Source organism: Lacinutrix mariniflava (assembly GCF_001418015.1).
In the GTDB taxonomy this organism is placed as follows: Bacteria; Bacteroidota; Bacteroidia; order Flavobacteriales; family Flavobacteriaceae; genus Lacinutrix; species Lacinutrix mariniflava.
Genome location: NZ_LIQG01000027.1, coordinates 282,844 through 339,751, shown reverse-complemented (window position 1 = coordinate 339,751; position 56,908 = coordinate 282,844). Strand labels below are relative to the sequence as shown.

Sequence of the window (56,908 nt, the reverse complement as noted above, 5' to 3'; positions counted from 1 at the left end):
ACGCGTAGACTTACTGTTCCATCTGCTGGATCAGTGGCATTTCCACTTGTTACCGTTCCTTCTACTGTAAACGTTTCTGTTGGCTCTCCTATTGTGTCATCTGTAATTGGAATAATTACATCTACACTAGTCTGTCCTGCTGGAATTGTTACTGTAGTCGTTGTTGTTGTGTAATCTGATGTTCCTGCTGTTCCGGTTGTTGTTACAATATCTATTACTGTATCTACTGAACTTGGTGTATCGATTGTTACTGGAACTGTTACTGTTCCGGCTCCTTCGTCTACTGTTACATCGGCGATGGTTGTCGCTACTGGATCGTTATCTGTGATTGTTACTGTTCCATCTGCTGGATCAGTGGCATTACCACTTGTTACCGTTCCTTCTACTGTAAACGTTTCTGTTGGCTCTCCTATTGTGTCATCTGTAATTGGAATAATTACATCTACACTAGTCTGTCCTGCTGGAATTGTTACTGTAGTCGTTGTTGTTGTGTAATCTGATGTCCCTGCTGTTCCCGTTGTTGTTACAATATCTATTACTGTATCTACTGAACTTGGTGTATCGATTGTTACTGGAACTGTTGCTGTTCCCGCTCCTTCGTCTACTGTTACATCGGCGATGGTTGTCGCTACTGGATCGTTATCTGTGATTGTTACTGTTCCATCTGCTGGATCAGTGGCATTTCCACTTGTTACCGTTCCTTCTAATGTAAACGTTTCTGTTGGCTCTCCTATTGTGTCATCTGTAATTGGAATAATTACATCTACACTAGTCTGTCCTGCTGGAATTGTTACTGTAGTCGTTGTTGTTGTGTAATCTGATGTTCCTGCTGTTCCAGTTGTTGTTACAATATCTATTACTGTATCTACTGAACTTGGTGTATCGATTGTTACTGGAACTGTTGCTGTTCCCGCTCCTTCGTCTACTGTTACATCGGCGATGGTTACAGTTACATCATTATCTTGAATTGTTACTGTTCCACTTGGATCTGTATTAGTCGTATTTCCACTTGTTACTGTTCCATCAACTGTGAAGATTTCATCTAATTCGTTTATAGTATCGTCTAAAATTGGAACTGTTACATCTACTGATGTTGCTCCTGCTGGAATAGTTACTGTTGTTGTCGTCGTTGTGTAATCTGATGTTCCTGCTGTTCCTGCTGTTGTAATAATATCAACCACTGTATTTAAAGCACTTGGTTCATTAATAGTAACTGGAACTGTCGCTGTTCCATCACCTTCATCAACCGTAACATCTCCTATTGTTATAGTAACCTTACATTCATCACTAATAACTGCGGCATTTGTAGAACTAACATCTGCTTGACCACTACCACTATTTGCTGCATTTGGAATTCCATTTGAATTAATAGTACCTAAGATAACTCCATTAGCATCTACTTGAGCTACAGTTATACCTCCATTTCCTTCTAAAGCATCAAAACATCCATCTCCATCAGAATCTAAATCTAAATGATTTGGTATTCCATCACCATCAGTATCTAACGATGTTGTACTAGAAGGATTAACATAGTTAGTTACACATCCAAATTCTACATTATGTTGTCTTCCATTAGCAGAAGCTCCATCAATTCTAGCTACAGCTCCTAAACGAATAGAATAAGAAGATTTTCCTCCATGTTCTGTAGAATAATTTGCTTGTGGATTAGTATTACCCACGCCAGGATACTCTGTAGTTCCAGCAGTACCAACTAACCATTGTCCTGCATTAGTAATAAGTAATTCTGTTGGATTATCTACTACGTAATCTGTTGGTAGTTGAGACCAATTTTGTTCTCCATATCTATTCCCTCCATCTACATCATTAAAGTTAGCGAAGAAAGTAGGAATTATTTGTGGTGTAGATGTACCAGCATCTACAAAATCAAAACGAAACTCTGTGTAAGCTTGATCTCCAACACTTGTTAACACAAAAGCAGATTGTGGTTGAAATGAATTAGGATTAGAGCCATTATCGTCTAATGTTGGTAAAGAACTTATATTAACAAAATCTACAATAGTTACCAATGCATCGATTCCTGGCGCTACATTAGGAAATCTAAAGCTCTCACCTTCTAACAAGGTCGCTATATTGCCATCTCCAGTTTCTTCTGTAAAAGCATTATTAAAATTTAATGTTGTTTCACCTCCACAATCAGGTTGACCTGGTGTTGTAACTAATCCTTCATCTATATCACTAATACCATCATTATCATCATCTTCATCACATCCATCTGGATAAGCATCACCATCGGCATTTGCCGTATCATCAAAACCTGGACATAAATCATCTAAATCTACTACTCCATCATTATCAGAGTCACATTGTCCATTAACATCAAAAGCATTTTCGTTAGCAGATGTGCCAACCGTTTGACCAGAATTAACATTTACATTACTAGGTACACCTGTTGAAGAATCAACAGTTCCATTCAAGGTACCATCTGGATTAACACTTGAAGCTAAAATATTATCACCACCTTCAATAGCATCAAAACAACCATCATTATCTGAATCTGTATCTAGATAATCCGGAGTACCATCACCATCTGTATCACGAATAGGATTACATTGTGCAACATCAATAGGACCTGTTAAATCGGCTATAACCACACCTACTGTAGCTGCGGTACCTATAATATCTCCATTATCCGGATCTATTCTTACAATATCTTGACCAACATTAGAATACAAGTTACCATTGGCACCTGCTCCTAACTGTCCTCCACTCCAACTATTCGTTGTTGAAATTAAATTAAATTGACTTGTAGCAACATTAAAAGACCAAAACGCATGAGGAATTGTTGTTGAAGTATGAGTTGTAGAACCATATATAACAGCGTCCGGACCAACAAAAGTAGTAACTATATCTCCAAAACCATTAGATCCTAATTGAGCTCCACCATCATAAAAATCATATCCAACAGCTAATGCTGCAGTTGCAACATTAAGAGCTGTAAGTGACACGATACTTTTACCATCTGCACTTAATACAACTGCAAAAACATCTTGAACATCACCTTCAGCGCCAAGCGTTTCAGAACCAGCGTAATAAACACCATTTAAATAAGAGCCACCTCCACTATCTAATCTTCCTCCAGCAAACTCTGGAAATGTAGATAAATCACCTAAAAGAGCATGTGTATTTGTTGATTTTTCATAATAATATGCATTTGTACCTACTCCATAATAATACAACTGATTATCTGGATTGGCAGCCAAAGAATTTATAAATCCTGTAGTAAAAGGAGAAGTAGTTATTAACGTCGCGCCTCCAGTAATTGTATTAGTTTCGTATAATCTCCCAAGTTCACTACCTACAACTATTGTTGTATTAACTGCTCCTGTAGGACAATTATTTAATTCATCGACATCTAAAATACCATCATTATCATTATCTAAATCACAACCATCTGGAACGCCATCATTATCAACATCAGCGCTATCATCAAAACCATTACAAACATCGCTATCGTTTGGAACACCATCTCCATCCGAATCGTTTGAAACAGTTATATCTGCAGTTAAATCATCCCCAACAGTCGAAGGATCATTTTCGTTACCCTCAGCAGCAGTTGTGCTATTAGTAATCGTAGTACCAGAAGTTCCGCTATCTACAGTTACAGTTATAGTCAATACAGCTGTTGCTCCATTAGCCAAATCGCCAATATCCCATACACCCGTACCACCTGTATTATAAGTATTTGTTGACCCTCCTACCGAAGTTGCGCTAACAAGCGTTACTCCTGCAGGTAGTGCATCAGTAGCTGTTACTCCAAATGAATCATTAGGACCATTATTAGTTACTGTAATTTGGTAATCTATTGTATCTCCTTCCGAAGGTGCACTAAACCCTACTGTTTTAACAGTTACTAAATCTGCATTAAACTGAACAACAACAGGATTTGAAAAATTAATAGGCTGAAATGCCAAACCAACAAATCTAGCGGTTGTTGATACACCCGCATCTCTCATAACTCCAGCTCTGTAAGTAAAAAACGAATTATTTATATAACTCGCCTTTGCTAACCATCGATCGGCAGCAGTAATACCTGGATTAACTAAATCTGTACTTGATTCGAATCTACGAGGAGCAATATAACTTAACTCCGTAGGATTATTAACCGTATAACTTCCAAAATTACTTATTTCAATATATTCTCTTAAATTTCCATTGTCACCATCAATATCATAAGTATAGGTATCGAATTCTACAAATATCGGAGTTGCATTATTAGAACTTAAAACAAATTCGAATAGAAAATCTATATAAGCACCTTCTGCAGAACCATTTACAATTGTAGTTCCATTTAATTGAATAGTAGGATTAAAATCGGAAACACCCGTTCCTAATATTGATGTGTTATCATCGAAACCAGCTAATGTACAAGCATTTGAGCCTGTAATAGTAACTAAGCAATCTACATTAATTCCACCGGGCGCAACTGTTACATTTGGAAATTTATATTGTGTTCCAACTGCTAAAGGTGCTCCTCCATTAACTATTGTTGCATTTTGAAAGTCCATTGTAAGCTGAGCTGAAGCCATAAAAGACGACAAAAACAGCAAAACAAGCACAATAACAGTTTTAAAATTTTTCAATGAATAAAGAGTAAAGTTTTTCATATTAGAATAAATGAAATTGAATTTTATTTTTAAAAACACTCAAACTGTCCTGTTCAAGTGAGTTGTTTATACAGTAAGAAATACTAAACACAAATTTGTCTTTAGCACAAATAAACTCAACTAATAATAGCTTAATTTTTTTTCTCAATATATATTTATTAATTGCTAATTAAGGTTATTTAACTAACACTAATCAACTTATAACTTTAGAAAAGTATTATCAACAATCTTTTCCGCTTAAATCGTGACAACAAAAATTAGATAAATCCAGTCCTATTTTTAATCATAGAACATTTATTAATTTAAATACACACAATATGCATGCAAAAATATTTCAATTTTCTTGTATTCGTCCACAATAATTAAAATTATTCACACATAGTCGTTAAAGCGCGGTATTAAGCGTTAAAGTACATTCTTTACAAGTTAAAAGAGATAAATCTTACATCAATCTTAATTTTATCTTAAAAAACAACACAAAATAATACGATTATATTATCCAAATTAAACTTCCATAAAATAAATAAAAATTCATTACTATTTGTAATACAACTATATTTGCAAAAATCGATTTTAATGAAATTTTTAGACGAAATTAAAAGAAGAAGAACCTTTGGTATTATCTCTCACCCAGATGCTGGAAAGACTACACTTACTGAAAAACTACTATTATTTGGAGGTGCCATACAAGAGGCTGGTGCAGTAAAAAGTAATAAAATAAAAAAAGGAGCAACTAGTGATTTTATGGAGATAGAACGCCAGCGTGGTATCTCTGTTGCTACATCTGTTTTGGCTTTTGAATATGATGGTATTAAAATAAACATTCTAGATACTCCTGGTCACAAGGATTTTGCTGAAGATACTTTTAGAACATTAACTGCTGTAGACAGTGTTATTGTTGTTATCGATGTCGCAAAAGGTGTTGAGGAACAAACTGAAAAACTTGTAGAAGTTTGCCGTATGCGTAATATTCCCATGATTGTTTTTATTAATAAAATGGATCGTGAAGGTAAAGACGCATTCGAGTTACTCGATGAAATAGAACAAAAATTAGGACTTCGAGTAACACCATTAAGCTTCCCTATAGGAATGGGATACGATTTTAAAGGGATTTATAATATTTGGGAAAGAAACCTAAATCTATTTAGTGGTGATAGCAGAAAAAATATTGAGGAAACTATAGAGATTTCAGATTTAAATTCTCCAGAACTGAACACATTAGTAGGCGACAAAGCTGCTGAAACACTTCGAGAAGAAATAGAATTAGTGGAAGGTATTTATCCTCCATTTAATAACCAAGATTATCTAGACGGTAACCTACAACCTGTATTTTTTGGTTCTGCCTTAAATAGCTTCGGTGTACGCGAGTTGTTAGATTGTTTTGTTGAAATTGCTCCTAAACCTAGAGCAAAACAAAGTGAAGAGCGCCTTGTGAAGCCAGATGAAGATAAATTTACCGGTTTTGTATTTAAAATTCATGCTAACATGGATCCTAATCATAGAAACCGATTAGCCTTTATTAAAATTGTTTCAGGAGAATTTAAAAGAAATACACCTTACTTACATGTAAGACATAATAAAAAAGTCAAGTTCTCTAGCCCAAATGCCTTTTTTGCAGAGAAAAAAGAGATTGTAGACATTTCTTATCCTGGTGACATTGTAGGGTTACAAGATACTGGAACATTTAAAATTGGTGATACCTTAACTGAAGGTGAAGTACTAAATTACAAAGGAGTACCAAGCTTTTCTCCTGAACATTTTAGATATATTAATAATGCAGATCCTTTAAAATCTAAGCAATTAAATAAAGGTATCGATCAATTAATGGACGAAGGAGTAGCCCAACTATTTACTTTAGAGTTAAACGGAAGAAAAATAATTGGAACTGTAGGTGCCTTACAATATGAAGTAATCCAATACAGATTAGAACATGAATATGGTGCGAAATGTACATATGAAAACCTAAATGTTTTTAAGGCGTGCTGGGTAGAACCTGAAGATGTAAAAAGTGAAGAATTCAAAGAATTTAAGAGAGTTAAACAACGCTATTTAGCAAAAGACAAGCGCGGACAGTTGGTTTTCTTAGCAGATTCTTCTTTTTCTTTACAAATGACACAACAAAAGTATCCAACAGTGAAATTTCACTATGTTTCGGAATACGAATAACTAAAATCGACTATAACGCTATTTAAGACACTATAACAACTAGACATGAATGCTTTGTAGTCAATTTTTATTTTATTCAAAATAGACCTATTTATAGAGCTCGTTATTTTAACGTAAATAAATTTTAATTATCACAACGAGAACCCTCATCGATTATACTTATACCTATGAAAGCACTAAAAAAAAACCTCTAAATTCTATTTAGAGGTTTTTTTATCATCTTATTTTTCCATCAATATAATATTTCTTCAAAAAACATATTTTGACCAATATTAAATAATTAAAATATTAAGTACGCCTTGTTATTTTTTTAAGCCTGACCTGTTGGCCCAAAATTTAATGGTATTGGAGGTTGCTCATAATCTTTAATTTCTCCATGAGCTTTTTCAAATCGTTGTACATTTTCACTTAAAGCTTTTAATAACCTCTTTGCGTGTTGAGGCGTTAAAATAATTCTAGATTTAACTTTACTTTTGGGTGTTCCAGGCATTATACTCACAAAATCTACTACAAACTCTGATACAGAGTGATTAATTATTGCAAGATTTGAATAAGTACCTTCTGCTACTTTTTCGTCTAATTCTATGTTAATTTGGTTTGGTTTCGGTGTATTGTCTTTATTATCTGCCATGTTTTATGTTTTATAGATTCCTATTAATTTAATTAACTCCAATTACTATAGGAGCGTAAAGGAAACTTAATTAATTAGATTAAAATAAAAAGTCCTGCTAATTAGCAGGACTTTTTTGATATTATATTAAAACTCTCGTTTCAATTTAAGAGATTTCTACCTGCGTAGAAATAAAAACTACTAATTGTAATTAACCTCTTGTTTTGCTTGCATCATTTGATCAAACTCTTCTTTAGATCCTACAATAATGTTTTCATAAGAACGCATTCCTGTTCCTGCTGGAATTCTATGTCCTACAATTACATTTTCTTTAAGACCTTCTAAAGAATCAATCTTACCTGCTACCGCTGCTTCATTAAGAACTTTCGTTGTTTCCTGGAACGACGCTGCAGAAATAAACGATTTAGTTTGTAACGATGCTCTCGTAATACCTTGTAGTATTGGAGTTGCTGTTGCTGGTCTTACATCTCTTGCTTCAACCAATGCTTTATCTTCACGACGTAATAAAGAATTCTCATCTCTTAATTCGAAAGCAGTTATTAACTGTCCTTCTTTTAAGTTAGTAGAATCTCCTGCATTTTCAACTACCTTTTTACCAAAAATAGCGTCATTTTCTTCAATAAAATCCGATTTATGTGCTAATTGATCCTCTAAGAAGATAGTATCTCCAGAATCAATAATTCTCACTTTACGCATCATTTGTCTTACAACAACTTCGAAATGCTTATCGTTAATTTTTACACCTTGTAAACGGTATACTTCTTGAACCTCATTCACTAAGTATTGTTGTACAGCTGCTGGTCCTTTTATGTTCAAAATATCGTTTGGCGTTATAGAACCATCAGATAAAGGCATACCTGCTTTTATAAAATCATTTTCTTGAACAAGAATCTGACTTGATAATTTAACTAAGTATTTCTTAATATCACCAAATTTAGACTCTACAATAATCTCACGGTTACCTCTTTTAATTTTTCCAAAAGAAACAACACCATCAATTGCACTTACTACTGCAGGATTAGAAGGGTTACGAGCTTCAAATAATTCTGTTACTCTAGGTAAACCACCTGTAATATCACCTGCTTTAGAAGATTTTCGAGGAATCTTAACTAAGACTTTACCAATCTTAACTTTCTCTCCATCGTCAATCATAATATGCGCTCCTACTGGTAGATTGTAAGAACGAATTGCTTCACCTTTACTATCTTCAACAATAAGTGTTGGTATGATCTTCTTATTTCTAGATTCTGAAATTACTTTTTCTTGGAAACCTGTTTGCTCATCAACTTCAACTTGATAAGTAACACCTTGCTCGATATTTTCATATCTCACTTTTCCTGCAAATTCAGAAACGATTACACCGTTATATGGATCCCATTCACAAACAACATCTCCTGTTTTAAGTTTATCTCCATCCTTAACGAATACAGTTGAACCATAAGGGATATTATTTGTACTTAATGTGATACCTGTTTTCTTATCTATTAATTTAAGTTCTGATGTACGAGAAATAACGATATCAACTTCGTTTCCTTCTTTATCAGTACCTTTTACAGTTTTTAATTCTTCAATTTCTGCTACTCCATCAAATTTAACTGCAAAGTTATTTTCTTCTGAAATGTTACCTGCAATACCACCTACGTGGAATGTACGAAGTGTTAACTGTGTACCCGGTTCTCCAATAGATTGTGCTGCTACAACACCTACTGCTTCACCACGTTGAACCATTTTGTTAGTTGCTAAGTTTCTTCCGTAACATTTAGCACAGATTCCTTTTTTAGCTTCACAACTTAATGGTGAACGTACTTCTATAGCATCAATAGGAGAAGCTTCAATTGCCGCAGCAATATCATCTTCAATTAATTGTCCTGCTTCAACTATTAATTCTTCAGTTAATGGATTGTATACATCGTTAAGTGCAATACGTCCTAAAACACGTGCCCCTAATTTCTCAACAACTTCATCATTTTTCTTAAGAGCAGAAACTTCTACTCCTCTTAATGTACCACAGTCTACACTGTTTACTATTACATCTTGAGAGACATCTACTAAACGACGTGTTAAGTAACCAGCATCGGCAGTTTTAAGTGCTGTATCGGCAAGACCTTTACGTGCACCGTGAGTAGAAATAAAGTATTCTAAAATTGAAAGTCCTTCCTTAAAGTTAGATAAAATTGGATTTTCAATAATAGATCCACCTCCAGCAGTAGATTTTTTAGGCTTAGCCATTAATCCACGCATACCTGTAAGCTGACGAATCTGTTCTTTAGATCCACGGGCTCCAGAATCAAGCATCATAAACACCGAGTTAAATCCTTGTTGATCTTCTCTAATACGTTTCATTGACAATTCTGTCAATTCTGCATTTGTAGAAGTCCAAATATCAATAACCTGATTATAACGTTCATTGTTTGTTATAAGTCCCATGTTATAGTTTGCCTTAATACCATCTACTTTCGTATTGGCAGCATCAATCATAGATTGCTTTTCTGGTGGGATAATAATATCACCTAAACTAAATGATAATCCACCTCTAAAAGCAAACAGATATCCTAATGTCTTAATTTCATCTAAGAAATCCGCAGTTTCAGGAACACTTGTTAATTTTAAAATATCACCAATAATATCTCTAAGAGATTTTTTAGTTAATACTTGATTAACATACCCTGCAGCAGCTGGTACTTTTTCGTTGAAAAGTACACGACCTGTTGTAGTTTCTATAATTTGTGGAACTAATTCTCCTTCCGCATTAAAATCTATTGCACGTACTTTAATCTGTGCGTTTAAGTCAACACGCTTTTCATTATAAGCAATGTTTACTTCTTCTGCAGAATAAAACGTTAAGCCTTCTCCTTTTACTTTAACCTCTGGTGTTGATGTACGTAACTTAGTCATATAATACAAACCAAGTACCATATCCTGAGATGGTACAGTTACTGGCGCACCATTTGCAGGGTTTAAGATATTATGAGATGCCAACATTAACATTTGACATTCTAAAATAGCTTCTGGTCCTAACGGTAAATGAACTGCCATTTGATCTCCATCAAAATCGGCATTAAATGCTGCACAGGCTAATGGGTGTAATTGTATTGCTTTACCTTCAATAAGTTTTGGCTGGAATGCCTGAATACCTAATCGGTGAAGTGTTGGCGCACGGTTTAGTAATACTGGATGTCCTTTAAGAACATTTTCCAGGATGTCCCAAACTACTGGCTCCTTTTTGTCTATAATTTTCTTAGCTGATTTTACAGTTTTTACAATTCCTCTTTCGATTAATTTACGAATGATGAATGGCTTGTAAAGTTCTGCAGCCATATTTTTTGGAAGACCACATTCAAATAATCTAAGCTCTGGTCCAACAACAATTACCGAACGTGCAGAATAATCAACACGCTTACCAAGTAAGTTTTGACGGAAACGCCCTTGCTTACCTTTAAGTGAATCTGATAAAGATTTTAACGGTCTGTTAGAATCTGTTTTTACCGCAGATGACTTACGAGTATTATCTAATAATGAATCTACAGATTCTTGTAACATACGCTTTTCGTTACGTAAGATAACTTCTGGAGCTTTAATCTCTACAAGTCTCTTAAGACGGTTATTACGTATAATTACACGACGGTATAAATCATTTAAATCTGAAGTAGCAAAACGTCCACCATCTAAAGGCACTAAAGGTCTTAATTCTGGTGGTATAATTGGCACTACTTTTAAGATCATCCATTCTGGACGGTTCTCTCTATTTAAGTTAGATTCACGTAAAGCCTCTACAACTTGTAGACGTTTTAACGCTTCAGTTTTACGTTGTTTAGACGTTTCTGTATTTGCTTTGTGACGTAATTCAAAAGATAAAGAATCTAAATCTATACGTGCTAATAAATCGATTAGACATTCAGCTCCCATTTTAGCTATAAACTTGTTAGGGTCAGAATCTTCTAAGTAATTATTATCTTGAGGAAGTACTTCTAAAATATTTAGGTACTCTTCTTCCGTAAGGAAATCCATTTTTTGAATTGGTTCTCCTTCAGCATTTTTAGCATTACCAGCTTGTATTACTACATAACGTTCGTAGTAAATAATCATATCTAATTTCTTAGACGGCAATCCTAATAAATATCCTATTTTGTTTGGTAAAGAACGGAAGTACCAAATGTGAGCTACTGGTACAACAAGATTGATGTGCCCTACTCTATCACGACGTACTTTCTTCTCAGTTACTTCTACACCACAACGGTCACAAACAATACCCTTATAGCGAATTCTTTTATATTTACCACAAGCACATTCGTAGTCTTTAACAGGACCAAAAATACGCTCACAGAATAAACCATCTCTTTCTGGTTTATGTGTACGATAATTAATAGTTTCTGGCTTTAAAACCTCACCTCTAGACTCTGCTAAAATAGACTCTGGTGACGCTAAACCAATTGAGATTTTATTAAACCTCTGTACTGTATTCTTATCTTGCTTTCTTGCCATAATTTTTTTTATAAAAATTATTTATTTTCATAGAGACGTGGCAATGCCACGCCTCTGTATGAAAATTATTATTCTTCTAATCTAATGTCTAACGCTAATCCTTTCAATTCGTGCATAAGTACGTTGAAAGATTCTGGTAATCCCGGATCTGGCATTGGTTCACCTTTTACGATTGCTTCGTAAGTTTTGGCTCTACCAACTACATCATCAGATTTTACTGTTAAGATTTCTCTTAGTGTCGCAGATGCTCCATAAGCCTCAAGTGCCCATACTTCCATCTCTCCAAAACGTTGTCCACCAAATTGTGCTTTACCACCTAATGGTTGTTGAGTAATTAGTGAGTACGGTCCTATAGAACGTGCGTGCATTTTATCATCTACCATATGCCCTAACTTAAGCATGTAGATTACACCTACTGTTGCCGGCTGATCGAAACGTTCTCCTGTTCCTCCATCGTATAAGTAAGTATGACCATATCTTGGAATTCCAGCTTCATCTGTTAATTCGTTAATTTGATCGATAGTTGCTCCATCAAAAATTGGTGTTGCATAAGTACGGCCTAAATCTTGTCCAGCCCAACCTAATACAGTTTCATATATCTGTCCAATGTTCATACGAGATGGTACACCTAATGGATTTAATACGATATCTACAGGAGTTCCATCTTCTAAGAAAGGCATATCTTCTTGACGTACAATACGTGCAACAATACCTTTATTTCCGTGACGTCCTGCCATTTTATCACCAACTTTAAGTTTACGTTTCTTAGCGATGTAAACTTTAGCTAATTTAATTATCCCTGCTGGTAATTCATCTCCTACAGAAATTGTAAACTTCTCACGACGTAAAGAACCTTGTAAATCATTCTCCTTAATCTTGTAGTTGTGAATTAAATCTGCAACTAATTTATTGGTATGATCATCAGTAGTCCAAGTACCACCTGTTAAGTGAGTATATTCATCAACAGAGTTTAACATCTTTAAAGTAAACTTTTTACCTTTTGGTAAAACTTCTTCTCCTAAATCGTTAAAAATACCTTGTGATGTTTTACCGTTTACAATAGTGAAAAGTTTTTCAACTAAAACAGCCTGTAAATCATCAAACTTAGCATTGTAAATACCTTCTAACTTAGCGATATCTTCTTTGTCTTGAGCTCTTTTACGTTTATCTTTAATAGCACGAGCAAATAACTTTTTGTTAATTACTACACCATGTAATGATGGAGATGCTTTTAAAGACGCATCTTTTACATCACCTGCTTTGTCACCAAAGATGGCACGTAATAACTTTTCTTCCGGTGTAGGATCGCTTTCACCTTTTGGAGTAATTTTTCCGATAAGGATATCTCCTGGTTTAACTTCTGCACCGATACGAATCATTCCATGTTCATCAAGGTCTTTTGTAGCCTCTTCTGAAACGTTTGGAATATCGTTAGTTAATTCTTCGTTACCTAATTTTGTATCTCTTACATCTAAAGAATATTCATCTATGTGAATAGAAGTAAATATATCTTCACGAACTACCTTTTCTGAAATTACAATTGCATCCTCAAAGTTATACCCTTTCCAAGGCATAAAGGCTACTTTCATATTTCTTCCTAAAGCTAATTCTCCTTTTTGAGTTGCATAACCCTCAGATAATACCTGACCTTTTTTCACTTTATCACCTTTCTTAACGATTGGTTTTAAGTTAATAGAAGTACCTTGGTTTGTTTTTCTGAATTTTACTAAAGGATAAGATTTGGTATCACTTTCAAAACTTACTTTAGCCTCATCATCAGTACGTTCGTACTTAATAATAATCTCATTAGCATCTACATATTCAACAACACCTTCTCCAGCTGCATTTATTAATACACGAGAATCTGATGCTACTTGTCTTTCTAATCCTGTTCCAACAATTGGTGCCTGCGGACGTAATAATGGTACTGCCTGACGCATCATGTTAGATCCCATTAATGCACGGTTGGCATCATCATGTTCTAAGAAAGGAATTAAAGATGCCGATATAGAAGTAATTTGATTTGGTGCTACATCAGTATAGTTTACTGCTGTAGGTTCAATTACCGGAAAATCACCTTCTTGTCTAGCAATAACCTTATCATCTAATATCTTACCATCCTCATCTACTTTTACAGTAGCCTGAGCAATCATCATATTTTCTTCTTCCTCTGCACTTAAATATGTTGGAGCATTCTTAATATCTACTACTCCATTTTCTACTTTTCTATAAGGCGTTTCTAAGAATCCCATAGAATTCACTTTCGCGTATACAGCTAAAGAAGAAATTAATCCAATGTTTGGACCTTCAGGAGTTTCAATAGGACATAAACGTCCGTAGTGTGTATAATGAACATCACGTACTTCGAATCCTGCTCTTTCTCTTGATAAACCACCTGGTCCTAATGCTGAAAGACGACGCTTGTGCGTAATCTCTGCAAGAGGATTCGTTTGATCCATAAATTGAGATAACTGGTTAGTACCAAAGAATGAATTAATAACCGACGATAATGTCTTCGCATTAATTAAATCTATAGGTGTAAAAACTTCGTTATCACGAACGTTCATACGTTCACGAATAGTACGAGCCATACGTGCTAAACCAACACCAAACTGAGAAGATAATTGCTCACCTACCGTACGTACACGACGATTAGACAAGTGATCGATATCATCAATCTCTGCTTTAGAGTTTATTAACTCAATTAAATATTTTATAATAGTTATAATATCCTCCTTGGTAAGCACTTGCTTATCCATACCGATATCTAACTGTAATTTCTTATTCATTCTATAACGACCTACTTCTCCTAAAGAGTAACGTTGATCACTAAAGAATAATTTATCTATAATACCACGTGCTGTCTCCTCATCTGGCGGCTCAGCATTACGTAGTTGTCTATAAATATGTTCTACTGCTTCTTTCTCCGAGTTTGTTGGATCTTTTTGAAGCGTATTATGTATAATTGCGTAATCTCCTTGTTGTGCACTTTCTTTATGTAAAAGAATAGTTTTTACACCAACTTCTAAGATTTCTTCAATATTGTCTTTGTCTAATTCTGTATCACGATCAAGAACAATTTCGTTACGCTCGATAGATACAACTTCTCCTGTATCTTCATCAACGAAATCTTCATGCCATGTATTCAATACACGCGCTGCAAGCTTACGACCTAATATTTTCTTTAGTCCAGATTTCGATACTTTAACCTCTTCGGCTAAATCAAAAATCTCTAAAATGTCTTTATCTCTTTCAAAACCGATGGCTCTGAATAAAGTAGTAACAGGTAACTTTTTCTTTCTATCTATATACGCATACATCACTTGATTGATATCTGTAGCGAATTCGATCCAAGATCCTTTAAAAGGAATTACTCTTGCTGAATATAATTTTGTTCCATTTGCATGGAAAGATTGTCCGAAGAATACACCTGGAGATCTATGTAATTGAGATACTACTACACGTTCTGCACCGTTGATACAAAAAGTACCTGAAGGCGTCATATAAGGTATTGTTCCTAAATATACATCTTGAACAATAGTTTCAAAATCTTCATGTTCAGGATCTGTACAATAAAGCTTTAACCTTGCTTTTAATGGAACGCTATACGTAAGCCCTCTTTCTATACACTCATCTATAGCGTATCTTGGTGGATCGACAAAGTAATCTAAGAATTCTAAAACGAATTGATTACGAGTATCTGTGATTGGAAAGTTCTCCATGAAGGTGTTGTACAATCCTTCATTACCTCTTTCTTCAGATTTTGTTTCAAGTTGGAAAAAATCCTGGAAGGATTTTATTTGAATATCCATAAAATCTGGATATTCAGTTCTATTTACAATAGACGAGAAATTTAATCTTTCAGCTTGTGTTACTAACATCAATGGACGAAATTTTGATTAAAAAAAAATACTTGTATATAGGTACTAGCTATATACGACAAATGGTCTAGGTCTTTGAGAACATTCTCAAGACCTAAACCTTTGTATAAATTATGGGTAATACTTACTTAAGTTCTACCTCTGCTCCTGCCTCTTCTAATTGAGTTTTAAGAGCTTCTGCTTCATCTTTAGAAACACCTTCTTTGATTGCACTTGGTGCATCATCAACTAAACCTTTAGCTTCTTTTAATCCCAATCCAGTTAATTCCTTAACTAATTTTACAACAGCTAACTTAGCGCCACCTGCAGCTTTTAAGATTACATCAAATTCAGTTTGAGCTTCTGCTTCACCACCACCATCAGCGGCTGGTCCAGCTACTACTGCTGCTGCAGCAGGCTCAATACCGTACTCATCTTTTAATATAGTTGCTAACTCATTTACTTCTTTAACTGTAAGGTTAACTAATTGCTCTGCGAAATCTTTTAATTCTGCCATTTGTGATAATTTTTTTTAATTTAAATATTTAAGTGTAAAGTGCGTACTTTTTAATATTATCCCTCTTTTTGAGATAATGTTTTAAGAATACCAGAAAGTGTTTGCCCACTTGATTTAAGTGCCGAAATAACATTCTTAGCAGGAGATTGTAATAATCCAATAATATCTCCTATTAATTCTTCTTTAGATTTGATATCAACTAACATATCTAGTTGATCATCTCCGATGTATACTGTTTCTTCAATAAAAGCTCCTTTTAATAAAGGTTTTTCTGATTTCTTACGGAAAGCTTTAATCACTTTCGCTGGAGCATTTCCAGTTTCAGAATACATTACTGATGTATTACCTTTAAGCGTTGATGGTAGGTCTCCAAACTCTCTGTCTGAAGCCTCCATTGCTTTTTCAAGTAATGTGTTTTTTACAACTGCTAATTTTACGTTTGCTTTAAAACAAGCACGACGTAAATCCGAAGTAGTAACCGCATTTAAACCTGATATATCAGCTAAATAAATATTAGCATTATCAGCTAATTGTGCAGTTAATTCTTCAATAACTTGTGATTTTTCTTCTCTTGTCATAATAAAAGTTATTTAACTACTAACCGATTTTTGTATCAACTGCAATACTAGGACTCATTGTAGAAGACATAAAAATGCTTTTTACATAAATTCCTTTTGAAGAAGTTGGCTTCAGTTTCATTAATGTTGTTAATAATTCGTTTGCATTATCTTGAATCTTATCTGCACTAAAAGATGCTTTTCCGATTGAAGCGTGAACAATACCAGTTTTATCAACTTTAAAGTCAATTTTACCTGCTTTCACTTCTGTAACAGCTTTTGCAACATCCATAGTTACTGTACCTGTCTTTGGATTAGGCATTAAACCACGAGGACCTAATACACGTCCTAAAGGACCTAACTTACCCATAACACTTGGCATAGTAATGATTACGTCTACGTCTGTCCAACCACCTTTAATTTTATCAAGGTATTCATCTAAACCAACGAAATCTGCACCTGCTTCTTTAGCTTCTGCTTCTTTGTCTGGAGTTACTAATGCTAATACTTTAACGTCTTTACCTGTACCATGAGGAAGAGATACTACACCTCTTACCATTTGGTTTGCTTTTCTAGGATCTACTCCTAAACGCACAGCTAAATCGACTGAAGCATCAAACTTAGTGTTACTAATTTCTTTTATAAGTGTTGAAGCTTCTTGTAAAGAATATACTTTATCCTTTTCTAGCTTTGCAACAGCCTCTTTACGTTTCTTTGTTAATCTTGCCATTTTAAAATCTTTTTAGGTTAATTAGGTGCTTCACCACCTTTAACAGTTATACCCATAGATCTTGCAGTACCTGCGATCATTTTCATTGCTGAACCGATTTCAAAGGCATTTAAATCTACCATTTTGTCTTCCGCAATTGCTTTTATCTGATCCCAAGTTACCTTAGCTACTTTACGTACATGAGGTTCACCTGATCCTTTTTTCACTTTGGCCGCTTCTAATAATTGTACTGCAGCTGGAGGAGTTTTGATTACAAAGTCAAATGATTTGTCTTTGTAAACTGAAATCACAACTGGTAAAACTTTACCAGCTTTATCTTGGGTTCTAGCATTAAACTGCTTACAGAATTCCATGATATTAACACCAGCAGCACCTAAAGCGGGTCCAACCGGTGGCGACGGATTCGCTGCACCTCCCCTTACTTGTAATTTGACTACTTTGCCTAATTCTTTTGCCATTTTAAATAATTTAGTTTCGTATTAATTCTATTTTGAAGCCGATTTAATACTTTCTTTATTGTAACAATTATTAAATTTTTTCTACTTGCATATAACTTAACTCTAATGGTGTTTTTCTTCCAAAAATCTTAACCATTACTTCAAGCTTACGCTTTTCTTCATTAATATTTTCGATAGTACCATCAAATCCATTAAAAGGTCCATCTATAACTTTTACAGTTTCTCCTTTTGTAAATGGGATAGCAACATTAGAATCCATATCTACAGATAATTCATCTACCTTACCTAACATTCTATTAACTTCAGATTGTCTTAACGGTAAAGGATCTCCACCTTTTGTAGCTCCTAAGAAACCTATTACATTAGTAATTGATCTAATGATGTGTGGCACTTCTCCAGAAAGATTAGCCTTTATCATAATATAACCACTGAAATAAACTTTTTCTTTAGTTACTTTTTTTCCGTTTCTAATTTGAATTACGTTTTCTGTAGGAACTAATACTTGCTCAACATAATCTTCTAAACCTAAACGAGCTATTTCATTCTCGATATAAGTTTTAATCTTATTTTCTTGACCACTTACCGCTCTTACAACGTACCACTTTTTTTCTCCTACTTCAGCCATAACTTTATATTAACTAATTAATTTAAAGTATTCGCTAATAACTTTGCTAAAAACAGTATCAACTCCCCAAATTGCTAAAGAGAATATAATTGAAAATACAGCAACCAAAATTGTTAACTTTTGTACTTCTGGCCAAGGCGTCCAAGTTACATTGTTTTTCAACTCACCGAATGATTCTTTTATATAATTTACTATTCCAGCCATTTAAATCTTTATTTAACGAAATATGTATTTCTACATTTCTCTAATTCATTTTAGTAATAAAGGTTTTAAAAATCTTTATTACTATAAGCACGGGCGGAGAGACTCGAACTCCCGACACCTGGTTTTGGAGACCAGTGCTCTACCAACTGAGCTACGCCCGTAAATATAAGTCAAGGTGTCACGAACAACGAGACACCTTAACTCTATATTGGTTAGATTAAATTAATCTAAAATTTCAGTTACCTGACCAGCTCCTACTGTTCTACCACCTTCACGGATAGCGAAACGTAGACCTATGTTCATTGCAATTGCTTGAATTAACTCAACGTGTATTGTTAAGTTATCTCCAGGCATAACCATTTCTACACCTTCTGGTAAAGCAATGTTTCCTGTTACATCCGTTGTACGAACGTAAAACTGAGGACGGTAATTATTATGGAATGGAGTATGACGTCCACCTTCTTCTTTCTTAAGGATATAAACCTCTGCTTTAAACTTAGCATGTGGAGTTACAGAACCTGGCTTACAGATTACCATACCTCTTGAGATTTGAGACTTTTCAATACCTCTTAATAAGATACCTGCGTTATCTCCAGCTTCACCTCTATCTAATATTTGACGGAACATTTCAATTCCAGTAACAGTAGAAGTTAATTTAGCAGCACCCATACCAATGATCTCTACAGGATCTCCTGTATTAGCAACACCAGTTTCGATACGACCTGTAGCTACAGTTCCACGACCAGTAATAGAGAATACATCTTCAATAGGCATTAAGAAAGGCTTATCTACTTCTCTTAAAGGCTCTTCGATCCAAGCATCAACTTGAGTCATTAATTCTAACACAGTATCAACCCACTTTTGCTCACCGTTAAGTGCACCTAAAGCAGAACCAGATACTACAGGTCCGTTATCACCATCATACTCATAGAATGATAATAATTCACGAACTTCCATGTCAACTAACTCTAAAAGCTCTTCATCATCAACCATATCCACTTTATTTAAGAATACTACCATTCTTGGGATACCTACTTGACGACCTAATAAGATATGCTCACGAGTTTGTGGCATTGGACCATCTGTTGCAGCAACTACTAATATAGCACCATCCATTTGAGCAGCACCTGTAACCATGTTCTTAACATAATCGGCGTGACCTGGACAATCTACGTGTGCGTAGTGACGCTTTTCTGTTGCATATTCTACGTGTGAAGTATTAATTGTAATACCTCTTTCTTTCTCCTCTGGAGCGTTGTCAATTTGATCAAATGATAATGCATTTGAGAAACCTGCATCAGCTAATACTTTAGTAATAGCAGCAGTTAAAGTTGTTTTACCGTGATCTACGTGTCCAATTGTACCAATGTTTAAATGTGGTTTTGAACGATCGAAAGTTGCCTTTGCCATGTTTTAAATAATTTTAATCTTAGTTATATAATAATAATATTTGTATTCTAGTTTTTTGTTTTTTAATAAATTGAGCCAATGACGGGAATTGAACCCGTGACCTCTTCCTTACCAAGGAAACGCTCTACCTCTGAGCTACACCGGCTTAAATATTAGAGCGAGAGACCAGGTTCGAACTGGCGACATTCAGCTTGGAAGGCTGACGCTCTACCAACTGAGCTACTCTCGCAATTATTTAATAATTCTTTGTTTAAAACTTACTTTTTCTTGGTAAAAAAAGTGGGGAGAATAGGATTCGAACCTATGAAGACGTAGTCAGCAGATTTACAGTCTGCCCTCGTTGGCCGCTTGAGTATCTCCCCAATCTTAAACTTATCAATACTTTTAAAGAACATTTAAAAAAGTTTTTCAACTTCTTTTATTTTAGAGCCGATGGAGGGACTCGAACCCACGACCTGCTGATTACAAATCAGCTGCTCTAGCCAGCTGAGCTACATCGGCTTTTAATATCTTTTTTCCGTAAAAAAAAGTCCGCTATTTCTAACGGATTGCAAATGTATATATTTATTTAGATATTCGAAAACATTTTTTGCAAATTTTTTTATAAATGTGCTCTTAATTTCTCTTTTCTCTTTTTTAACTGCCTTTCTAAGGACGCAATTGCGATATCAGCACCTTCTTCGAAAGATTTACATTGCTTTTTTACAACAAAACTATCTCCGGGAACACTAACTCGTGCCTCAAAAACTTTATTTTCTTTACCGCTAGTGTTTTCTACCTTCAAAAACACGTCAGATTTTATCACTTTGTCAAAAAAGGTATCTAACTTATTCATTCGCTCTTGAACGAAGTTTAATAATTCTGGATTTGCATTGAAATTTACTGCTTGCGTGTTTACTTTCATAAGTATTGCTATTAATTATGTTAAACAATAGCTGTTATTTTTTACTTCTTGGATGTGCATTAGAATACACTTTCTTAAGTTCGGCTATACTATTGTGCGTATAAATTTGTGTCGCAGCCAAACTTGAATGTCCTAAAAGTTCTTTAACAGCATTTAAATCTGCACCTTGATTTAATAAGTGGGTTGCAAATGAGTGCCTTAGTATATGTGGACTCTTTTTCACCTTATTAGATGCTAGACTAAAATACTCATTAATTATCCTGTAAACAAGAGTTTCGTAAATTTTAACTCCTTTTTTTGTTAAAAAAAGAGATTGAAGATCTTGTATTACACTTAACTCTTTTCGCTTTAACAAATAGATTTCTATTGTTTGTATAACAGATTCCAATAAAGGCACGTAACGTTCTTTGTTTCGTTTACCTAAAACTTTTAGCGTTCTGTTTGCAAAGTCTATGTCTGATAGTTTTAAATTAACTAACTCTATTCTTCTTATACCTGTGGAGTAGAATAGTTCTATTACTAACTTATCTCTTACGCCTTGGTAGTCGTCTTCGTACTTTAAATCGTCTAATGCCGTATTAATTTCGGCTTCTGAGAAAGGAACTTGTATTTTTTTACTTGTTTTTAACGCTTTATGCTTGGCTAATGGGTTTATTTCTATGTCTCCTATTTTTAATAAGAATTTATAATAGGAATTTAATGCGGATACTTTGCGATTGATACTTCGGTTTGAAATTTTAGATTCTACTAATGCTACAATCCAACTTCTAATTTGAGAGTAGTTTACTGTATGCAATTGTGGTTCGTCGAATTCTTTTACTAGAAAAGATTGAAACGTATTAATATCGGTTGTGTATGCTTTTACAGTAAGCTTAGAATAGTTTCGTTCTAATTGAAGATAATCTGTAAATGCTTCTATTGACATGATTGTTATTTGTTTGCTAAATATAAGAAATAAGTATGACTTAAGTTTACTACAAAAAACTAAACTGCAAGTAGGCCTGCGTTAAGGATTGAACGGCTTGTTTGAGCTCTCCAGACTTTTTTTTGTCTGGAAGCGAGTAGTGAAAGCCTGACCTAGATTTGCATTTTTCTTGCAAATCTAGGTAACGCCCAAAAAATTAATCTTTAAATAGTGATGCTCTTTTACTAAGGTCTTCAATCATTTTTTCTTCGTCTTCACTTTCTAACAACACGTTATAAGTTTCCCAAAATTCTTTATTATAAGGTTTTGGTGAGAAAATATCCATATCCCATTTGTTTTGAAGTTCGGTATCTATCTTATCATGATCTAAGACAATGTCTGAAAACAGAATTTCTTGTATTGTAAAATAGTAACGTTCTTCTTTGTTGAATTGTTCGGCAAACTGCTCGTCTTGTTTATTTTTAGGTTTATAACCTACGTTTACGAGCTTTGGTGTTTCGTAATAGATATAATTAGGATACATTTTGTCTTTATACTCTTTGTAAGTTATAACCAGTTTATGATTAGTTTGCGTATCGAACAAGCGCTTACTCCTACTTTTTTGCTCTTTTGAAGCTGCTACTAGTTCGTATTCTACCTTTTTTATGGCAAAATTATCGTAATAGATATACAGCCAACCTTTTGCTTGGTAACCTTCATTATAAATACCTTTGGTGTCTAAGCCTACATATTCTTCGCCCTTTGTAATTTCGATTTTATATAATTTGCGTTCGTTATCGACTAAAATGGTATCTAGTTTAAATTGATGATTCTTTAAAATATCTTCACCAAATAGTGCTTTTTTACCATCTACATTTCTAAACATATTTAGCTTGCCTTGAAAAATATTTTGGAGTCCATTTACTCTATTATCATTCCATTTTATAGATTTCTCTAATAAAGCCGTTTTAACCTGACTCCTTTTTAAGTTTTTAGGATTTGTTCTTACCTTGGTGTTCTGGTTTAAATAAGAAGCATAAGTAAACAAACTATCGATATCTCTTAAATCGTAACTTTTACGCATTTGATCTACGTTTATTTTTAGATGCTTTTTTGCTGGTACTGCGTAACCTGAGTCGTAAACAGAAATAGCGCTTTCTATTAACCACTTAAATTCTTTTTTATTACGCTCTTTGTGTCTTAAAAAACCTTTTTGAATGTATGAAGAGTCTGGCATTGTTAAAGGCAATTGCTCTATTGCTTTTAGAACAATATCGTTTCCTGTTTTTGGTCTTATTTCGGCTTCTAACACAACTTCATCAAGAGATGCTACTGCTTCTACTAAATATATAGGTTCTGACGGATCATACTGATCTAACGGAATTTTTTCTGTTGAATACCCAATAGATGACACCATTAAAGTATCTACAGCATTCTCTTCTGGAATACGAAGTACAAATTTTCCATCTGCATTTGTAATGGTTCCAATAGCCGTGCTCTTGAGATAAACACTTGCGCTCTCTATAGGCTCATCTTTAAAGAAGTCGACTACTTGATTGCTTATTTCTTTTTGTGCGAATGCAATTGTACTACACAAAAAGAATAGTATGCATAGAATTTGATTTGGGTATTTCATATTTTTTTAAAAAAGTTGATATTTATAATATGACCTCTTTCTAATAACGAAGATATTTCTACATTATTGAAATGAATTTGGTAAAAGTAATATTTCTTTTCTAAACTATAATCTCTTACTATAAACTATAAAATTCTTGCTGTACCGAATTTAACTCAGTATAAATAGCAAGAATCTTATATTTTACTTTAGGTATATTTACCTTTATATTAATTACCTCTTTAGCAAATTGAAAACAACTTTAACTAAAAGATAATTTATTTAATGCTTTACAGCTGGTTTATATTCCTTTTTGTCAATTACCATTTTAGCGATAATTTCTCTTAAGATTTCTGAAGTTCCTCCACCAATAGGTCCTAGTCTACTGTCACGCAATAAACGTGCCATTGGATACTCTTCCATATAACCATAACCTCCTAACATTTGAAGACATTGGTAAATAACATCGTCTGACATTTTTGTAGAACGTAGCTTAGAAATAGTTGCTTCTTTAACAACGTACTCGTTTTTGTCTAATCTTGCTGCTACTGTATAATTAAATTCTTTACACACTTCCATGTCTGCGTAGCAATCTGCCATTGTATGACGTAATGCTTGAAACTTATCTATCGTTTTACCAAAAGCCTGGCGTTCTCCCATATATTTAACTGCATATTCTAACGCGAATTCTGCTCTAGCATGTGCATTGATTCCCATAATTAAACGCTCGAAAGCAAAGTGTTGCATAATGTATGGAAAACCTTTTCCTTCCTCTCCCATTAAATGGCTTGCAGGAATGATTACGTTATCGAATGCAATTTCTCCTGTATCACTAGCTCTCCAACCTAACTTATCTAACTTAGTAGCGCTAACTCCTTTTGTATCTCTATCTACAATAAACATACTAATACCTTTATTACCAAGTTCTGGACTTGTTTTAGCGGCAACTACAATATAATCGCTATATACACCATTTGTAATAAATGTTTTAGATCCATTTAAAACATAAGTGTCTCCTTTTTTAACAGCAGTTGTGCGCATTCCAGCAACATCACTACCTCCAAAAGGTTCGGTTACTGCCATTGCACCAATCATCTCTCCTGAAATACTTTTGGTTAAATATTTTTGTTTTACCTCTTCGCTTCCTTCTGCATTAACATGCGTCATTGCTAAATAAGCATGTGCCCACATTGCAGCAGCAAAACCACCAGAGTTTACTTTTTGAAGTTCTTCTAAAAATATAACGGTATAAAAGAGGTCTAAATCCATTCCACCATAAGCTTCAGGATATGCGATTGCAAAGAATCCCATTTCTCCAAATTTCTCCCATATAAAACGCTCAATATGACCAGTCTTCTCCCACTTATCTATATGCGGAACAACTTCTTTTTGCAAGAAATCTGCTAAACTTTGTCTAAATAAATTATGCTCTTCAGTGAAATATCTACTATCCATTTTATTATATTCTAATTTAAGCGTAAATATAACTTAATTATCTCTATTTTTTTAATGGGAAAGTCTTTAACTTTTATTAAATCCTCAAAAGAATTAAAGCCTTCGTGAAGCGTTCTATACTCAATAATATTATGAGCGATTTCATAATCTATAAATCTAACCGTTACTAATTCTGATTTTGAAGCGGTGTTTAGATTAATTGCAATGATTGCTTTTTGCGTTTTTAAACTAAAAGACTTTTTAAGTTCGACTATCGTTTCAGGTTTTAAACCGTAAACTTGATTTAGCTCTATTATAGAAACAAAGCCATTTTGCTTTGTTCTGTATTTAATAATACGTTCTGAATACGCCTCACCTATTCCATACACCTTTTGCAGCTGAGTAGCAGTTGCTATGTTTAAATCTATTTTCTCTGCTTCAGTTTTAGGCTTACTAGTGTTAAAAGATTTTGAATATTGCTTTTTAGGCTTCGGGTTTGTTACCCAATCTGGGAATTTAAAATAAGGGGATATTTTATTGAAGAGAGAGTCTGAAACTTTAGTGACTTGTTGAAACTGTTTTGCTGAGTTTACCCATTGGTCTTTAGCTCGGAATTTTGTGAGCCTATCAATTTCCTCATTAGTCATACCTAAAGTATAACCTTTATAATCTGTAATAAAATTTGGATTGAAAGGATAGATTTTCGGTTTACGATTTTCTATCTCTACTAATTTTAAGGAATCTATTTCGCTTTGAAATAATTGCAACTCTTTTGAATTTACAATTATTTCTTCCGAAGAAAAACTAACATATGCATAAACACACTGAAAGGTAACGATAAGTAATAACAATAAAAAAATCCCATTTCGTTGTTCTTTAGTGAACTTGAAATGGGATTTTATATTTTTCATATTAATATTATATGTTATTCTTTAGTCGTTTTAATAGCAGTCATATACTTTAAAAGCTCTTCTTTTACTTTAGGTGCTAGAAGTACTAAACCTATCATGTTTGGAACCATCATTGCAAATACCATCGCATCTGAGAATCCAATTACAGAACCTAAACTTGCTGCTGCTCCAATAACTACAAATACACAAAAGATAACCTTATATGTGTACTCTGCTTTTTTAGTACGACCAAATAGGTAAGACCACCCTTGGTAACCATAGTAAGACCATGAAATCATAGAACTAAATGCGAATAAAACTACCGCTATAGTTAATACATATGGGAACCATGAGATTGAAGATTCGAAAGCACTAGATGTTAATAATATTGCTTGTGCATCACTTCCTGGAGGATTAGATGGATCTACAAAACCTGTAATAATTAATACTAAAGCCGTCATTGTACAAACAACTACAGTATCTATAAAAGGTTCTAATAAAGCTACTAAACCTTCACTTGCTGCATATTTTGTTTTTACTGCTGCGTGTGCTATAGAAGCCGATCCAATACCTGCTTCATTCGAGAACGCTGCACGTCTAAATCCTTGTACTAATACACCAACTACACCACCGGCAATTCCTTCTGGACTAAATGCTCCATCCCAAATTGCTCCAAAAGCAGGCCCAATCATACTTGTTTTAGAAAAGATAACAAATAATGATGCTGCTACATATATAGCTACCATAAATGGTACAATTTTATCTGTAACACTTGCAATTTTCTTAATACCTCCAATAATAACGATACCTACTAAAATAGCCATAACTAAACCAAATGCCCAACCATAACCATGTAAGAAAGATTGCTCTCCTCCGGTAATATTTTCTACTAATTGAAAGGCTTGATTAACTTGAAACATGTTACCACCTCCAAAAGAACCACCAATAACAAATATTGCAAATAAAACAGCTAACACCTTACCTAGGCCTCCCATTCCTTTAGACTTTAATCCTTTAGTTAGGTAATACATTGGTCCTCCATAAACAGTACCATCTGATTCTATATCTCTATATTTTACACCTAAAGTACATTCTACAAATTTTGAAGCCATACCAAGAAATCCTGCAATAATCATCCAAAATGTTGCTCCAGCTCCACCAATTGAAACCGCAATAGCTACACCAGCAATGTTTCCTAAACCTACAGTTGCTGATAAAGCTGCTGTTAATGCTTGGAAATGACTAACCTCTCCTTCATGATTTTCAACCTTAATAGTCTCAATAGAATCTCCACCAGGTGTTGCATCTCCTGAAACATGCAGATCCTGTACACTCTTATCATCGGCACCATCTAAGTGATCGTACTTTCCTCTTACAATGTTTACTGATGTAAAGAATCCTCTAAAGTTTATAAATTTAAAATAAAAAGTAAAGTATAAAGCTCCAAGAATTAAAGGAAATAACACCCAGAAAATTTTTACACCTCCACCAAAATCTATTCTATAGAAAATTAGATCTACAAACCACCCCGTAGCACTGCCAAAGGCTTTATCGATTTTTTGGTCGATACCAATCTCTGCAGAGTCTTGAGCGATTGATAATAGTGGTAAAATTAAAGATAAAATTGAAAGAAGATACTTCTTCATAATGTGTTTTAGTTAGTTAATTTTTAGTTTAAGAATAGCAAGATGCAAAAAAATGCTGAGTTTATAAAATGCTAATCGTTAAAAAATTAACACTAGTCTAAATCATAAATAGATTTAAGCTGCTGTATTTGCTCTGGTCTTCCCAAAACAATCACTTTAGAATGTGGCACTAATTTTATTTCGGCTTCTGGATTTACAATGTATTCTCCATCGCTTCCTTTAAAACCTATTACCGTACAACCTGTTTTATTTCTAAGATCTAAATCCTTAATAGTCTGAACCTTATTAGACGTATTATAGAGTTTATCTACATCTATTTCTTCTATATTTACGTTTTCATTTCCACCTACAGCAAGGTTATCTATAAACTCGATTAAGTCTGGAACAACTACTAAAGATGCCATATGGTCACCACCAATTCTATCTGGAGAAATAACATTATTGGCACCTGCTAATTTTAATTTTTGATAAGACGTTTCTCGAGACGCACGACTAATTATACAGGCATCTTTGTTTATTTGCCTTGCAGAAAGGACTACAAATAGATTATCTGCATCACTAGGTAAAGCCGAAATTAATGTACTAGCTCTTTTTAAACCTGCTTGTAAAAGTATTTCATCCTCATTAGCATTACCTAAAACCATTGGGATTGTTTCACTCTCGAACTTTTCTATAATGTCCTTATTTTTCTCTATTATTACAAACTCCTTTTTATAGGACATTAATTTTTTTGCAGCCTGTTTCCCATTACGACCATAACCACATATAATGGTATGATTCTGGAAACTATCAATTTTCTTTTGCATCTTTTTCTTTTTTAGCTCTTCAAAATTATTAGTACTAATAATATATTCTGTAATAATTGAAAGTGCATAACCTACTATTACAACACTAGACAAAATTAAAAATACAGTGAATATTTTAGAACTATCATCAAGCGGTTGTACTTCTCCAAAACCTACGGTTGTAATAGTAATAACCGTCATGTAAATAGCATCTACCCAAGAATATCCTGAAATTAACTTAAAACCCAAAACACCTATTAATAGCACAAATACTAATAATGTAATGGCTAAATATATTTTAGTTTCGAAAAATTTACGTAATGAATTCACCATTTTTTACAAGTCGAAAACTGAAGATCTTTTAGTATATATAATGTCTTTTATTCGCATCCAGAAAGCCATGAACAAGTACAAAGCAAAACCAAAACCAACAGTTACAAATGTGAGGTACATAAAAGTAGTACGAACAATTTTTGCACGAATCCCTAATCTGTCGGCTATTCGCTGACAAACATGATAACCATGTTTTTGAAAAAACAATAATGTATTTCGAGCTATTTGCATATTGCAAGGTAATAAAACCTTTTCTATTTTAATTCTAAATTAGTTTGATATTTTATTAAGTAACTGATTACCAATCGCACATTGTAAACATCTATTTTTATCACAATATTCCGTTTTAAGCTGAATTAAAGCCTGAGAATCTAATGCAGATTTTGATACTTTTTTTAAACTATTAAATTTATTAACGATGCTATTTTTTTCTGAAGTAATTTGCTCAAGTAATTGTATAATCTCATTATCTATAGGTTTACCCAGCTGTTTTGCATAGCTAAATTTTATTGGTATAATAGTATTAATGAGTAAAAGGTCTATAAACGGTTTCGTTAATCCCTTTTTTAATGGTTTAGATGCTTTACTAAAAGTATAATGCGTTTCCCAAAAGACAGAAGTCTCTACAGAAAACAACTTATAGAAATCTTCTAAGGTTTTTGTTTCTATAATTTTTGAAAACACATTTTGATGTAAATGATACATATTCGCCAATTGAGACAAACGAATGGTTGGAAAATTTGGTGGTCGTAATCTAAAAAACTGTAAGGGTGTTACGTTTTGTGAAGACAAGGTGAATTTCTGTTTTAAAAACTGATATTCTTTTTCTAATGCTATAAAGTATGGTTCTTGACAATCGTCTTGCAGCAATTCTGCTTGCCCAAACAAAAGCGCCTCTAAACTTAGTAACTTTGACTGTTGTTTTCTTATTATTAAAAAATCGAAAGAGTTTGCAATACTTGCGAATGCTTGTCCGTTTACTTTAAGTCCAAAGTTTTTAGCCAGCATTTTAAATAAAACAGCTTCCCAATTATTTGTACTTTGCTCTAGTACTATTACAATATCGTTTGCTTTACGCTCTAAACGCTCAAAATACAACCGCTCTAGCCAATTGGAAATGGTAAATTCTGGAATAGATGCAAAATCGTTTTCGCAGTTTATCCATTTTTGAGCATTATTAAATAATTTTTGGTAGTTATGTAATGCCTCTGGTGTAACGTAGTTTTTTAATTCTAGTGTTGGTATTTGAGTATTGTCTTTTCTAAAAATTTCGGTATCGTGTTCCCAAACTACGTGTATAATTACATTATCGTAATTACTATCTGTTTCGTGGTTGTGTAGATACCAATCGCTAGATTTTATATGAATTTCTAGATTTCCTGCCCACAGTTGTTCTCCAATTTTAAGTTGTGCATTAAAAAAATCTGGTCCTGCATTGTGGTTGTGTTCTCCAACATTAGCAATCGTTACTTTCTCTCCTTTAGTTGTTTTAAGATCTGTAGTGCTTATCTTTTTGTGTTTCCAGAGGTAATGTAAAAAGTCTTCTTGCATGTTTTAAATGTACGGAATTTCACGCATTACGAACTTGACTTTGTCATATTTTTCTGCTAACTTCGTTTAACGTATGATATAAAACATTGAAACGATTTTATATCAACGAAACATTGTGTGTAATTTCGAAATTTTACTTTCTTACCAATTTTTGGTATATTTGAAGTAAATAATATTAAAATGAATAAAAACACATCAATATCACTCGGAAATTATTTTGACCAATTCGTACAAAGTAGTATAAGCGAAGGAAGATTTAAAAATGTTAGTGAAGTTATTCGTGCAGGATTGAGACTATTAGAAGAAGAAGAAACAAAAGTTATTGCATTAAAAAGAGCTATTCAAGAAGGAATTGATAGTGGAATTGCACACGACTTTGACCCTAAAAAACATCTTGAATCTTTAAAAGCGAAAAAACGTTCGAATGGCTAAATATAAATTGACTAACGAAGCTGTTGCGGACATATCTAAAATTTGGGAATATACTTATGAAGTTTGGTCAGAAAAACAGGCAGACAAATATTATGATATACTAATTTTGAATTGTGAAGAAATAGCAGAAAATCCTGATTTAGGACAAATTTATGAAGGAATATCAAAACAACTCCTTGGAGTAAAAGTTAATAAGCATATAATATTCTTCAGAACTATAAACGAGAATTATATAGAAATAATCAGAATATTACACGAAAGAATGGATTTAAAGAAAAGAATAACTGAATAAAATAACTACACACAACAATATATATAATCAATGCGGTTTTGTGCTTTACCAAAGTTTAGTGTATATTTAAAAAGGCCGTCAAATCATTTTGATTTGATTTTAGAATAAAATAAGATAAAGGCAAACAAAATGCTTTGCCTCGTTCTTAATAGAAAGTCTTCTGACTTTCTATTCTCGCACTAAATATACACGAAACGTTAAACGAACCTTTCAAAAATTTTAAAATAAAAAAAGCACAGTTTTAAAACTGTGCTTTTTGCTTTTTTATAATATTTAGATACCATTTAAGAGATTGCCACGTGGCAAAAAACTCCTAACAATGATACTACTCTATATAACCCATCTCACGCATCCAATCGTCGTTAAACATTTTACCGATATAACGTGAACCATGATCGTGAAATAACACAACCACAACATCGTCTTTAGTAAAGTGTTCTTTTAACTGTAGCACACCTTTAATTGCTGCTCCTGCAGAATTACCTAAAAACATCCCTTCCTCTTTACTTAATCGTTGCGTGTAAACTGCAGCGTCTTTATCTGTTACCTTTGTAAAACCATCGATAATATCGAAGTCTACATTTTTTGGTAAAATATCTTCACCAATACCTTCGGTTACATAAGGATATATTTCTTTTTCATCGAAAATTCCTGTTTCATGGTACTTTTTAAATACGGAACCATAAGTATCTATTCCCCAAATTTTAATATTTGGATTTTGTTCTTTTAAGTATTTTCCAACACCTGAGATTGTTCCTCCTGTTCCTACACCAACTACAAAGTGTGTTATTTTACCGTCTGTCTGTTCCCAAATTTCTGGACCTGTACTTTTATAGTGTGCTTTTGCGTTGCTTGGGTTATCGTATTGGTTTACGTACCAAGAGTTTGGTGTTTCTTCGCCTAAACGTTTTGATACCGAGTAATACGATCTTGGATCCTCTGGCTCTACTGCTGTTGGGCAAACTACTACTTCTGCTCCTACTGCTTTTAAGATGTCTACTTTTTCTTTAGATTGCTTATCTGCCATTACAAAAATACATTTGTAGCCTTTTATAATTGCTGCTAATGCTAATCCCATTCCTGTGTTTCCAGAAGTTCCTTCTATTATTGTTCCTCCTGGTTTTAAACGACCGTCTGCTTCTGCATCCTCAATCATTTGTAATGCCATACGATCTTTTACCGAGTTTCCTGGGTTAAAGGTTTCGTATTTAGAGAGTACCAAACATGGTAGCTCTGCTGTTAATTTGTTTATTTTTACTAATGGTGTGTTTCCTATAGTTCCAAGGATATTTTCTGCGTATTGCATGCGTTTTTTTTTATTTGCTTTTTCTTTTGCAAAAGTACTAAAATGGTAATATACTTTTGTTTCTTTTAACTTTCATTTTAACGAAAGGTAGGCGACATAGTAATTCTAAGATTTAAAAGCGTAAACAAATAGATGCTTACACACTAATTTAGATAACTAAACTTAATTAATACGCCCGCGTTAGCGATTAAAGCGGCATCCTTTTTTGCCATTAAAAGCAAAAAAGATATAGCGGAAAGCGCGACCTTTAGGTAACGCCCAAAATATGCTACTCGAAACGAATGGCTTTTACTGGAGATATTTTAGTAATAATGTAAGATGGGATTAGCAACATGGCCAAACATAGTACGAATGTTCCAAGGTTTAATAGTATAATATAATCGAGACTTATGTATACCGGAATGGTTGTCATGTAATACTGTTCTGGGTTTGGAAAACTTAAAAACCCAAAATACTTTTGAGCGAATAGCAAACTTAAGCCTATTAGATTTCCCCAAAACAAACCTTTAATTATAAGATAGGTTGCGTTGTAAACAAATATTTTTCTAATGCTATTACTGCTGCTTCCTAGGGCTTTTAGAATTCCAATCATTTGTGTGCGTTCTAATATTAGGACTAGCAGTGCGGTTATCATGTTAATACCTGCTACTAGAATCATGATACCAATGATGCCTATTATGTTTTTATCGAAAATACCAATCCACTCGAATACCATTCCGAATTTTTGTTTTACAGATTGTACGTTTAATGTAGAAGGTGTTTCTTGAAAAATGGCTTTAGTTTTTTCGTCTATAGCATCGAAATCGTCTATAAAAACTTCAAAGTTTCCTATTTGATCTGGTTCCCATTTGTTTAAACGTTGAATATGCTTGATGTCTCCAATGGCAAATTTTTCGTCGAATTCTTTAAAACCAGAATTATAGATTCCGACGACTTTATACGGTAAAATTCTTGGCGGCTTACTTAAGTCGTTCCTTAAAAAATTAGCATTTACTGTGTCTCCAATTTTTAATTTGAGCCTTCTTGCAAAATACTGCGATATTAAAAGGTCTTCGTTTCGTTTTTGCGTGAAGTCTGGCAAGACGCCATCAATTAAATAATCTTGTAAATATTGCCAATCGTAATCTGCACCAACACCTTTTATTATAACACTTTCGAAAGCATCTACTTGTCTAAAAACGGCATATCTTGTTGCGACGCCTTGTACATGCTTTATACCTTCTACACTATTAAAATCTGGGTAAAAATCTTGATTTATGGAAAGTGGCTTTTCGCTTTCTTGCGAGTTATTAGTGTCGTAATTAGTAATGGTGGCATGGCCATTAAAAGCTACTACTTTATCTCTTATTTTTTGCTGAAGTCCAATTCCTGTCGCGATCGCAATCATCATTACAATAATTCCCAAAGCAATTGCTACGATTCCAATTTTTATTATTGGTGCCGATATACTACTTTTATACGCTTTACTGTCAATAATGCGTTTTGCTATAAAATATTCGAAATTCAAAAAAGTTATGAGTGTACAATTAATGTGGTGTAAAAATACAGTTTTATTATTTCTTTTTTTAGGAATTTCTTGTGGAAAGGCGAATAAGGTTGATGTTACTTCGCGAACCAATGTTACGGCAGAAGTAATTGAACCAGCAAAAAACAACAAAAATATTGTTATTGGAGCAAACCAAACAGATGCATATTTAAAACTTTTAAAAGGCAAACGTATTGGTGTAGTAGCAAACCAAACAAGTGTGGTGTTTAAAAATGAGGTAAAGTTATCGCAAACAGAAAACAATAATGATTACACACATTTGGTTGATTCTCTAATCTCACACAAAATTGATGTTAAAAAAGTATTTGCTCCAGAACATGGTTTTAGAGGTAAGGCCGATGCTGGAGAAGTTGTTAAAGATGGTTTAGATACCAAAACTGGTTTACCTATAATATCGCTTTACGGAAAGAATAAAAAGCCTTCTGCTGCCCAATTAAAAGATTTAGATGTTGTCGTTTTTGATATTCAAGATGTTGGTGCCCGTTTTTACACTTACATTTCTTCTTTACATTATGTTATGGAAGCTTGTGCAGAAGCAAATATTCCTGTGATTATATTGGACAGACCAAACCCAAATGGACATTATGTAGACGGACCTATTTTAGAAAACGAACATAAGAGTTTTATTGGTATGCATCCTATTCCTGTTGTTCATGGCATGACAATTGGAGAATATGCACAAATGATAAATGGAGAAAACTGGTTAACTAATGCTATAAAATGTGAACTTACAGTTATTACAATGAAGAATTATTCTCATGACACTGCTTACAACTTACCAATAAAACCATCTCCTAACCTACCTAATGATATTGCTATAAATTTATACCCTAGTCTTTGCTTTTTTGAAGGTACAAATGTTAGTGCTGGACGTGGCACAGAATTACAGTTTCAAATTTATGGTTCTCCGTTTTTGCCTAAATCTGATTTTAGTTTTACACCTAAACCTAACTTTGGATCAAAATATCCTAAACACGAAAACAAGGCTTGTAATGGTTACAATCTAACCAAAGCACCAAAGTTAAATGGCTTAGATTTAAGCTACTTAATTAACGCTTACAACACCACTAGTGATAAAAGTAAGTTCTTTGTATCTAATGGCTTTTTTACTAAGCTAGCAGGTACAAAACAATTACAGAAACAAATTGAAGCAGGCGAAACTATAGAAACTATAAAAGCCACCTGGAAAGATGGCTTAGATAGTTTTAATGTAATGCGAGCTAAATATTTACTCTATAATTAGTTTTCGTATCGTGTTCCGTTAGGACGTAAATTATTTGCTCTATAATCTTCACGAGATTGCTTTTCAACATTTTGAGTATTCTCAATTGACAGGTTGTAAGTTACTTTTTTAACCTCTATTAGTGTTGTTTGTCTTTCTGGTCTCTTTTTAGAAACCTCAGCAACCGCTCTGTCTTTTTCGTTTTTAAGACGTAAAGCATTTTTTGCTTCTTCTCTTTCTGCTGCTATTTCGAATACATTCTTTTTATTCACGCTAGCAACCACTTTAGGCGCTCTCTGTTTGCGTGTTCTTACAGGTTTACTAGGTGTCTCTTTTTCTCTTGATTCTTTTGGCTTAACAACAGCAACACGAGTATCTACTTCTTTCTCTGCTCTTGGCTTAGTAACAACGCGATCAACTTCTTTATTTGGTCTTGGTTTAGATTCTGCTAGACGTGTATCTACTTCCTTTGTTACTCTTGGTTTTTTCTTAAGAGGTTTAATATTTCTAGCTATTTGCTCTTCTTCACTTAAACTAGATCTTAAAATACTTTCTTCTAAATCTTCGATTGCATCTTTAGGTCTTGCTATGTCTTCAACACGTTTTACACCCAAAGCTATAATTTTATCTTCTCTATATACAGCAATAGTATATCGTCCTTTTTTAAAGTGATATAATGGAATTTTAATTTCCGGTGCATCAACATCTATTATCACAGAGTCCTTTTCATCATGACTTAAGAAAGTAACACGTAAAATGTTCTTATCACTTTTAAGTGTTAATGTATCTAAGGTAAAGTTTAGAGATTGCTCCAAACCAGCTGCATCTTTGTTAATATTTCTTTGAATATTAGTAAGCGCTTGTTGCTGTCCAAAGGAAAGTAAGCTTAAGAATAAAGCGAATGTAAGTAGGATTAGATTTTTTAGGTTTTTCATGACTGAATTTTTTTACTAATTTTAATAAATTTTGCTAAAAATCAATTAGTTTCAGGGAGTACAAAAGTAAAGCAAATAGCACTTATACCTTTATTATATATATATAATTTAGAAGAATTTAGCCGAAAAGTATAATATACTCGCTTAAGTGCAACTTTATCTGATAATCAATCAACTAACTAATATTTAGCATCAATTACTAAGTATTACGCAATGATTATACCAAAAAGAGAGAATAATAAACACGAAAAAAGGTCTTACATTAAAAGATTACGAATATTCTATTAATCAATTTTATTAATTGGTTTTCTATACTTATGAAAAGGCTGCTTTAATAAATGTTTTAAACTCGCGTTTTCTTCAGCATTCGGAAAAGTATCTACACCATAAATAATTTTAGTTCTTTCTAAATATAAATAGGTTCCAAAAAGACGATCCCAAATTGAAAATATATTACCATAATTAGAATCTGTGTATGGCAATTTATAATGATGATGCACTTTATGCATGTCTGGAGACACAACAATATAACTTAAAAGTTTATCTAATTTTTTTGGCATTTTAATATTAGCATGAGTAAACTGTGTAAATATTAGTGACATAGATTGGTAAAGCATAACAATACCTATTGGAGCTCCAATAATAAAAACACCAATTAAAGTGAATATAAAACGAATAACACTTTCTAAAGGATGATGTCTATTTGCAGATGTAGTATCGACTTCATGATCGCTATGATGCACTAAATGCACCATCCACAATACACCAATTTTATGCTCTGTAAAGTGCGCTAAATAGGCACCTACAAAATCTAAAAGTAAAACACCTAAAACAACATACAACCAAAATGGCATTTCTGGAAACCAATTTAAAAGACCAAAGTTATTTGCTGTAACCCAATCTGCAGTCCCCAACAACGCAAAAGCTAATGCAAAATTTATTATGATTGTTGTTAGAGTAAAAAACAAGTTTGGTAAGGCATGCTTCCATTTTTTATACTTGAAATTAAATAATGGCAAAATACCTTCTAAAACCCAAAACAACGTAATACCACCAACTAAAAGTACACTCCTATGAAGTGTTGGTATATTCTCAAAATAGGCAATTAGATTCTCCATTATCTTTTTTGATTTAAATAATAAGCTAAATTTAGTTTAAAAGGTCATGAGATCATTGCATCCTTCATCTTCCTATTAATGAAGTTAAACTACAACTTAATACGCTCTTTCATCTTCTCCACAATATTAAAAGCTGCTGGACAAATTGCAACATTTTGTAGCGTTAAGTTAGAGATTTGCTGAAACTTCTTCCTATCTGTATGCGGAAACTCACTGCATGCCTTTGGTCTTACATCGTAAATAGAACAATAATTATCTGCGCCCAAAAACGTACATGGCACACTTTGCAATACGTAATCGTTATCTTCATCCACTCTTAAAAACTGATCTATAAATTTTTGAGTTTTCATTTTAAAATGCTTCGCTATCCTATCTACATCTTTATCTGTAAACAGAGGCCCTGTAGTTTTACAACAATTGGCACATTCTAAACAATCGGTTTTCTCAAACTCTTCCTCATGTAACTCCTGCATGATGTAATCCAATTGTTTTGGCGGCTTTTTTTTAAGCTTTGTAAAAAAGGTTTTATTTTCCTTATGCTTATCTTTGGCCAGCTTTGGAAGATTGTTAATAATGTCTTGCATATTGCGAAAATAAGCAAAGTTCTTGATACAATTAAAACAAACAAGAAACGCTAGAGCTTAGGACAACTATAAAAATAAATAAAAGAGGTTTCCGTCTACGCGGAAATAAAAAACAAGTATTAATGAAAGACTTATTCGGAAAAGCATTATTAGATTTTTATAACGGAAACGCTTCCGAAGACATTATTACGTCCACTAACATTTCTGGTGAAGACATATTACCTATAGATTATTTGTTTAGAAGTTACACTGAAATGCCTAAGCTCGAAAAAGATGCACTAGAACTAGCAAAGGGAGACATATTAGATGTTGGTTGTGGTTCAGGAAGTCATAGTTTACATCTTCAACAAGGCGGTTTTAACGTAAAAGCTATTGATGTTTCTAAAGGTGCTATCGAAGTCTGTAAAAAAAGAGGTGTCTTAAATGCTGAATTAATATCACTTTTAGACGAAAAAGAAACATTTGACACTATACTGTTACTAATGAATGGCACTGGGATTTTTCAATCTTTAATAGCACTTCCTAAATACTTAGCTCATTTAAAAAGTTTATTAAATGATGATGGTCAAATATTAATAGATTCTACAGATATAAAATACATGTACGAAGATGAAGATGGCGGCTTTTGGCAAGATCTAAACTCTGGCTATTATGGAGAGTTAGATTACTATTTAAAGTACAAAAACGAAGAAGAGCTACCTATGAAATGGTTATACCTTGACGCTAGCACACTAAATACTGCTTGTGCTTCGGTTGGATTGCGTTGCGAAATTGTAGCCAAAGACGAACATTTCGATTATTTAGCGAAGCTTTATATTTAATTACAACTTGAGTTATAGAACTTCACAATTTCTTGAAGATCTTCTTTTACAAATTCTTTATTCTCTATTTTATTTTTTAGAATTGGGCAATCTTCAAAATAATCCATTGCTCTTTTTCTAAAAGATTTGGTTAAGCTTACTTGATTAAAAATTTTAGGCTTTTGTCCTTCTTTTAAAAACATAACTTGATTATGGCTTCCCATATAACCAGGAATATAAACAGGTGCAGCTCCTGCGGCACCCATTGCACCATTCCAACCTCCACCAGACTGCACAGCAACGGTTCTGCCAACAAGTCTTAAATTACCCTCAACCATAAGTTCCACAAAGCCTAATTTGCTTTGCTTTTTATTTAAAAATACTGGAATGTATTTTTCTATTCTAGTTTTTTCTACTTTCTTTCTTCCTACTTTCTCCTTATAAGTGACAGTAAAAACAATTTGATCAATCTCTTTTGGTAAATATTTAGATTTCTTTGCTTTTCTACTCTTTCTAAATTTAAGCTTTTCCTTTCCTAAATTAATACCATTAGACATCATTGCTAAAGAAGCCTCCCCTTCTAAAACCGTTCCATTTTTTAAGGTAACTTCAGCTTTTGTCCAACCGTATTGGGCAAAAACAGGACTATTAAAACAACAAAAAATAATTAATAGGAAAGTGTATTTCATTTGAACTCGTTTATTTTTTTTTACAAATTATAACCTTTTTCCGAAAGTTGAGCAATAACACCACGATACGTTTGACTACTCCATAGTTCTGCAATTTTACTCATAGCACCATTCATTTCATCTTGAGAACCCACAATTTTCTGTCCTGTTTCTGTTTTATAAAAGTCGTTTAAAACGACTTTATCTCCTTCTGTTAAAGCATCATTTTTAAACATGTTTTTTCCTGCTTTAGAAGCGTAAAGCGCATTCATATTTTTTACATCCTGATGTGTAAAAAGTCCTTTATAAGCAGAAACTATCATTTGTGCTAACTCGTCCATCGCAGCAGGCTTACCTTCTTTAATTTCTGCCCATATAGCATCTGGCACGTTTTCATCCGTAAATTGCACTTTCAACATTTGGTACATTTTGTCCATTACATCATTATAATAAGACATCGTTCCATTGCTTTTTACGCATTTTTTAACGTCTTCGCTATAAGCGTCTACTTGCGCAAAACTAGTTAACGATACGCTTAAAAATAATAGGACTGTAAATACTTTTTTCATGTGTTTATTTTTTATAATCGCATTTTGTTTTTATTAAAGAGCCTAATCGGTTCTCTAAATATTGAACACATGCGTTTTAATGGTTGTTGTATTGTTTTCTAAAATCAATTATTGTGCCACACCATTAATATAGGTATTCTGCACTTTTGTACGAGGTATCTTTTCTTCTGAAACTTCCATAATATCTTGATTTAAAATTAAAAAATCTGCATATTTACCTGTTTCAATACTCCCTTTTTCTTTATCTTCAAAATTAGCATATGCAGCCCAAATAGTCATACCTTTTAAAGTTTGTTTTCTAGATAATGCATTCTCTTTCTGAAATCCATTCTCTGGATAACCCTTTAAATCTTTTCTTGCCACCGCAGCATAGAATGTTAAAAACGGACTCACTTGCTCTACCGGGAAATCTGTTCCTAAGGCAACTCTTCCACTTTTCTCTAACAATGTTTTGTACGCATAAGCACCTTTTACACGCGCTTCTCCCACTCTATCTTCTGCCCAATACATATCGCTTGTTGCATGTGTGGGTTGGATTGAAGGTATTATGTTTTCATTTTCAAAATAATCGAAATCATTATCCGTAATAACCTGTGCATGCTCCACTCTCCATCGTCTATTTTTTTGATTCATTAAAGTCTTCTCATAAGTTTGCAAAACAAACCTATTTGCCGAATCTCCGATAGCATGCGTATTCATTTGGTAACCTGCTTTATCAATTTTTAACGCTAATTCTTTATAATCTTCTGTTCCTATTACCATCGCTCCAAAATGATTATGTTCATCGCTATACGCCGCTTTTAATGCTGCTCCTCTAGAACCTAAAGCGCCATCGGCATAGACTTTTACAGACTGCACATTTAGTCTATTGGTCTTAATCTTGCCTTTGTTTAAGTAATAATCAAGGTTTTCTTTTTTATTACTTATCATAGCATATACCCGCATGTGTAATGCATTTGCTTTTTGCAAGCTATCTATTAACTCAATAACGTCCCTATCTAATCCTGCATCACTAACCGTAGTTAACCCTAAATTAGTACAAAACGCTTGTGCATCTAATAATGCAGCTATTTGTGCTTTACGCGATGGTTTAGGGAAAATGGCCTCTACCAATTCCATAGGATTATCTATAAGTACTCCTGTAAGTTTACCGTCTTTAATCTTTATTTCTCCGCCTACTACTTTTGTTTCTACTGTAATATTTGCTCTATCTAAAGCGGCTTGATTGCATAACATTGCATGACCATCTATTCTTGTTATTGCAACAGGTGTATTAGGATATAAATTATCTAAAAGTGTTTTGTTTGGATACTCCTTTTCTTCCCAATCGTTTTGATCCCAACCTCTACCAATAATAAATGTTGTATTTTTTTTATTCTGAAAATCGATAACACGTTTCATCACATCATCAAAACTTGTTGTACCTACTAAATTTACCGTTTGCATATTTAGGCCTAAACCATAAAAATGACAATGTCCATCTATTAAACCAGGCACTACTGTTTTACCTTGTGCATCAATTTTTTCTTTAGCTGAATACTTTTCTTGTATTTCTAAAGTACTTCCTATAGCAACAAACTTTCCATCTTTAACAGCAAAAGCTTCAGCTTTATCAAATTCTGCATCTACGGTGTAAACATTTGCATTAACTACAATAGAATCTACTTCCATTTTATTGTTAGAACAACTTAAAATAGTAAGGAATATTAAAGCGACTAAAAGGTTTTTCATCTGTATTATTTTTGGATGATAAATATAAGAATAAAAAACGTCCTTTAATATTGTCTTTCAACGAAGTCATTTATTAGACTTAATACGTTAATACTTTTTATTTTTTTGCGATTAATTTAATCAGTTTTATAATGCCCATAAATATAACATGTGCAAACAAAAACAGCACTCCGTATAACAAAACAAAGAATGAATTTATAGGTTTAAAATTTACTGAATCTAAAAATATTGTAATCATTATTGCTAAATAAATTCCGAAAATTAGAAAATTCCATTTGAAGAAAATTTTATTTTTTGATTTTAAAAGACCAAAAATTAGAAATCCAAACATTACAAAATATGCAATATATAAGATTATGAATACGATGTCTGTTGGAAACATATTATTGGTTTTTGCTTTTTTAATTGGTTTAATAAATTCGCAGTAACCATAAAGACGCTTACAATAACGCTTTTCATATTTAGCTTAAAATTAATCTAAAATAACGAGATTGATTTTATACCGGAATTTAAAAATCAAATTTATAAGTTCCACCTGCTAAAAACTGAATACCTTGAACAGGTGTATTTTGCCATTTGTTATAGTTTTCTCCAACAAGGTTGTTTCCTTTTACAAATACAGAAATACGATCGTTTACATGGTAACCAACGTGAACGTTTGCATCGAAATAGCTATCTAAATCTATTACAGATGCAGGCGTTGCTGGTAAAGACGCTAGCGTTTGATTTTCATAAACATCTTTACGTTCACCTACAAAAAACAAGTTCGCTACTGCAAACCAATTTTCGTTAATTTGGTAATCCATAAATAAAGTTCCTTTTACATTTGGAAGATTCCACGCCTCGTCTTCATTCTTTGTATTGTAGATAAAATAGTCTCCTTTTACTCCTAAAGTAAAATTTCTATTTACATCTACACTTAGTTCTGTTGCAAACCCAAGAGTTGTAACATCGTCGTAGGTTACACCAAAAGAGTTTCCGTAGCTATAACTATTATTAGATGCTCTTATTGGATTATTAGTAAAAAGCGCTTTACTTTTTTCGGACTTATAACTACCACTTACAGAATACCCGATAGCATTAGAAAGTTTCCCTTTTAAACCTACGTAAGCATTGTATTGCTCATCTGTAGGTGTGATAAATAATGTTGGTGACACAAATGAATTCTCTGAACTAAAATCGTAGTAAGAATTCTGGATCAAACCACCTTTTACACCTCCAAAAGCTATAACATATTCATCTACTAAACGATAGCTTGCATTAATATTTGGATAGATAAAAAAGCTACTTTTACCAGCTTCGGTATCATTTAAATATGTTAATGTTACACCAAGGTTTACAGTTAAATCGTCTTTCTTTATTTGATATGTTGGTGCTAAACCTATTTGAATATTACTATAATTTATTTCGGTAGCATTAAAATAATTCCTTTCGAAATTTCCTCCTAAATAATCTAAACTTAAAATTGTAGATACAATTTCGTCTCTAACAGGAATATCTCCCGTTCCACTTAACTTAAGTCTATTTTCTCCAGAACCTTGATTATCTCCAAAACGTCTAAATAAGATATCTGCGCCTTTAAAAATACCGTCTTCTAGGTTGATTCCTCCAGAAATATGTGCATCTGTAAAGTTATGATTTACATCTAGAGTATCTGCCGTGGTTTGAGTAAATATAGACTGATCTAAACCATACCAATTGTATGATTGTATTCCAAAACCACCAGCAACAGTCCAATCTAAATCGTTTGTTAATTTGCTGTAACTTAAATCTATTTTAGAATCTAAAAAATTATCGTCTGTAAGTACGTCTTCAATACCACCTTGAGAAGAATGATGACTAACATGCGCACTAACATTCTCACCACTATTAAGTTCGTGGTTTAAATACACTTCGCCTAATATTGTTGTATATGTTCCAACACCTAAAGTGGCGTAATTATCGTATAATTTAACTTTTTTAGCCTTATCTACAACTGCTGCTTTACCTTTTGCAGGTGTAAATGTGGACGCTACAGGAAATGAAAATATGTTATATTTAATATCTTTTTTCGTTGCTGTTTCAGCATCATCTAATGTTGGTGCTTCTTTTACTTTAAATGCATCTGAAATTGTAGGTGCATATGGTTTTATAACGTTAATAACATCTGGATTTAAAGTATCTTGTTTACGCTCTTGAGCGAACATTAGTGTTATCGTTAATGTTGCTATTAAAAATAAGAATTGCCTTTTTTGAAACATATATTCTTTTTGTTTTTTTTCTATTATTCCTACTTTCGCAGGAATCTATAATTATTTATTCTTGTTTTGTAGATTCCCACTCGCGCAGAAATAACAAAGCTATAATCCTTAAATTAGAAATACTAATCTTCTGTTTCTACTGAAGCATTCGTCTTAGCTTGTTCTGTTTTTATTCTATTTAGTTCGGTTTCTGCTTCTGTAACAACCTCTGAAAAATCTTTAAAATTCTTAATTACACTCTCCAAAATATAAGTTGCTTGAAAGGCATCACCTAATGCATATTGGTTTTTCGCCATAACAATTAAGCCTTTTGCACCATAGAATTTATAACCAGAATAATCTTTAGCCAAACGCTGTACTACTGTATTTGACGCTGCGTAATTACTTTCTTTATTTTTAAAATATGCATTGTAGTATAAAGCTTCGGCAGCAGTCTCACCAGTTGCTGTTAATTCTACATTTGCATAAGCCGATTTTGCTTTAGCTTCATCGTTAGTCTTCATTGCAGAACGTGCAATAATTACATAAGCATCACTTTTAATCTTATTATCTAAGTTTAAATTACTGAGTACTTTTTCCGCGTAAGCGACAGCTTCAGTATATTTTTTTAATTGATAATTGGCTTGCATTAAATTAGATTGTGCAAACAGAATATTTTGTGGAAAATTAGCTTCTGACTCCAAACGTTTTAAAGTCCCAATTGCCTCTACCCAGTTTTTTTGATCTAGTATTATTTGAGAGAAACGCAATAAAGCTTCTTCTGTAAATTCACTTTGAGAGGCCTCTACAACTGCTTTATAATGTGGTTTTGCATTTTCTTTCAAGTCTTTCTTAAAATACAATTGTGCTAAATAAAAATGAGCCTGATTAGCGTGTAATCCGTTATTAAAATCATTTAAATAACGATTAAACAATTTAATAGCATCGTTGGTATTACTATCTAGATATTGCTTTTCTGCAGACAAATACGTCGCGTTATCTAAATCGCCATCTGCAACTTCTACATAATCTAACGTTTGTACCCAAGCTGCATATTCATTTACACGACCTAAATCTATATAAATTAAACGTGCTGTGGCTACTGCTTGATTTGCTTCTAAAGAATTAGGAAAATCACCAGCCACTTTTTTAAACTTAGTTAGTGCTTTCTCGTTTTTACTTGTATTATAATAAACTAAACCTTGACGTAATAATGCTTTTGAGGTAAAAGATCCGTTATTATATTCTGAAATTAATTGATTGTACATGGCAACACCTTTTTCTGAATCACCAGATTTTACATACGCATTACCCAACGTGTACATAGCATCATCACGTAATTTAGAACTCAAGTACTTAGAAATAAAAGTTTCTAGTTCTGAAATTTTCTTCTCTGACTGTCCCAAATAGCCATAACTCATTGCTTTTTGAAAGAATGCATAATCCATTTCAATTTTATTAACGCTTAACGCTTCGCTATACATAGTGATGGCATTTTGGTATGCACTTGTAACGAAGTAACTATCTGCCAAACGTAAGTAGGCATCATTTAATCTTACTTTGTCTTCTTTATTATTAATCGTGAAATTTTTAAAGTACTGAATAGCCTGATCGTAATTTTTCTGCTTAAAATATGTATAAGCTAAATTATAATCTAAGTTCTTATATTCTGGTGTTTGATTGGCTTCTGTTTGCTGCTGAAACTGTTTAAAACCAATTAAGGCATCATCGTAATTTGTTAAGTTATAATCGGTTTCTGCTTTCCAAAATGTTGCTCTTGCAGTATATTTAGCATCTTGAGACTCACCAATTGAAGCATCGAACATTTTTTCGGCCTCTGTGTAATTACTTTCATTATACAATTCGATTCCTCTATAATAGGCTACTTTTTGATAAGCTACTTTATTTTCGAAGCTCTTTTTTCCTTTTAATAAAACTAAGGCTTCTTTATAATTTTTTGAAGTGATATAAGAATCTATTAATAATGTTTCTAACTCTTCTCGGTAATTAGTTTCTGGATATTTATCTAAATAACTAGCCAATACTTGCGGAACCGATTGGTAAGGGTTACCAATCTCGTAACTAATTTTAGCGTAATTAAGCCACGCATCTTCTTGAATTTTTAAATCATAATCCATTTGCGATGCATTTCTAAAGGCGTTTAAGGCCTCTTGCTTTTTATCAAGATTCACATAACTCTCTCCTAAATGGTAGTATGCATTCTGTGCGACGCTATTATTACCGTCTATAATTTTATTGAATTCTGAAATGGCTTTATTATAATTCTTTTGTTTGTAATAAGCATAACCTAATTGGTAGTAATCTGTATTATTCCACTTTCCTTTTTTGCCTTTATATTCGGTTAGATAAGAAATAGCTTCTTCATATTTTTCTAGATTAAAATAACTTTCACCAATAATTTTATTAAGCTCGGATAATTCGTTCTCCTCGTTAGTTTTCTCTAATTGTGCTTTTGCTAATTCAATAGCTTTTTCAAACTTTCCTAGTTTAAAGTTTAAATCTGCTTGGTAGTAACTTAGCTTTTCTTTGTATTTATCTTCTCCTTCAACTTGGTTAAAATACTCGTTAGCTTTATCGTAATCATCGCCTTCGTAAGCCATAAAACCAATATAATATTTAGCTTGCGAACCATATTTTTGAGAGTTCTCAACTCTATTTAAATACTTTTTAGCTTCTTTAAAATTCTTCGAAGAAAAAGCAGTATATCCTCTATTAAAATTAAACTTTTCAAGTTCTGTTTGAGACAGTGAGTTCTCGTCTACTTTACTATACCACTTTTCAGAATAGGCAAATTTTCCGTTTTCGAAATAGTAATCTGCCACATCTACGAATGCTGTATTTTTTTTAGTACTTGTAGGATAATCCTCTACAAATCCTTCTATTAAAGTATCTGCATTTTTCTGATTTAAACGCACTGCACAGTTAGCAATGTAATAGGCACAATCAGACTCTATAGCTTCTCCTTTTGACGCTTTTTCAACTTGCTTAAAAGCAGCTTGAGCAGCTAAATATTGCTGATTATTATATAGCGATAATGCTTTTTGAAATTCGACAAAATCGTTTGTGTATGCTGCAGATTGCTGTGCAAAAGAGACTAGAACAAAACTTAACGAGACAAATAATGATAAAATATGTTTTTTAGTCATTAACTAGGTATTTAAAATTTAAGAATCAAAGATAATTTAATCCTAATATGTTAACGTTAGAAATTTGTTATAATTATAAATTGAATTTATAGTCTGATAAATTATTTTATATTTACCAATTAATAAACCATTGCATGGATTTAGTAGAACTTACACAAAAAGGCAAGAAGCACACAAATTATAGACATCCATGGGAAAGTGTTAGATTAAGGTTTATAAAAAATAAATTAAATCATATATTACCCGACGTTACACTACCTTATATCTTTTTGGATATTGGCTCTGGCGATACCTTTTTAGCTAAACAGCTTTCTGAAACCTATAAAAATAGTCAGTTTCATTGTGTAGATATTGCTTTTACAGATGAACAACTAAAGACTTTTAATTTAGAAAGCGGCATAAATATAGCCGTTTATAAATCTACTAATGACCTTCCCTTACAATCTAAAGATGAAATAGATGTTGTTTTACTTTTAGATGTTTTAGAACATATTGATGCAGATGAGGCCTTTTTAAAAAGCCTTAATAAACTACCAAATTTTAGTAAAAAAACTAATCTTTTAATAACTGTTCCTGCTTTTCAAAGCCTATTCACTCAGCATGATATTATTTTAGGACATTACCGACGTTATACTAACAACTCATTAACAAAAGTCTTGGAGCATAATCAATTTTTGGTAGAGAAGAAAGGCTATTTTTTTACTTCTCTTTTACTACCTCGGTTTATTGAAAAACAGATTGAATCTTTAAAAAAAAATCCATCAAAAGAAACTAGAGTTTCTAGCTGGTCTCACGGCAAAATTGTTACCAACCTTTTTTCAAGTATATTAATCTGTGATAATATAGTTACAAACTTTCTAGAAAACTTGGGTGTACGCATTATCGGACTTTCAAATTATGCGATATGCAAGAAAAAGCATTAATAATAGTCCCGTGTTATAATGAAGCAAATAGACTTGATGTCGATAGCTTTAATACTTTCCTTTTAACAGAAACAGAATTAGATTTTTGCTTTGTTAACGATGGTAGTATTGATAACACTCTCGATGTATTAAAGACCTTAGCCTCTAGTAAAAATGCTTACGTTTTAAACCTAGCAACAAATGTAGGAAAGGCAGAAGCTATACGACAAGGTGTTCTTCAGTTTAAAGATAAAAATTACGCTCATATAGGCTACTTAGATGCTGATTTATCAACGTCTTTAAAAGAAATAAAAAGACTTTACAACTTAAAAGATGAACACTCCCATTTTATATTAGGTTCTCGATTTAAAAAAATGGGTAGCTCAATAAAAAGAAGTAAAACTAGACATTTTTTTGGCAGAATTGTAGCAACATTTGTGGATAGTATGATTTTAAAATTAGGAATTTATGATACTCAATGTGGAGCGAAAATCATTAAAACAGATTTAGCCAAAACTATTTTTAAAGACACTTTTAAAACCAAATGGTTATTTGATATTGAATTACTTGCAAGAACAAAAAAACAATTTGGCAAAGAATATTGTAAAAGACATATAGTAGAAGTTCCCTTGACACAATGGATTGACAACGAAGATACGAGAATAACTTTTTTAGACTTCTTAAAAACACCATTTGCATTAGTTAAACTTTATTTTAATTACAAATAAAAAATGATACAGAAGCTGCAAAAAATCATTAATAATCATCCCTTGAGAGTACTCTTAACTTTTGCAGTATTTGTTAGAGTTTGCATAGCATTGTTTTATAATTCAATAAGTATTTTTCCGGATAGTCAAGATTATATAAATTTAGGTGAATTAATAACACGTTTACAACTAGAAAACTACCCAGGAAACCGCACACCCGGCTACTCCACACTAATAGCCTTAGCCAATAACAGTTTAATTATTACTGTTATATTTCAAATACTTTTAGGATTTTTAAATATCTACCTTTTATTCGATTTCTCTAAAAGACGAACAAAAAGCATCGCAACTGCATTTTGGATTACCTTTTTTACTACTTCATTTATTCATTATATATTTTTTGAATTTGCAATACTAACCGAGTCTCTTACCATAAGTTTAGTACTCCTTATTTTTTGGTTTATAGAGCGTTTTAAGCTATTTAACTCAGCCGTATCCATAAAATATTATTTTATACTATCCATTTTATTAAGTATTATTTATTTAATAAAACCACTTTTTATATACTTTACCTTAGCTTTTGCTTTGTTTTATTTTGTTAAAAATTATAAACAGAAACTAACCAAAATAGTTTTAAAAAGTTCCGCAGTTATCTTACTACCATTTCTTATCTATTTTTCTTGGAATAGTTTCAATAAAAAAAACATTGGGTATTTTACGAATACATTCTATTTTGGCATTAATTTATCGCAAACAGCAACGTCGTTTTTTGAGAAGGCTCCAGATGAAGATGCCTTAATTAGAGATATTCTTGTTAGAAAAAGAGATTCGTTAATAACATTTGCTCCAAGAAAAATACCAATGAGTGTTTGGTTTGCTTACGATGAACTTAAAGAAAAATCGGGCCTTACTCCACAAAACTTATCAGCTGAGCTTGGTAGAATTTCTAAAAACCTTTTTAAAAAGCATCCAGATTTATATGCTAAGCAAGTACTTAAATCTTCTTATTTGTTTTTTACAAAATCTGGTGCACTAAAATGGAACTATCAATCCTTTAAAAACAAATATTTTAAATACGGTTTAGTAATAATTTGGGAGTATTTTCAAATATACTTATTAGCTTTGTTCAATATACTATTCATTTTGTTTGCAATTAAAAAACTTTTTCAGTTTTTTAAAAGTAAAATCAAAATTTATGATTTCAATTTATTTGTTGTCTGCATAGTACTCTCAGGAGCTTTAGCCCAAGGATTAGTTGTTTATGGCTCTAATAGTAGGTTTGCGTTTCCGTTTTTACCATTAATTGTTTATTTTGTTATTATTAATGTTTTAGATTTGAAGTCTAAATATTTCAGTATTAAAAAACTATAAATTTATATGTCTCAAACTGTTCTAGAATTTAAAGATGCTTCCATTTTTCAAGGTGATAGTCTAGTGCTGTCCAACGTTAATGTAAAAATAGACAAAGGTGATTTTGTTTATTTAATAGGAAAAACGGGCTCTGGTAAAAGTAGTTTTATGAAAACCTTGTATGGAGATATTCCTTTAAAAAAAGGAGAAGGTAGTATTGTTGATTTTAATCTAAATACTTTAAAAGAAAAAGACATTCCTTTTTTAAGACGTAAGTTAGGAGTTGTTTTTCAAGATTTCAAGCTTTTAACAGATAGAACTGTTAATGCAAACTTAGAATTTGTTTTAAAAGCTACAGGCTGGAAAGATAAAGCTGCTATGGCAACACGAATGGAAGAAGTGCTTAATAAAGTAGGTATGAAAACTACTGGTTTTAAATTCCCTCATGAGTTGTCTGGAGGAGAACAACAGCGTGTGGCTATTGCTCGTGCTTTGTTAAATAATCCTGAACTTATATTGGCAGATGAGCCAACTGGAAATCTAGATCCTCAAACAAGTATTGAAATCATGGAGGTTTTACAAGAAATTAGTAAAAATGGAAATACAATTTTAATGGCAACTCACGATTATGCTTTACTATTAAAATACCCAAGTAAAACTTTAAAATGTGATGAAAATCAAGTTTTTGAAGTTGTACAACGTAGAAATTAATCCTCTTTTAGTTTTCTATATAGATAACTGGTTTTTGTTTTAATTTTAACAATAGGTTAAGGTTATAAAAGCAAGAGCACTACTACTTTTTATAAACATGTGGGTTTTTACGTACTCCTTTTTTAAAAATTTTTCTAACCAACATCCTTAAACTAGAATCACAATCTAAAAGTAAATTCGTGATTTTTTGATTTGGTCTACCTCTAAACTTGGTAATATGGAATTTATCGGTTTCAAGTAGCGCATTATCACTAAAATAGTAATTAGAGATACAACAGCGATTGCCGTCTATAGTAACTTTGTTAACAGAATGCCATGAACTAGAATGTGTAGCCATAACAATTAATCTATTAAACTTACTCACTATTTCTAAAGGTTCCTTTTTAGGGCCATTTGGCCATAACTCTAAATTCCCTCCATTTTGTTGTTTCCAATTTGGCGTAACGTAATACAAAAGGTTTAAAACTCTCCAACGTTCTCTCTCTGCATCGTGTGAATTATCTAAATGCGGATTTAAAAAATTATCTTTCGCCATTAACGACAAACCTCCGGCATACAATGAATCGTCTGGATATAAAGTTGATATATTACAAATTTCGCCAATAAGAGTAACAATTTTCTCATTTTGAAAAGCATAGATCACAGCCTCTAAAAGCTGATGATGTTTATTCATTTGGGCAGACACATGCTTATACTCCTTTATAGATTTAAGCAATCTCATTTCTTTCGGTTTTGGGAAAACTCTAGCGCATTCTAATGCCAATTCTTCTGGCAAAACATTATCTATGTAAAAATAACCTATGGTCTTCTCACTCTTGGTAAACTGCTCTACTAAAGCCTGTTTATGAGCAAAAATATGGTTATATATAATATCTGAAATAGCTTGTTTTTCCAAATGAAAGAATCAAAAATTAATCTTATGCAATTTACTATTTTCTATAGAATTAAACATCAAAAAAATTAAAAGACAATTTCTTATTTCTTCCTATTAAAAAACTGTATTTTTAAACTCATAAAATCATGCTTTCAGTACTAATTCCTACATACAATTATAATGTTTCTAAATTAATTGCAACAATTCATTCGCAATTGATAACGAGCTCTGTAGCCTTCGAAATAATTGTTCTGGAGGATGGTAGTACCTCAAAAATTAATTCAAGCAATGCACTAAGCAACACGCAAATTATTGAGAATACCACCAATATAGGCCGTGTTAAAGCAAGGCAAGCCTTAGCATTAAAAGCAAAATACGATTGGCTTTTATTTTTAGATGCTGATGTTACTCCAAAGTCAGATAAATTCATATCTAACTACATCGATGCTATCGCGCTTGAATACGATGCTTATTTTGGAGGTTTTGCCTATTACAAAAACAAGCCTGAGCACTCGTATATTTTACGATGGAAATACGGAAAAACTAAAGAGCAAATTCCTGCATCTACGAGAAACAAACTGCCATATAAAGTTATTATTTCTGCAAATTATTTAATAAAAAAAAGCGTTTTTAATTCTGTTAATTCTAAAATTGAGGACAATAAAGGATATGGCTTCGATAATTACTTTGGTGCTTTACTTCAAAATAATAAAGTTAAAGTTCGCCATATTGATAATGAAGTCTATCATTTAGGGATTGAAAAAAGTGAAGTTTATTTAAAAAAGAAAGAACAGGCTGCATTAACCTTAATTCATTTTTATAAAACTGAAGGCTTTAATAACCATAGTAACGATTTGCTTCAGCTATTCTCCAAATTATACCAACTTAATCTCGTTTGGCTTTTTAGCTTATTGTATAAGTTTTTGAAAAACAGCATGAAAAAAAATTTATTAAGCATTTCGCCTTCAATAACCATTTTACAACTGTATAGAATAAGCTTTATGTGCAATGCATATAAAACACAAACTACCCTTTAGATTCTAAAAAAACATTATAATCTCTAATATAATCTGCTTCATCATATTTTTCTGAAGCCAAAACTAAACATACTGCTCCAGACGAAAAATTATCGAGTTCTCTCCATATACCATCTACTATTAACAAACCTTTATCGGGTTTATTTAATGTAATAGTTCTAGAATTTTCTCCATCCTTTACTACAACATCAAAACTACCGCTTAACGCTACTAATAATTCATGACAGGCTATGTGAGCGTGTCCTCCTCTGCTTGCATCGCTCGGTACATCGAATAAATAGTATGTTCGTTTTACGTTATATTTTAAAATATAACCTTCTATTACACATAAATTACCTCTTCCTTTTTCATCAATTATTTTAGGAATATCTATTAGCTCTACGTTGTCTATTGTGGTTGTTTTCATCTATAAATTTAAGTTATTCCGCCTCTATTAGTTTCTCCCAATGTTTAGATATATTTTCAACTGAAAATTTCTCTACACTTGTTTTAGCATTTTTCTTACAATTGCTGTACAATTCTTCGTTAATGGCAAACTCATTCATGGCATTTGCAAGAGCTTCAGAATTATAATTCTCTACTAATAATCCATTATGTTTGTCTACTATAATTTCTGAAGGACCAGATTTACAATTTACAGCAATAACTGGTGTGTTAATAGATAAACTTTCTATAAGCACCCTTGGGAAACCTTCGTAATGGCTTGTAAGCAGTGTAAAAACAGCTTTCTTTACATATGTAATTGGATTACGTGTATTTGGTAAAAATTGCACTTTCTCTTCTATTCCTAATGTTTTAGTTAACGTTTTAAACTTTTGTAAATCTGGACCATCGCCAAGTACTACTAAATTAATATTATTTTCAGGTAACTGAGACAGGCTATAACTTTCTATTAATAAAGTTATGTTTTTAACACTATCTACCAAGCGTCCGTAAAATAAAACAAACTTTTCATTATAAGTAATTTCTTTTTCCAATATAGATTCACTCGCATTTAAATCTACAGGATTGTAAACAGTTTCAACATTTTTAAAACCATACTTTTCTTCAATTTTATTTTGTATAGCTTTAGAAACTGTAATTATTTTATTGGCATTTTTATATAGAATTTTTGCAAAATATTTATTTTTAGGAAGATAGTTTTCAAGTTTGTAACTACGTACCATGTAATAGATGTTTTGAGAGCCATAAATTATTTTATTAATAAAATACTGCTTTAAAATAGTTGGTCTACTTCTACTATCTATAACCACATCAAACTTTTCATTTTTTAAAAAGCTGTACAATTTCCAAATGCTTTTTAGCTTACCAATTATAGAATTATTTTTTTCTTTAAACTCACCTAGGTTTAAAATTTCACCTTTAAAAGGATAATCAATTATATTAAGAATACAAACAATATGTACTTTGTAACCTAAATCGCTAAGCATTATAGATAATAATGCCGAAGATTTTTCTGCACCTCCTTTTCCTAACGAAGAAGTAACTATACAAATCTTTTTTTTATTGTTTCTTTGCACTTATATTAGATTTATTATCAAATATACTATAATGAAAATATTATTGATAGGAGAATATAGTAATTTACACAATTCGCTAAAACAAGGGTTAGCTAAGTTGGGGCATGACGTTAAAATTGCGGGCTTAAACGATGGTTTTAAGAACATACCAGTAGACTTAAAAATTAAAAAAAAATATGATAACGGTTTTTTAAAATTATTAAAAAACATCATTTATAAGTTTTCTAAAATAGATTTGCATTCGATTAATGTAAAAAGACAGATTATAAAATTACAAAGTGAATTAAAAAATTACGATGTTATACAATTTATTAATGAAACGCCTTTTTTATGTTTACCAAAAACCGAAAAAGAAATATTTAATCTTTTAAAAAAAAATAACAAAAAAACATTTTTACTCTCTTGTGGTACAGACCATATTAGCATAAAACATGCTAACGATGGTTTATTTAGATATTCTATACTTACGCCATATTTAAATGGTGAAACAGACTTCGATTCAGCTTTAAAATATCTTGATGCTGCGCATACCAATTTACATAAACATATATATAAAAATGTGTCTGGTGTTATAGCCTCAGATATAGATTATCATATTCCATTAATTGGTAATGAGAAGTATTTAGGAATGATACCAAACCCTATTAATGTAGAATTATTACCCTTTAATACTTTAAAATTTAAGGATAAAATAAAGATTTTTCATGGTATAAATCTGACTTCTAAAAATAGAAAAGGCAATGTTTTTTTCGAAAAAGCTTTGGCAATAATTCAAGATAAATACCCAAATAAAGTTACTATAAAAACAACAGAAAATATACCATATAAAGAGTATATAAAAATCTATGATGAAGCACATATTCTTTTAGACCAAGTGTATGGTTTCGACCAAGGTTACAACGCACTTGAAGCGATGGCAAAAGGCAAAGTTGTTTTTACAGGCGCAGAACAAGAATGGTTAGAGTTCTATAATATCAAGGAAGATACTGTAGTTATTAACGCATTGCCAGATGTCGATTCTATTGTAAAGAAACTTGAGTGGTTAATTTTAAATCCTGAGAATATTCTTGAAATATCTAAAAATGCACGACAATTTATAGAGAATGAACATGATTATATTTCTTCAGCAAAAAAATATATTAATACTTGGACTCAGTAATTGTTTTAATAATTAAGCTTTAACAATTAAGTTTTTCAATAAGTTCTTTTGCTCTCCTTTCCAATCTCGCGTTATATTCTCTTTAATTAATTTAGCAGGAATGCCACCAATTAGGCTATTTTCTTTTAAAGACATGTAATCTTTATTACACAAGCTATTTGAAGCTATTGTACAAAAATTTTGAGTCTTTGTTTTAGACATAATTGACACTCTATTACCAATGTAATTATAATTCCCTATTACTATTGGCGAAGCTATTGGTGCTTTCTCATTAGTTAATGTATTAATCATTTGATGAAAATTACTATCAATTATCTGTGATTCGGATCCTAGTCTAGCATAGTCACCAAGAACAACATGCTTTGTACATATAAGCTTGCCTCTTGAGGCTAAGGAAGCCATATTACCAATTTGGCAGAATGCATTATGTTTTACATAAATAAAATAATCTTTACCAAATTGAGCATAGCCTTTAAATACTAGTTTCCCTTTTAAAGAAAACTCAGCTGTTCTATTTGAAACGGTGTCCATTTCGTACTGCTGTCCAAAACCAATCATGGCGGTCTTAATTGGAGCATCAATTAATATTTCTCCAGCAATACTTGCTAACTTAACGCGACCGTAAAAATAGACCGGTAACTTTTTCGCTATAGGAAATGGGAATTTTTTAAAGTTGAAATAAATGGTTTTCCTCCAATTAACGGACATAAAAAAATGACACTCTTTTTTAAACTTCCTGTATTTTTTTTTAAAGAGTTTATCATTTTTTTCTTTTAAATAATGAGCGCATAAACATTTTAATATCAATTTTTTTATTCAATTTATAATAAGAAACACAGAAGCAAATGGTAATTAAAAGAAAGAATAAGGCATTTTTTAATACTCCTTGAGCGAGGTAAGTTACTAAAAAGGTTAATACACATAATATAATCGCTAATAAAAAAAGGAAGTAGAATGAAGACTCTAAATAAATACCATATCTATAAAAAATAATAAAAGCAATAACAACGAAATGAACAAAATAGTATACTAAAAAGCTCATTCCTAAGCCTTCTAAACCACCAATATAATACCCAAGCACATTCACTCCTAAAAGAAGAATATTAAAGAGTATTGCTGTTTTAACAAACACCTTAGAATCGCCTTTAGCTATAATAATATAACCCATACAAAAGGAAACCGATTTTAAAATCATTCCTAAAATTCCCCATTTCAATAATGCAATGATTGGTAAAAACTCTGTACTGTACAAGGTTTTAACTATAAACGGTGTCATTGCTAGAAAAAGAACAACAATTGGTAAAAGTATTAAAAGCGCTAGATAACTCTGTTGATACATAGCGAATTGTAATTTTTTATTATCGTTATGTATACCTGCCAATTTTGGATAATAATCTGTGCTCATAGCATTGAACACTAAACCTACGTATGTATTTAAAATAACGTAAGCTGCCATGTATAAACCTATTTGATTAACACCTCCGGTTGTACTTATATAGATTTGTAGCAAATACGCACCTAGTAAACCCAACATAGAACTAATTGAAAGCGAAAACCCTAATTGCGTCATTTCCTTGCCTTGAATAAAAGCCTCTTTAAATGAAATTTTAACTGACTCAAATTTAATTTTCTTAAAGAAATAAAAGGCTACTAAATAACTCAATACAGCTGTTAACACTATAGAAGGAACAATTGCTTCTATCTTAAAAAAATAGTAAAGCGGAACACTAAC

46 protein-coding genes and 5 tRNA genes (1 of these 51 cut by a window edge) are annotated in these 56,908 nt (G+C 32.4%); 11 read left to right on the top strand and 40 right to left on the bottom strand.

Annotated elements, in window-relative coordinates:
* Positions 1-4,601: beta strand repeat-containing protein (locus ASC44_RS14000; RefSeq protein WP_161805026.1), on the bottom strand; the 4,601-nt coding region annotated here is incomplete at its 3' end.
* A gap of 600 nt (positions 4,602-5,201) precedes the next feature.
* Here ASC44_RS14000 and ASC44_RS13995 point away from each other — a divergent pair.
* Positions 5,202-6,791 carry a peptide chain release factor 3 gene (locus ASC44_RS13995; RefSeq protein ID WP_055448236.1) on the top strand — a complete coding sequence of 530 codons (1,590 nt, stop codon included), beginning with the start codon at positions 5,202-5,204 and terminating at the stop codon, positions 6,789-6,791.
* A 310-nt stretch (positions 6,792-7,101) separates the two neighbouring features.
* On the opposite strand, the gene ASC44_RS13990 is transcribed toward ASC44_RS13995, so the two are convergent.
* The 24 genes from ASC44_RS13990 to ASC44_RS13880 form a co-directional block, all read right to left on the bottom strand.
* Positions 7,102-7,422, bottom strand: coding sequence for a DUF3467 domain-containing protein (locus ASC44_RS13990; RefSeq protein WP_055448235.1), 321 nt, complete (start codon positions 7,420-7,422; stop codon positions 7,102-7,104).
* A gap of 180 nt (positions 7,423-7,602) precedes the next feature.
* Positions 7,603-11,904 carry a DNA-directed RNA polymerase subunit beta' gene (gene rpoC, locus ASC44_RS13985; RefSeq protein WP_055448234.1) on the bottom strand — a complete coding sequence of 1,434 codons (4,302 nt, stop codon included), beginning with the start codon at positions 11,902-11,904 and terminating at the stop codon, positions 7,603-7,605.
* 68 nt (positions 11,905-11,972) lie between these two features.
* A complete protein-coding gene (rpoB, locus tag ASC44_RS13980; RefSeq protein WP_055448233.1) occupies positions 11,973-15,785 on the bottom strand; it encodes a DNA-directed RNA polymerase subunit beta in 3,813 nt (1,270 codons plus the stop codon).
* Between the two features lie 124 nt (positions 15,786-15,909).
* Positions 15,910-16,281 carry a 50S ribosomal protein L7/L12 gene (gene rplL, locus ASC44_RS13975; RefSeq protein ID WP_055448232.1) on the bottom strand — a complete coding sequence of 124 codons (372 nt, stop codon included), beginning with the start codon at positions 16,279-16,281 and terminating at the stop codon, positions 15,910-15,912.
* Positions 16,282-16,337: 56 nt separating this feature from the next.
* On the bottom strand, positions 16,338-16,859 hold the full coding sequence (gene rplJ / locus ASC44_RS13970; protein ID WP_055448231.1) for a 50S ribosomal protein L10: 522 nt from the start codon (positions 16,857-16,859) through the stop codon (positions 16,338-16,340).
* A 19-nt stretch (positions 16,860-16,878) separates the two neighbouring features.
* Positions 16,879-17,568 (bottom strand): 50S ribosomal protein L1, encoded by a 690-nt coding sequence (rplA, locus tag ASC44_RS13965; RefSeq protein ID WP_055448230.1) that lies wholly within the window; start codon positions 17,566-17,568, stop codon positions 16,879-16,881.
* Between the two features lie 17 nt (positions 17,569-17,585).
* Entirely contained in the window at positions 17,586-18,026 is a 441-nt protein-coding gene (rplK, locus tag ASC44_RS13960; RefSeq protein WP_055448229.1) for a 50S ribosomal protein L11, read from the bottom strand.
* Between the two features lie 70 nt (positions 18,027-18,096).
* The gene (nusG, locus tag ASC44_RS13955; RefSeq protein ID WP_055448228.1) at positions 18,097-18,651 is read right to left on the bottom strand and encodes a transcription termination/antitermination protein NusG; all 555 of its coding nucleotides are present in this window, start codon (positions 18,649-18,651) and stop codon (positions 18,097-18,099) included.
* A gap of 9 nt (positions 18,652-18,660) precedes the next feature.
* Complete coding sequence (secE, locus tag ASC44_RS13950; protein WP_055448227.1) at positions 18,661-18,855, bottom strand: preprotein translocase subunit SecE; 195 nt, start codon at positions 18,853-18,855, stop codon at positions 18,661-18,663.
* Between the two features lie 88 nt (positions 18,856-18,943).
* A tRNA-Trp gene (locus ASC44_RS13945) sits at positions 18,944-19,016 on the bottom strand.
* A gap of 61 nt (positions 19,017-19,077) precedes the next feature.
* Positions 19,078-20,265 (bottom strand): elongation factor Tu, encoded by a 1,188-nt coding sequence (tuf, locus tag ASC44_RS13940; RefSeq protein ID WP_055448226.1) that lies wholly within the window; start codon positions 20,263-20,265, stop codon positions 19,078-19,080.
* Positions 20,266-20,338: 73 nt separating this feature from the next.
* A tRNA-Thr gene (locus ASC44_RS13935) sits at positions 20,339-20,410 on the bottom strand.
* Between the two features lie 11 nt (positions 20,411-20,421).
* A tRNA-Gly gene (locus ASC44_RS13930) sits at positions 20,422-20,494 on the bottom strand.
* A 51-nt stretch (positions 20,495-20,545) separates the two neighbouring features.
* Positions 20,546-20,627: transfer RNA gene (locus tag ASC44_RS13925), tRNA-Tyr, on the bottom strand.
* Between the two features lie 65 nt (positions 20,628-20,692).
* Positions 20,693-20,766 (bottom strand) — tRNA-Thr (locus ASC44_RS13920).
* A gap of 100 nt (positions 20,767-20,866) precedes the next feature.
* A complete protein-coding gene (gene hpf / locus ASC44_RS13915; protein ID WP_055448225.1) occupies positions 20,867-21,169 on the bottom strand; it encodes a ribosome hibernation-promoting factor, HPF/YfiA family in 303 nt (100 codons plus the stop codon).
* 34 nt (positions 21,170-21,203) lie between these two features.
* Positions 21,204-22,094 carry a tyrosine-type recombinase/integrase gene (locus ASC44_RS13910; protein ID WP_055448224.1) on the bottom strand — a complete coding sequence of 297 codons (891 nt, stop codon included), beginning with the start codon at positions 22,092-22,094 and terminating at the stop codon, positions 21,204-21,206.
* 196 nt (positions 22,095-22,290) lie between these two features.
* Positions 22,291-23,709 (bottom strand): carboxypeptidase-like regulatory domain-containing protein, encoded by a 1,419-nt coding sequence (locus ASC44_RS13905; protein WP_055448223.1) that lies wholly within the window; start codon positions 23,707-23,709, stop codon positions 22,291-22,293.
* A gap of 261 nt (positions 23,710-23,970) precedes the next feature.
* The gene (locus ASC44_RS13900; RefSeq protein ID WP_055448222.1) at positions 23,971-25,143 is read right to left on the bottom strand and encodes an acyl-CoA dehydrogenase family protein; all 1,173 of its coding nucleotides are present in this window, start codon (positions 25,141-25,143) and stop codon (positions 23,971-23,973) included.
* Positions 25,144-25,154: 11 nt separating this feature from the next.
* Complete coding sequence (locus ASC44_RS13895; protein WP_055448221.1) at positions 25,155-26,033, bottom strand: ComEA family DNA-binding protein; 879 nt, start codon at positions 26,031-26,033, stop codon at positions 25,155-25,157.
* A 14-nt stretch (positions 26,034-26,047) separates the two neighbouring features.
* Entirely contained in the window at positions 26,048-27,658 is a 1,611-nt protein-coding gene (locus ASC44_RS13890) for an alanine/glycine:cation symporter family protein (RefSeq protein WP_055448220.1), read from the bottom strand.
* Between the two features lie 92 nt (positions 27,659-27,750).
* A complete protein-coding gene (locus ASC44_RS13885; protein WP_055448219.1) occupies positions 27,751-28,776 on the bottom strand; it encodes a potassium channel family protein in 1,026 nt (341 codons plus the stop codon).
* A gap of 3 nt (positions 28,777-28,779) precedes the next feature.
* Entirely contained in the window at positions 28,780-29,007 is a 228-nt protein-coding gene (locus ASC44_RS17750; RefSeq protein ID WP_083476311.1) for a PspC domain-containing protein, read from the bottom strand.
* A 39-nt stretch (positions 29,008-29,046) separates the two neighbouring features.
* The gene (locus tag ASC44_RS13880; protein ID WP_055448218.1) at positions 29,047-30,327 is read right to left on the bottom strand and encodes a DUF2851 family protein; all 1,281 of its coding nucleotides are present in this window, start codon (positions 30,325-30,327) and stop codon (positions 29,047-29,049) included.
* 180 nt (positions 30,328-30,507) lie between these two features.
* Here ASC44_RS13880 and ASC44_RS13875 point away from each other — a divergent pair, with 180 nt between their 5' ends.
* Positions 30,508-30,759 (top strand): type II toxin-antitoxin system ParD family antitoxin, encoded by a 252-nt coding sequence (locus tag ASC44_RS13875; RefSeq protein WP_055448217.1) that lies wholly within the window; start codon positions 30,508-30,510, stop codon positions 30,757-30,759.
* Positions 30,752-31,051 carry a type II toxin-antitoxin system RelE/ParE family toxin gene (locus tag ASC44_RS13870; protein WP_055448216.1) on the top strand — a complete coding sequence of 100 codons (300 nt, stop codon included), beginning with the start codon at positions 30,752-30,754 and terminating at the stop codon, positions 31,049-31,051. The genes ASC44_RS13875 and ASC44_RS13870 overlap by 8 nt, the downstream gene beginning before the upstream one ends.
* Before the next feature lie 325 nt (positions 31,052-31,376).
* Here ASC44_RS13870 and ASC44_RS13865 read toward each other — a convergent pair whose 3' ends face one another.
* Both ASC44_RS13865 and ASC44_RS13860 read right to left on the bottom strand, forming a co-directional pair.
* Positions 31,377-32,357, bottom strand: coding sequence for a PLP-dependent cysteine synthase family protein (locus ASC44_RS13865; protein ID WP_055448215.1), 981 nt, complete (start codon positions 32,355-32,357; stop codon positions 31,377-31,379).
* A gap of 268 nt (positions 32,358-32,625) precedes the next feature.
* Positions 32,626-33,864 (bottom strand): ABC transporter permease, encoded by a 1,239-nt coding sequence (locus ASC44_RS13860; protein WP_055448214.1) that lies wholly within the window; start codon positions 33,862-33,864, stop codon positions 32,626-32,628.
* A gap of 7 nt (positions 33,865-33,871) precedes the next feature.
* On the opposite strand from ASC44_RS13860, the gene ASC44_RS13855 reads away from it, so the two are divergent.
* A complete protein-coding gene (locus ASC44_RS13855) occupies positions 33,872-35,146 on the top strand; it encodes an exo-beta-N-acetylmuramidase NamZ family protein (RefSeq protein ID WP_241491435.1) in 1,275 nt (424 codons plus the stop codon).
* Here the strand turns inward: ASC44_RS13855 and ASC44_RS13850 are convergent.
* The 3 genes from ASC44_RS13850 to ASC44_RS13840 form a co-directional block, all read right to left on the bottom strand.
* On the bottom strand, positions 35,143-36,060 hold the full coding sequence (locus ASC44_RS13850) for a hypothetical protein (protein WP_055448213.1): 918 nt from the start codon (positions 36,058-36,060) through the stop codon (positions 35,143-35,145). The genes ASC44_RS13855 and ASC44_RS13850 overlap by 4 nt on opposite strands.
* Before the next feature lie 284 nt (positions 36,061-36,344).
* A complete protein-coding gene (locus ASC44_RS13845) occupies positions 36,345-37,178 on the bottom strand; it encodes a sterol desaturase family protein (protein ID WP_055448212.1) in 834 nt (277 codons plus the stop codon).
* A gap of 89 nt (positions 37,179-37,267) precedes the next feature.
* Positions 37,268-37,762, bottom strand: a complete 495-nt coding sequence (locus ASC44_RS13840) for a YkgJ family cysteine cluster protein (RefSeq protein WP_055448211.1) — start codon at positions 37,760-37,762, stop codon at positions 37,268-37,270.
* A 122-nt stretch (positions 37,763-37,884) separates the two neighbouring features.
* Here ASC44_RS13840 and ASC44_RS13835 point away from each other — a divergent pair, with 122 nt between their 5' ends.
* Entirely contained in the window at positions 37,885-38,583 is a 699-nt protein-coding gene (locus ASC44_RS13835; RefSeq protein ID WP_055448210.1) for a class I SAM-dependent methyltransferase, read from the top strand.
* Here ASC44_RS13835 and ASC44_RS13830 read toward each other — a convergent pair.
* The 5 genes from ASC44_RS13830 to ASC44_RS13805 form a co-directional block, all read right to left on the bottom strand.
* Positions 38,580-39,251, bottom strand: a complete 672-nt coding sequence (locus tag ASC44_RS13830; protein WP_055448209.1) for a hypothetical protein — start codon at positions 39,249-39,251, stop codon at positions 38,580-38,582. The two genes, ASC44_RS13835 and ASC44_RS13830, sit on opposite strands and share 4 nt — an antisense overlap.
* A gap of 20 nt (positions 39,252-39,271) precedes the next feature.
* Positions 39,272-39,799, bottom strand: a complete 528-nt coding sequence (locus tag ASC44_RS13825; protein WP_055448208.1) for a DUF2059 domain-containing protein — start codon at positions 39,797-39,799, stop codon at positions 39,272-39,274.
* 108 nt (positions 39,800-39,907) lie between these two features.
* Entirely contained in the window at positions 39,908-41,530 is a 1,623-nt protein-coding gene (locus ASC44_RS13820; RefSeq protein ID WP_055448207.1) for an amidohydrolase, read from the bottom strand.
* Positions 41,531-42,039: 509 nt separating this feature from the next.
* The gene (locus tag ASC44_RS13810) at positions 42,040-43,770 is read right to left on the bottom strand and encodes a TonB-dependent receptor (RefSeq protein ID WP_055448205.1); all 1,731 of its coding nucleotides are present in this window, start codon (positions 43,768-43,770) and stop codon (positions 42,040-42,042) included.
* A 122-nt stretch (positions 43,771-43,892) separates the two neighbouring features.
* Positions 43,893-46,916, bottom strand: a complete 3,024-nt coding sequence (locus ASC44_RS13805) for a tetratricopeptide repeat protein (protein ID WP_055448204.1) — start codon at positions 46,914-46,916, stop codon at positions 43,893-43,895.
* 134 nt (positions 46,917-47,050) lie between these two features.
* Here ASC44_RS13805 and ASC44_RS13800 point away from each other — a divergent pair, with 134 nt between their 5' ends.
* Genes ASC44_RS13800 through ASC44_RS13785 form a run of 4 tightly spaced genes read left to right on the top strand, consistent with a single transcriptional unit; the run spans position 47,051 to position 50,586 of the window.
* On the top strand, positions 47,051-47,839 hold the full coding sequence (locus tag ASC44_RS13800; protein WP_055448203.1) for a class I SAM-dependent methyltransferase: 789 nt from the start codon (positions 47,051-47,053) through the stop codon (positions 47,837-47,839).
* A complete protein-coding gene (locus ASC44_RS13795) occupies positions 47,821-48,546 on the top strand; it encodes a glycosyltransferase (protein WP_055448202.1) in 726 nt (241 codons plus the stop codon). Before ASC44_RS13800 ends, ASC44_RS13795 begins: the two co-directional genes overlap by 19 nt.
* A gap of 3 nt (positions 48,547-48,549) precedes the next feature.
* The gene (locus tag ASC44_RS13790; RefSeq protein WP_152973336.1) at positions 48,550-49,896 is read left to right on the top strand and encodes a glycosyltransferase family protein; all 1,347 of its coding nucleotides are present in this window, start codon (positions 48,550-48,552) and stop codon (positions 49,894-49,896) included.
* Between the two features lie 6 nt (positions 49,897-49,902).
* Complete coding sequence (locus ASC44_RS13785) at positions 49,903-50,586, top strand: cell division ATP-binding protein FtsE (RefSeq protein WP_055448200.1); 684 nt, start codon at positions 49,903-49,905, stop codon at positions 50,584-50,586.
* Between the two features lie 82 nt (positions 50,587-50,668).
* On the opposite strand, the gene ASC44_RS13780 is transcribed toward ASC44_RS13785, so the two are convergent.
* On the bottom strand, positions 50,669-51,481 hold the full coding sequence (locus ASC44_RS13780; RefSeq protein WP_055448199.1) for a 2OG-Fe(II) oxygenase: 813 nt from the start codon (positions 51,479-51,481) through the stop codon (positions 50,669-50,671).
* 125 nt (positions 51,482-51,606) lie between these two features.
* Here ASC44_RS13780 and ASC44_RS13775 point away from each other — a divergent pair, with 125 nt between their 5' ends.
* Positions 51,607-52,497 carry a glycosyltransferase family 2 protein gene (locus ASC44_RS13775; RefSeq protein WP_055448198.1) on the top strand — a complete coding sequence of 297 codons (891 nt, stop codon included), beginning with the start codon at positions 51,607-51,609 and terminating at the stop codon, positions 52,495-52,497.
* Here ASC44_RS13775 and ASC44_RS13770 read toward each other — a convergent pair.
* Together ASC44_RS13770 and ASC44_RS13765 are read right to left on the bottom strand one after the other, a co-directional pair.
* The gene (locus ASC44_RS13770) at positions 52,487-52,903 is read right to left on the bottom strand and encodes a sugar 3,4-ketoisomerase (RefSeq protein WP_055448197.1); all 417 of its coding nucleotides are present in this window, start codon (positions 52,901-52,903) and stop codon (positions 52,487-52,489) included. The genes ASC44_RS13775 and ASC44_RS13770 overlap by 11 nt on opposite strands.
* 13 nt (positions 52,904-52,916) lie before the next feature.
* Entirely contained in the window at positions 52,917-54,017 is a 1,101-nt protein-coding gene (locus tag ASC44_RS13765) for a glycosyltransferase (protein ID WP_055448196.1), read from the bottom strand.
* Between the two features lie 31 nt (positions 54,018-54,048).
* On the opposite strand from ASC44_RS13765, the gene ASC44_RS13760 reads away from it, so the two are divergent.
* The gene (locus ASC44_RS13760) at positions 54,049-55,176 is read left to right on the top strand and encodes a glycosyltransferase (protein WP_055448195.1); all 1,128 of its coding nucleotides are present in this window, start codon (positions 54,049-54,051) and stop codon (positions 55,174-55,176) included.
* A 12-nt stretch (positions 55,177-55,188) separates the two neighbouring features.
* Here the strand turns inward: ASC44_RS13760 and ASC44_RS13755 are convergent, their stop codons facing one another.
* Both ASC44_RS13755 and ASC44_RS13750 read right to left on the bottom strand, forming a co-directional pair.
* Entirely contained in the window at positions 55,189-55,884 is a 696-nt protein-coding gene (locus ASC44_RS13755; protein ID WP_055448249.1) for an acyltransferase, read from the bottom strand.
* 52 nt (positions 55,885-55,936) lie between these two features.
* Positions 55,937-56,908, bottom strand: partial view of an oligosaccharide flippase family protein gene (locus ASC44_RS13750; protein ID WP_083476309.1) — the 3' portion only. Its footprint extends 513 nt past the window's final position; the window shows 972 of its 1,485 coding nt (coding positions 514-1,485); its start codon lies beyond the right edge, outside the window; it ends in the stop codon at positions 55,937-55,939.

Coding starts and splice junctions, on each gene's coding strand:
- ASC44_RS13995 (WP_055448236.1), top strand. CDS start 5,202: ATGAAATTTTTAGACGAAATTAAAAGAAGAAGAACCTTTGGTATTATC.
- ASC44_RS13990 (WP_055448235.1), bottom strand. CDS start 7,422: ATGGCAGATAATAAAGACAATACACCGAAACCAAACCAAATTAACATA.
- rpoC (WP_055448234.1), bottom strand. CDS start 11,904: ATGGCAAGAAAGCAAGATAAGAATACAGTACAGAGGTTTAATAAAATC.
- rpoB (WP_055448233.1), bottom strand. CDS start 15,785: ATGTTAGTAACACAAGCTGAAAGATTAAATTTCTCGTCTATTGTAAAT.
- rplL (WP_055448232.1), bottom strand. CDS start 16,281: ATGGCAGAATTAAAAGATTTCGCAGAGCAATTAGTTAACCTTACAGTT.
- rplJ (WP_055448231.1), bottom strand. CDS start 16,859: ATGACAAGAGAAGAAAAATCACAAGTTATTGAAGAATTAACTGCACAA.
- rplA (WP_055448230.1), bottom strand. CDS start 17,568: ATGGCAAGATTAACAAAGAAACGTAAAGAGGCTGTTGCAAAGCTAGAA.
- rplK (WP_055448229.1), bottom strand. CDS start 18,026: ATGGCAAAAGAATTAGGCAAAGTAGTCAAATTACAAGTAAGGGGAGGT.
- nusG (WP_055448228.1), bottom strand. CDS start 18,651: ATGGCTGAAGTAGGAGAAAAAAAGTGGTACGTTGTAAGAGCGGTAAGT.
- secE (WP_055448227.1), bottom strand. CDS start 18,855: ATGGCTGGAATAGTAAATTATATAAAAGAATCATTCGGTGAGTTGAAA.
- tuf (WP_055448226.1), bottom strand. CDS start 20,265: ATGGCAAAGGCAACTTTCGATCGTTCAAAACCACATTTAAACATTGGT.
- hpf (WP_055448225.1), bottom strand. CDS start 21,169: ATGAAAGTAAACACGCAAGCAGTAAATTTCAATGCAAATCCAGAATTA.
- ASC44_RS13910 (WP_055448224.1), bottom strand. CDS start 22,094: ATGTCAATAGAAGCATTTACAGATTATCTTCAATTAGAACGAAACTAT.
- ASC44_RS13905 (WP_055448223.1), bottom strand. CDS start 23,709: ATGAAATACCCAAATCAAATTCTATGCATACTATTCTTTTTGTGTAGT.
- ASC44_RS13900 (WP_055448222.1), bottom strand. CDS start 25,143: ATGGATAGTAGATATTTCACTGAAGAGCATAATTTATTTAGACAAAGT.
- ASC44_RS13895 (WP_055448221.1), bottom strand. CDS start 26,033: ATGAAAAATATAAAATCCCATTTCAAGTTCACTAAAGAACAACGAAAT.
- ASC44_RS13890 (WP_055448220.1), bottom strand. CDS start 27,658: ATGAAGAAGTATCTTCTTTCAATTTTATCTTTAATTTTACCACTATTA.
- ASC44_RS13885 (WP_055448219.1), bottom strand. CDS start 28,776: ATGGTGAATTCATTACGTAAATTTTTCGAAACTAAAATATATTTAGCC.
- ASC44_RS17750 (WP_083476311.1), bottom strand. CDS start 29,007: ATGCAAATAGCTCGAAATACATTATTGTTTTTTCAAAAACATGGTTAT.
- ASC44_RS13880 (WP_055448218.1), bottom strand. CDS start 30,327: ATGCAAGAAGACTTTTTACATTACCTCTGGAAACACAAAAAGATAAGC.
- ASC44_RS13875 (WP_055448217.1), top strand. CDS start 30,508: ATGAATAAAAACACATCAATATCACTCGGAAATTATTTTGACCAATTC.
- ASC44_RS13870 (WP_055448216.1), top strand. CDS start 30,752: ATGGCTAAATATAAATTGACTAACGAAGCTGTTGCGGACATATCTAAA.
- ASC44_RS13865 (WP_055448215.1), bottom strand. CDS start 32,357: ATGCAATACGCAGAAAATATCCTTGGAACTATAGGAAACACACCATTA.
- ASC44_RS13855 (WP_241491435.1), top strand. CDS start 33,872: ATGAGTGTACAATTAATGTGGTGTAAAAATACAGTTTTATTATTTCTT.
- ASC44_RS13850 (WP_055448213.1), bottom strand. CDS start 36,060: ATGAAAAACCTAAAAAATCTAATCCTACTTACATTCGCTTTATTCTTA.
- ASC44_RS13845 (WP_055448212.1), bottom strand. CDS start 37,178: ATGGAGAATCTAATTGCCTATTTTGAGAATATACCAACACTTCATAGG.
- ASC44_RS13840 (WP_055448211.1), bottom strand. CDS start 37,762: ATGCAAGACATTATTAACAATCTTCCAAAGCTGGCCAAAGATAAGCAT.
- ASC44_RS13835 (WP_055448210.1), top strand. CDS start 37,885: ATGAAAGACTTATTCGGAAAAGCATTATTAGATTTTTATAACGGAAAC.
- ASC44_RS13830 (WP_055448209.1), bottom strand. CDS start 39,251: ATGAAATACACTTTCCTATTAATTATTTTTTGTTGTTTTAATAGTCCT.
- ASC44_RS13825 (WP_055448208.1), bottom strand. CDS start 39,799: ATGAAAAAAGTATTTACAGTCCTATTATTTTTAAGCGTATCGTTAACT.
- ASC44_RS13820 (WP_055448207.1), bottom strand. CDS start 41,530: ATGAAAAACCTTTTAGTCGCTTTAATATTCCTTACTATTTTAAGTTGT.
- ASC44_RS13810 (WP_055448205.1), bottom strand. CDS start 43,770: ATGTTTCAAAAAAGGCAATTCTTATTTTTAATAGCAACATTAACGATA.
- ASC44_RS13805 (WP_055448204.1), bottom strand. CDS start 46,916: ATGACTAAAAAACATATTTTATCATTATTTGTCTCGTTAAGTTTTGTT.
- ASC44_RS13800 (WP_055448203.1), top strand. CDS start 47,051: ATGGATTTAGTAGAACTTACACAAAAAGGCAAGAAGCACACAAATTAT.
- ASC44_RS13795 (WP_055448202.1), top strand. CDS start 47,821: ATGCAAGAAAAAGCATTAATAATAGTCCCGTGTTATAATGAAGCAAAT.
- ASC44_RS13790 (WP_152973336.1), top strand. CDS start 48,550: ATGATACAGAAGCTGCAAAAAATCATTAATAATCATCCCTTGAGAGTA.
- ASC44_RS13785 (WP_055448200.1), top strand. CDS start 49,903: ATGTCTCAAACTGTTCTAGAATTTAAAGATGCTTCCATTTTTCAAGGT.
- ASC44_RS13775 (WP_055448198.1), top strand. CDS start 51,607: ATGCTTTCAGTACTAATTCCTACATACAATTATAATGTTTCTAAATTA.
- ASC44_RS13770 (WP_055448197.1), bottom strand. CDS start 52,903: ATGAAAACAACCACAATAGACAACGTAGAGCTAATAGATATTCCTAAA.
- ASC44_RS13760 (WP_055448195.1), top strand. CDS start 54,049: ATGAAAATATTATTGATAGGAGAATATAGTAATTTACACAATTCGCTA.
- ASC44_RS13755 (WP_055448249.1), bottom strand. CDS start 55,884: ATGTCCGTTAATTGGAGGAAAACCATTTATTTCAACTTTAAAAAATTC.